The sequence below is a fragment of the Paenibacillus elgii NBRC 100335 genome (assembly GCF_004000865.1).
Classification (GTDB): domain Bacteria; phylum Bacillota; class Bacilli; order Paenibacillales; family NBRC-103111; genus Paenibacillus_G; species Paenibacillus_G elgii.
This window is the reverse complement of record NZ_BIMB01000019.1, coordinates 57672-113420: the sequence shown is the minus strand read 5'-3', so window position 1 is coordinate 113420 and position 55749 is coordinate 57672. Positions and strand designations below refer to the sequence as shown.

57 protein-coding genes and 1 pseudogene (1 of these 58 cut by a window edge) are annotated in these 55749 nt (G+C 55.2%); 42 read left to right on the top strand and 16 right to left on the bottom strand.

Annotation, left to right across the window (positions count from 1 at the left end; all coding sequences use genetic code 11):
- Positions 1 to 13: 13 nt before the first annotated feature.
- From cysT to PEL01S_RS16330, 10 genes and pseudogenes are all read left to right on the top strand, one after another.
- Complete coding sequence (cysT, locus tag PEL01S_RS16375) at positions 14 to 850, top strand: sulfate ABC transporter permease subunit CysT (protein WP_010495326.1); 837 nt, start codon at positions 14 to 16, stop codon at positions 848 to 850.
- Between the two features lie 21 nt (positions 851 to 871).
- Entirely contained in the window at positions 872 to 1765 is an 894-nt protein-coding gene (cysW, locus tag PEL01S_RS16370) for a sulfate ABC transporter permease subunit CysW (RefSeq protein WP_127461039.1), read from the top strand.
- A 2-nt stretch (positions 1766 to 1767) separates the two neighbouring features.
- Positions 1768 to 2832 carry a sulfate/molybdate ABC transporter ATP-binding protein gene (locus PEL01S_RS16365; RefSeq protein WP_127461038.1) on the top strand — a complete coding sequence of 355 codons (1065 nt, stop codon included), beginning with the start codon at positions 1768 to 1770 and terminating at the stop codon, positions 2830 to 2832.
- 33 nt (positions 2833 to 2865) lie between these two features.
- Positions 2866 to 3699 (top strand): alpha/beta hydrolase family protein, encoded by an 834-nt coding sequence (locus tag PEL01S_RS16360; protein WP_108532025.1) that lies wholly within the window; start codon positions 2866 to 2868, stop codon positions 3697 to 3699.
- A 79-nt stretch (positions 3700 to 3778) separates the two neighbouring features.
- Positions 3779 to 3982 (top strand): YezD family protein, encoded by a 204-nt coding sequence (locus PEL01S_RS16355; RefSeq protein WP_108532024.1) that lies wholly within the window; start codon positions 3779 to 3781, stop codon positions 3980 to 3982.
- A gap of 118 nt (positions 3983 to 4100) precedes the next feature.
- Positions 4101 to 4670 carry an NADPH-dependent FMN reductase gene (gene ssuE / locus PEL01S_RS16350; RefSeq protein WP_127461037.1) on the top strand — a complete coding sequence of 190 codons (570 nt, stop codon included), beginning with the start codon at positions 4101 to 4103 and terminating at the stop codon, positions 4668 to 4670.
- A complete protein-coding gene (locus PEL01S_RS16345; protein WP_127461036.1) occupies positions 4667 to 5668 on the top strand; it encodes a sulfonate ABC transporter substrate-binding protein in 1002 nt (333 codons plus the stop codon). The genes ssuE and PEL01S_RS16345 overlap by 4 nt, the downstream gene beginning before the upstream one ends.
- A gap of 26 nt (positions 5669 to 5694) precedes the next feature.
- Positions 5695 to 6921 (top strand): FMNH2-dependent alkanesulfonate monooxygenase, encoded by a 1227-nt coding sequence (gene ssuD, locus PEL01S_RS16340; RefSeq protein ID WP_127461035.1) that lies wholly within the window; start codon positions 5695 to 5697, stop codon positions 6919 to 6921.
- Positions 6890 to 7672: an aliphatic sulfonate ABC transporter permease SsuC gene (ssuC, locus tag PEL01S_RS16335; RefSeq protein WP_127461034.1), complete on the top strand. Its 783-nt coding sequence runs from the start codon at positions 6890 to 6892 to the stop codon at positions 7670 to 7672. The genes ssuD and ssuC overlap by 32 nt, the downstream gene beginning before the upstream one ends.
- A gap of 24 nt (positions 7673 to 7696) precedes the next feature.
- A pseudogene (locus tag PEL01S_RS16330) lies at positions 7697 to 8443 on the top strand (ATP-binding cassette domain-containing protein); the annotation flags it as partial.
- A gap of 65 nt (positions 8444 to 8508) precedes the next feature.
- On the opposite strand, the gene PEL01S_RS16325 reads toward PEL01S_RS16330, so the two are convergent.
- Positions 8509 to 9813, bottom strand: coding sequence for an MFS transporter (locus tag PEL01S_RS16325; RefSeq protein WP_371860709.1), 1305 nt, complete (start codon positions 9811 to 9813; stop codon positions 8509 to 8511).
- A gap of 129 nt (positions 9814 to 9942) precedes the next feature.
- Here PEL01S_RS16325 and PEL01S_RS16320 point away from each other — a divergent pair, with 129 nt between their 5' ends.
- From PEL01S_RS16320 to PEL01S_RS16310, 3 genes are all read left to right on the top strand, one after another.
- Positions 9943 to 10806, top strand: a complete 864-nt coding sequence (locus PEL01S_RS16320; RefSeq protein ID WP_127461032.1) for a transporter substrate-binding domain-containing protein — start codon at positions 9943 to 9945, stop codon at positions 10804 to 10806.
- 114 nt (positions 10807 to 10920) lie between these two features.
- On the top strand, positions 10921 to 11601 hold the full coding sequence (locus tag PEL01S_RS16315; protein WP_063180672.1) for an amino acid ABC transporter permease: 681 nt from the start codon (positions 10921 to 10923) through the stop codon (positions 11599 to 11601).
- On the top strand, positions 11594 to 12316 hold the full coding sequence (locus PEL01S_RS16310) for an amino acid ABC transporter ATP-binding protein (RefSeq protein ID WP_108532015.1): 723 nt from the start codon (positions 11594 to 11596) through the stop codon (positions 12314 to 12316). The genes PEL01S_RS16315 and PEL01S_RS16310 overlap by 8 nt, the downstream gene beginning before the upstream one ends.
- A gap of 73 nt (positions 12317 to 12389) precedes the next feature.
- On the opposite strand, the gene PEL01S_RS16305 is transcribed toward PEL01S_RS16310, so the two are convergent.
- The 3 genes from PEL01S_RS16305 to PEL01S_RS16295 form a co-directional block, all read right to left on the bottom strand.
- Positions 12390 to 13565, bottom strand: coding sequence for a M20 family metallopeptidase (locus tag PEL01S_RS16305; RefSeq protein WP_127461031.1), 1176 nt, complete (start codon positions 13563 to 13565; stop codon positions 12390 to 12392).
- A 129-nt stretch (positions 13566 to 13694) separates the two neighbouring features.
- Positions 13695 to 13877, bottom strand: a complete 183-nt coding sequence (locus tag PEL01S_RS16300; RefSeq protein WP_063180678.1) for a hypothetical protein — start codon at positions 13875 to 13877, stop codon at positions 13695 to 13697.
- 171 nt (positions 13878 to 14048) lie between these two features.
- Complete coding sequence (locus PEL01S_RS16295; RefSeq protein ID WP_082866904.1) at positions 14049 to 14219, bottom strand: aspartyl-phosphate phosphatase Spo0E family protein; 171 nt, start codon at positions 14217 to 14219, stop codon at positions 14049 to 14051.
- Between the two features lie 187 nt (positions 14220 to 14406).
- On the opposite strand from PEL01S_RS16295, the gene PEL01S_RS34530 reads away from it, so the two are divergent.
- The gene (locus PEL01S_RS34530) at positions 14407 to 14553 is read left to right on the top strand and encodes a hypothetical protein (protein WP_010495361.1); all 147 of its coding nucleotides are present in this window, start codon (positions 14407 to 14409) and stop codon (positions 14551 to 14553) included.
- A gap of 95 nt (positions 14554 to 14648) precedes the next feature.
- Here the strand turns inward: PEL01S_RS34530 and PEL01S_RS34525 are convergent, their stop codons facing one another.
- On the bottom strand, positions 14649 to 14813 hold the full coding sequence (locus PEL01S_RS34525; RefSeq protein WP_164824286.1) for a hypothetical protein: 165 nt from the start codon (positions 14811 to 14813) through the stop codon (positions 14649 to 14651).
- 150 nt (positions 14814 to 14963) lie between these two features.
- Between PEL01S_RS34525 and PEL01S_RS16290 the strand changes: the two genes are divergently transcribed.
- Positions 14964 to 15692 carry a phosphonate ABC transporter ATP-binding protein gene (locus PEL01S_RS16290; RefSeq protein ID WP_127461030.1) on the top strand — a complete coding sequence of 243 codons (729 nt, stop codon included), beginning with the start codon at positions 14964 to 14966 and terminating at the stop codon, positions 15690 to 15692.
- 66 nt (positions 15693 to 15758) lie between these two features.
- Here the strand turns inward: PEL01S_RS16290 and PEL01S_RS16285 are convergent, their stop codons facing one another.
- A complete protein-coding gene (locus PEL01S_RS16285) occupies positions 15759 to 16745 on the bottom strand; it encodes a YpdA family putative bacillithiol disulfide reductase (RefSeq protein ID WP_127461029.1) in 987 nt (328 codons plus the stop codon).
- A 243-nt stretch (positions 16746 to 16988) separates the two neighbouring features.
- Here PEL01S_RS16285 and fucU point away from each other — a divergent pair, with 243 nt between their 5' ends.
- The 6 genes from fucU (at position 16989) to abc-f (ending at position 24260) form a co-directional block, all read left to right on the top strand.
- The gene (gene fucU, locus PEL01S_RS16280) at positions 16989 to 17420 is read left to right on the top strand and encodes an L-fucose mutarotase (protein ID WP_127461028.1); all 432 of its coding nucleotides are present in this window, start codon (positions 16989 to 16991) and stop codon (positions 17418 to 17420) included.
- Between the two features lie 84 nt (positions 17421 to 17504).
- Positions 17505 to 18314, top strand: coding sequence for a hypothetical protein (locus PEL01S_RS16275; RefSeq protein ID WP_063180687.1), 810 nt, complete (start codon positions 17505 to 17507; stop codon positions 18312 to 18314).
- Positions 18315 to 18458: 144 nt separating this feature from the next.
- Positions 18459 to 18992, top strand: a complete 534-nt coding sequence (locus PEL01S_RS16270; RefSeq protein WP_127461027.1) for an NfeD family membrane protein — start codon at positions 18459 to 18461, stop codon at positions 18990 to 18992.
- 24 nt (positions 18993 to 19016) lie between these two features.
- Positions 19017 to 20552: a flotillin lipid rafts scaffold protein FloT gene (floT, locus tag PEL01S_RS16265; RefSeq protein WP_127461026.1), complete on the top strand. Its 1536-nt coding sequence runs from the start codon at positions 19017 to 19019 to the stop codon at positions 20550 to 20552.
- Between the two features lie 132 nt (positions 20553 to 20684).
- Complete coding sequence (locus tag PEL01S_RS16260) at positions 20685 to 22079, top strand: MATE family efflux transporter (RefSeq protein WP_127461025.1); 1395 nt, start codon at positions 20685 to 20687, stop codon at positions 22077 to 22079.
- Positions 22080 to 22433: 354 nt separating this feature from the next.
- Entirely contained in the window at positions 22434 to 24260 is a 1827-nt protein-coding gene (gene abc-f / locus PEL01S_RS16255) for a ribosomal protection-like ABC-F family protein (protein ID WP_127461024.1), read from the top strand.
- 86 nt (positions 24261 to 24346) lie between these two features.
- Here the strand turns inward: abc-f and PEL01S_RS16250 are convergent, their stop codons facing one another.
- Positions 24347 to 25630, bottom strand: a complete 1284-nt coding sequence (locus tag PEL01S_RS16250) for an MFS transporter (protein ID WP_127461023.1) — start codon at positions 25628 to 25630, stop codon at positions 24347 to 24349.
- Positions 25631 to 25697: 67 nt separating this feature from the next.
- Positions 25698 to 26294 (bottom strand): TetR/AcrR family transcriptional regulator, encoded by a 597-nt coding sequence (locus PEL01S_RS16245; protein WP_010495378.1) that lies wholly within the window; start codon positions 26292 to 26294, stop codon positions 25698 to 25700.
- 263 nt (positions 26295 to 26557) lie between these two features.
- On the opposite strand from PEL01S_RS16245, the gene PEL01S_RS16240 reads away from it, so the two are divergent.
- The 5 genes from PEL01S_RS16240 (at position 26558) to PEL01S_RS16220 (ending at position 32124) form a co-directional block, all read left to right on the top strand.
- Positions 26558 to 27610 (top strand): tripartite tricarboxylate transporter substrate binding protein, encoded by a 1053-nt coding sequence (locus PEL01S_RS16240; RefSeq protein WP_174806956.1) that lies wholly within the window; start codon positions 26558 to 26560, stop codon positions 27608 to 27610.
- Between the two features lie 19 nt (positions 27611 to 27629).
- Positions 27630 to 28097 (top strand): tripartite tricarboxylate transporter TctB family protein, encoded by a 468-nt coding sequence (locus PEL01S_RS16235; protein WP_063180698.1) that lies wholly within the window; start codon positions 27630 to 27632, stop codon positions 28095 to 28097.
- A 54-nt stretch (positions 28098 to 28151) separates the two neighbouring features.
- A complete protein-coding gene (locus PEL01S_RS16230; RefSeq protein ID WP_127461022.1) occupies positions 28152 to 29678 on the top strand; it encodes a tripartite tricarboxylate transporter permease in 1527 nt (508 codons plus the stop codon).
- A gap of 113 nt (positions 29679 to 29791) precedes the next feature.
- A complete protein-coding gene (locus PEL01S_RS16225; RefSeq protein WP_063180706.1) occupies positions 29792 to 31399 on the top strand; it encodes an ATP-binding protein in 1608 nt (535 codons plus the stop codon).
- Positions 31396 to 32124: a response regulator gene (locus PEL01S_RS16220; RefSeq protein ID WP_063180708.1), complete on the top strand. Its 729-nt coding sequence runs from the start codon at positions 31396 to 31398 to the stop codon at positions 32122 to 32124. The genes PEL01S_RS16225 and PEL01S_RS16220 overlap by 4 nt, the downstream gene beginning before the upstream one ends.
- A gap of 10 nt (positions 32125 to 32134) precedes the next feature.
- Here PEL01S_RS16220 and udk read toward each other — a convergent pair whose 3' ends face one another.
- Positions 32135 to 32749 (bottom strand): uridine kinase, encoded by a 615-nt coding sequence (gene udk, locus PEL01S_RS16215; RefSeq protein WP_063180710.1) that lies wholly within the window; start codon positions 32747 to 32749, stop codon positions 32135 to 32137.
- A 166-nt stretch (positions 32750 to 32915) separates the two neighbouring features.
- Between udk and PEL01S_RS16210 the strand changes: the two genes are divergently transcribed.
- Together PEL01S_RS16210 and PEL01S_RS16205 are read left to right on the top strand one after the other, a co-directional pair.
- Complete coding sequence (locus tag PEL01S_RS16210) at positions 32916 to 33731, top strand: SDR family oxidoreductase (protein ID WP_082866905.1); 816 nt, start codon at positions 32916 to 32918, stop codon at positions 33729 to 33731.
- Between the two features lie 128 nt (positions 33732 to 33859).
- Positions 33860 to 34252: a hypothetical protein gene (locus PEL01S_RS16205; RefSeq protein ID WP_063180712.1), complete on the top strand. Its 393-nt coding sequence runs from the start codon at positions 33860 to 33862 to the stop codon at positions 34250 to 34252.
- Positions 34253 to 34377: 125 nt separating this feature from the next.
- Here PEL01S_RS16205 and PEL01S_RS16200 read toward each other — a convergent pair whose 3' ends face one another.
- Entirely contained in the window at positions 34378 to 34713 is a 336-nt protein-coding gene (locus tag PEL01S_RS16200) for a hypothetical protein (RefSeq protein WP_063180714.1), read from the bottom strand.
- 201 nt (positions 34714 to 34914) lie between these two features.
- Between PEL01S_RS16200 and PEL01S_RS16195 the strand changes: the two genes are divergently transcribed.
- The 3 genes from PEL01S_RS16195 to PEL01S_RS16185 all read left to right on the top strand — a co-directional run bounded on the left by PEL01S_RS16195 (position 34915) and on the right by PEL01S_RS16185 (position 37910).
- The gene (locus PEL01S_RS16195; protein WP_063180716.1) at positions 34915 to 36084 is read left to right on the top strand and encodes an iron-containing alcohol dehydrogenase; all 1170 of its coding nucleotides are present in this window, start codon (positions 34915 to 34917) and stop codon (positions 36082 to 36084) included.
- Positions 36085 to 36102: 18 nt separating this feature from the next.
- Positions 36103 to 37305 carry an MFS transporter gene (locus PEL01S_RS16190; RefSeq protein ID WP_127461021.1) on the top strand — a complete coding sequence of 401 codons (1203 nt, stop codon included), beginning with the start codon at positions 36103 to 36105 and terminating at the stop codon, positions 37303 to 37305.
- Positions 37306 to 37475: 170 nt separating this feature from the next.
- Positions 37476 to 37910, top strand: a complete 435-nt coding sequence (locus PEL01S_RS16185; RefSeq protein ID WP_127461020.1) for a hypothetical protein — start codon at positions 37476 to 37478, stop codon at positions 37908 to 37910.
- A gap of 63 nt (positions 37911 to 37973) precedes the next feature.
- Here PEL01S_RS16185 and alr read toward each other — a convergent pair whose 3' ends face one another.
- Both alr and ald read right to left on the bottom strand, forming a co-directional pair.
- Positions 37974 to 39194 carry an alanine racemase gene (gene alr / locus PEL01S_RS16180; protein WP_371860708.1) on the bottom strand — a complete coding sequence of 407 codons (1221 nt, stop codon included), beginning with the start codon at positions 39192 to 39194 and terminating at the stop codon, positions 37974 to 37976.
- 97 nt (positions 39195 to 39291) lie between these two features.
- Positions 39292 to 40422, bottom strand: coding sequence for an alanine dehydrogenase (ald, locus tag PEL01S_RS16175; protein WP_063180722.1), 1131 nt, complete (start codon positions 40420 to 40422; stop codon positions 39292 to 39294).
- 449 nt (positions 40423 to 40871) lie between these two features.
- Here ald and PEL01S_RS16170 point away from each other — a divergent pair, with 449 nt between their 5' ends.
- Positions 40872 to 42284 carry an amino acid permease gene (locus tag PEL01S_RS16170; protein WP_063180724.1) on the top strand — a complete coding sequence of 471 codons (1413 nt, stop codon included), beginning with the start codon at positions 40872 to 40874 and terminating at the stop codon, positions 42282 to 42284.
- 18 nt (positions 42285 to 42302) lie between these two features.
- Here PEL01S_RS16170 and PEL01S_RS16165 read toward each other — a convergent pair whose 3' ends face one another.
- On the bottom strand, positions 42303 to 43535 hold the full coding sequence (locus PEL01S_RS16165; RefSeq protein ID WP_063180726.1) for a PucR family transcriptional regulator: 1233 nt from the start codon (positions 43533 to 43535) through the stop codon (positions 42303 to 42305).
- A 160-nt stretch (positions 43536 to 43695) separates the two neighbouring features.
- Here PEL01S_RS16165 and PEL01S_RS16160 point away from each other — a divergent pair, with 160 nt between their 5' ends.
- Positions 43696 to 45015, top strand: a complete 1320-nt coding sequence (locus PEL01S_RS16160; RefSeq protein ID WP_127461019.1) for a Na+/H+ antiporter NhaC family protein — start codon at positions 43696 to 43698, stop codon at positions 45013 to 45015.
- A gap of 23 nt (positions 45016 to 45038) precedes the next feature.
- Here PEL01S_RS16160 and PEL01S_RS16155 read toward each other — a convergent pair whose 3' ends face one another.
- Entirely contained in the window at positions 45039 to 45491 is a 453-nt protein-coding gene (locus tag PEL01S_RS16155; RefSeq protein WP_063180730.1) for a GNAT family N-acetyltransferase, read from the bottom strand.
- A gap of 150 nt (positions 45492 to 45641) precedes the next feature.
- Here PEL01S_RS16155 and PEL01S_RS16150 point away from each other — a divergent pair, with 150 nt between their 5' ends.
- The 3 genes from PEL01S_RS16150 (at position 45642) to PEL01S_RS16140 (ending at position 48454) form a co-directional block, all read left to right on the top strand.
- Positions 45642 to 46514, top strand: coding sequence for an MBL fold metallo-hydrolase (locus tag PEL01S_RS16150; protein WP_063180732.1), 873 nt, complete (start codon positions 45642 to 45644; stop codon positions 46512 to 46514).
- 192 nt (positions 46515 to 46706) lie between these two features.
- On the top strand, positions 46707 to 47558 hold the full coding sequence (locus tag PEL01S_RS16145) for a nucleotidyltransferase domain-containing protein (protein WP_063180734.1): 852 nt from the start codon (positions 46707 to 46709) through the stop codon (positions 47556 to 47558).
- 101 nt (positions 47559 to 47659) lie between these two features.
- Positions 47660 to 48454 (top strand): putative protein N(5)-glutamine methyltransferase, encoded by a 795-nt coding sequence (locus tag PEL01S_RS16140; protein ID WP_127461018.1) that lies wholly within the window; start codon positions 47660 to 47662, stop codon positions 48452 to 48454.
- Between the two features lie 10 nt (positions 48455 to 48464).
- Here PEL01S_RS16140 and PEL01S_RS16135 read toward each other — a convergent pair whose 3' ends face one another.
- Positions 48465 to 49358, bottom strand: a complete 894-nt coding sequence (locus PEL01S_RS16135) for a LysR family transcriptional regulator (protein WP_127461017.1) — start codon at positions 49356 to 49358, stop codon at positions 48465 to 48467.
- A gap of 110 nt (positions 49359 to 49468) precedes the next feature.
- On the opposite strand from PEL01S_RS16135, the gene PEL01S_RS16130 reads away from it, so the two are divergent.
- The 3 genes from PEL01S_RS16130 to PEL01S_RS16120 all read left to right on the top strand — a co-directional run bounded on the left by PEL01S_RS16130 (position 49469) and on the right by PEL01S_RS16120 (position 51593).
- Positions 49469 to 50500: an NADH:flavin oxidoreductase/NADH oxidase gene (locus PEL01S_RS16130; RefSeq protein ID WP_127461016.1), complete on the top strand. Its 1032-nt coding sequence runs from the start codon at positions 49469 to 49471 to the stop codon at positions 50498 to 50500.
- Between the two features lie 25 nt (positions 50501 to 50525).
- Entirely contained in the window at positions 50526 to 51041 is a 516-nt protein-coding gene (locus tag PEL01S_RS16125; protein WP_163767940.1) for a DinB family protein, read from the top strand.
- Between the two features lie 105 nt (positions 51042 to 51146).
- Positions 51147 to 51593 carry a hypothetical protein gene (locus PEL01S_RS16120; protein WP_127461014.1) on the top strand — a complete coding sequence of 149 codons (447 nt, stop codon included), beginning with the start codon at positions 51147 to 51149 and terminating at the stop codon, positions 51591 to 51593.
- A gap of 111 nt (positions 51594 to 51704) precedes the next feature.
- Here the strand turns inward: PEL01S_RS16120 and PEL01S_RS16115 are convergent, their stop codons facing one another.
- Positions 51705 to 52343 (bottom strand): YgaN family protein, encoded by a 639-nt coding sequence (locus PEL01S_RS16115; RefSeq protein WP_127461013.1) that lies wholly within the window; start codon positions 52341 to 52343, stop codon positions 51705 to 51707.
- Between the two features lie 231 nt (positions 52344 to 52574).
- Between PEL01S_RS16115 and PEL01S_RS16110 the strand changes: the two genes are divergently transcribed.
- The 3 genes in view from PEL01S_RS16110 to PEL01S_RS16100 are tightly spaced (at most 24 nt apart) and all read left to right on the top strand, a layout consistent with a single transcriptional unit that may run on beyond the window.
- Positions 52575 to 53591 carry an NAD-dependent epimerase/dehydratase family protein gene (locus PEL01S_RS16110; protein WP_127461012.1) on the top strand — a complete coding sequence of 339 codons (1017 nt, stop codon included), beginning with the start codon at positions 52575 to 52577 and terminating at the stop codon, positions 53589 to 53591.
- A gap of 3 nt (positions 53592 to 53594) precedes the next feature.
- Positions 53595 to 54662, top strand: coding sequence for a dihydrodipicolinate synthase family protein (locus PEL01S_RS16105; RefSeq protein WP_127461011.1), 1068 nt, complete (start codon positions 53595 to 53597; stop codon positions 54660 to 54662).
- A 24-nt stretch (positions 54663 to 54686) separates the two neighbouring features.
- On the top strand, positions 54687 to 55749 hold the 5' portion of the coding sequence (locus tag PEL01S_RS16100) for a M20 metallopeptidase family protein (protein ID WP_127461010.1). The gene runs 143 nt beyond the window's last position; 1063 of the gene's 1206 nt are visible here — the first part of the coding sequence; it begins with the start codon at positions 54687 to 54689; its stop codon lies off the right edge, out of view.

Here is a 55749-nt window from a genome sequence, read left to right as displayed (position 1 = left end):
GAGAGAATAGACGATGGCGAAAGCTTGGAAAAAGCGCAGTATTTTACCCGGATTCGGTTTATCGATGGGTTTTACTGTTTTGTACTTGAGTTTAATCGTCCTGTTCCCTTTGTCGGCCATCTTCATTAAAAGCTCCGGGATGGGCTGGGAGGCGTTCTGGCATACGATTACCGACCCCCGGGTCATCGCTTCCTACAAGGTCAGCTTCGGCACGGCGTTCGGTGCTGCGCTCGTCAATTCGGTCTTTGGCTTCATCGTCGCTTGGGTGCTGGTCCGGTACTCGTTTCCGGGCAAAAAAATCGTCGACGCGCTCGTCGATTTGCCCTTTGCGCTGCCGACGGCCGTTGCCGGGATCGCCCTCACGACGATCTATTCACAGAACGGCTGGGTCGGCAAGCTGCTGGAACCGCTGGGGATCAAAATCGCCTTTACCCCGCTCGGCATCATGCTTGCGCTGACGTTCATCGGCATCCCCTTCGTCGTCCGGACGCTTCAGCCGGTGATGGAGGAGTTGGAAAAGGAAGTCGAGGAGGCAGCGGTGAGCCTCGGCGCGAGCCGCTGGAAGACGTTCGTCCGCATCCTGTTCCCCGAGCTGCTGCCTGCGCTGCTGACCGGCTTTACGCTGGCGTTCGCCCGGGCGGTGGGGGAGTACGGCTCGGTCGTGTTCATCTCCGGCAATATGCCGATGAAGACCGAAATCGCACCGCTTCTGATCATGACGAAGCTGGAGCAGTACGATTACGCCGGTGCGACGGCAATAGCTCTGGTCATGCTGGTCATTTCCTTCGTGACGCTGCTCGTCATCAATCTGCTGCAATGGCGGGCGAACCGCCACGTCACATCGGCATAAGCCGGGGAGGAGAGGAAGACTATGGCCGGTTACGTAGCCACCGCAGTGAAATCGGGTTCGGCCGCCGCCGAACGTCCGCGTCACATTACCGAGCCCCGGATCGTGAAATGGGCGCTCATTACCGTCGCACTGTTGTTTTTGGGATTTCTGCTCATTCTGCCTTTGGTCAGCGTCTTCGTCGAAGCGTTCCGCAAAGGGTGGGAGGTGTATGCGGCTTCGCTGATCGAGTCCGATGCGGCCGCTGCCATTCGCCTGACGCTGCTCGTCGCCGTCATCGCGGTGCCGCTTAACCTGCTGTTCGGGCTGGCGGCGGCATGGGCGATCACGAAGTTCCAATTTAAAGGAAAAAATCTGCTGATCACGCTTATCGACCTGCCGTTTGCGGTGTCCCCGGTGATCTCGGGCCTGATCTTCGTCCTGCTGTTCGGCGCGAAAGGCTGGTTCGGCCCATGGCTGCAGGAGAACGATCTCAAGATCATTTTCGCATTGCCGGGCATCGTGCTCGCCACGGTGTTCGTCACCTTCCCGTTCGTCGCCAGGGAGCTGCTGCCGCTGATGCAGGCTCAAGGGACGCTGGAGGAAGAGGCGGCCGTGACGCTGGGCGCCAAAGGGTGGCGCATCTTCTGGAGGATCACGCTGCCCAACATCAAGTGGGGCCTGCTGTACGGGGTTATCCTGTGCAACGCCCGCGCCATGGGCGAATTCGGCGCCGTGTCGGTTGTCTCCGGTCATATTCGCGGATCGACGAATACGATGCCGCTGCATATACAGATTTTGTACAACGAATATAATTTTGCCGGCGCGTTCGCCATGGCATCTTTGCTCGTCCTGCTTGCGGTGGTCACTCTGGTCGTCAAAAGCATCATCGAGTGGAAGCATCATCAGCAGCAGCTCAATCGGGAAGGGGAGACCTGATCATGCATATTGTGGCCAAACATTTAACGAAAAGCTTCGGCAGCTTTCAGGCGACCAAAGATGTCAGCTTTGAGATTGAAAAAGGGAAGCTGATCGGTCTGCTCGGACCGAGCGGGGGCGGAAAAACGACGATCCTTCGCATGCTCGCCGGGCTGGAGGAGCCGGATTCGGGCGATATCCTCTTTCACGGGCAAAAGGTCAATTCGCTTCCGCCGCAAGCGCGCGGCATCGGCTTCGTGTTCCAGAGCTACGCGCTGTTCCGCCACATGAGCGTGTTCGACAACATCGCCTTCGGGCTGACGGTTCAGAAGCGCAGCAAGGCTCAGATTAAGCAGCGCGTGCAGGAGCTGATCGAGCTGACCGGCTTGGCGGGGCTGGAGAAGCGGCTGCCGAACCAGCTTTCCGGCGGACAGCGGCAGCGCGTCGCCTTCGCCCGCGCCATCGCGCCCGAGCCGCAATTGCTGCTGCTGGATGAGCCGTTTGCCGCCATCGATGCCAAGGTACGCAAAGAGCTGCGCACTTGGCTGAAGGAGATGATCGACCGCGTCGGCATTACGACCATCTTCGTCACGCACGACCAGGAGGAAGCCGTCGAGGTGGCCGATCAGATCATGATCATCAATCAAGGCCGGCTGGAGCAGCAGGGCACGCCGATTGAAATTTACAAGCAGCCGGAAACGCCGTTTGTCGCGAATTTCATCGGCGAATCGAATCAGTTCGGAGACGCTACGGCGCTCAAAGGCTTCCCTGCTGCCGGAGCAATCGAGGGTGCGAAAGCGATTATCCGCCCCGAGTTTATCGAGGTCGGCTTGCCCGGCGAGCTGCCTTTCCCGTCCGCTGCCGAGCAGGGCGTCGTCAAGAACGTCTACTTCCGCGGAACGAATTGGCAGATCGAAGTGGCACTCGGCAGCGAGAAGCTGTTCGCTTACCGCTCGCTGGAGCTGCCGCAGCTTCATGCCGGAGACCGGGTGAACGTGTTGATTCACCGCTTGTACCTGTTCAACGAAGACGAACATCTGACATTGGAAAACACTTTGAAATCCGATCCGATGCCGGTGCATATTTAATTAAGAAGAGGTCCGCAGAAAGGGGTAGTCGATATGGAACACCACATTACGATACGAAGCGAACGATACGAACTGGCGGCCACCCTCCATTATCCGCCGGCGGAAGAGGAGGGTGGAAAAGGCTGCGGGTCGGGCCGTTATCCGATCATCATCATATGTCACGGGTTCGTCGGCACGCGAATCGGCGTCGACCGCTTGTTCGTTCTGGCGGCGCGGGAATTTGCCCGTCACGGCTACATGGTGCTCCGTTTCGACTACGGCGGCTGCGGCGAGAGCACGGGCGACTACGGCGCCGGGGGCTTGAACGCATTGATCGACCAGACGCGCACCGTCCTCGATTACGCGCTCGATATCGACTGCGTCGACCCGCAGCGGGTCGTGCTGCTCGGACACAGCCTCGGCGGAGCCGTCGCCATCCTGACCGCCGCCCGGGACAAACGGGTGAAATCGCTCGTGCTCTGGTCGGCCGTCGCGTATCCGTTTAACGATATCGTGAACATCACCGGGAAGAAAACGTACGAGACGGCCGTTCAATGCGGCTCGGCGGATCATCTCGGCTATGCGCTGCAGCCGGTTTTCTTCGAATCCTTGTCGCAGCACCAGCCGTTCGAGCAGCTTCGCAAATTTAACGGCGACGTCCTGCTCGTCCACGGTACGGCAGACGACGTGATTCCCGTCGATTATTGCTTTCTGTACCAGAAGCTGTTCTGGCTGCGCAGCCAGGGACAGTGCGAGAAAGAAATTATTTTCCAGGCCGATCATACGTTTACGGGCAGTCTGGCTAAAGAGCAGCTGTTGAGCAAAACACGGGATTGGCTGCTGTACATCGACAAACGTAAAAACGAGTGGAACGATTGGACGATTTAAAGGGTATGCGCATTTTTTTTAACATACAATACCAACTTAACACATAGGAATAAAAAACATTAAATCTGGAGGGATTAGGATGGCTAAACCGCTCGATGTGGATGAACTTTGGACGAAACGCATCCTTCAAAGTGTCAACGGACTCGAATACGGTACGGTGCAGATCGTGGTGCATGACGGACGGATCGTGCAAATCGAACGTACGGAACGCAAACGTTTTGAAGCGGATTCGGCATCCCAGCGCCATCTGCCCGAACAAAAACAACATAAGCGCACCCCTTGATGCGAACGGGTCCACCGAACCGTTGGAGACCTCCCGAACTGCACGGCATATTGCCGCGCGGTTCGCCGGAGGTCTCTTTCCTTTTTTAGCTTTAAAAAAGTAAAAGGAGTGTATGACTATGGCTAAACTTGTTATTATTTCCGGCAGTCCGTCCCCGGCTTCCCGGCTGAACGGCGTGATGCAATCGATTGAATCGGTGCTGCGGCAGGAAGGACTGCATCCGGAGTGGATTCGCGTCCACGAGCTGCCGCCCGAGGATTTGGTGTACACCAGGTTCGACAGCCCCGCCATTAGTGCGGCCAACCGGCTCATCGAGCAGGCAGACGGCCTCGTCGTAGCCACTCCGATCTACAAAGCGGCCTATACCGGTGTATTGAAAGCTTTTCTGGATCTGATTCCGCAGCGGGGACTTGAGGGCAAAGTGATCCTGCCGGTCGCTATCGGCGGTTCGGCCGCGCACCTGCTGGCGATCGATTATGCCTTGAAGCCGGTGTTGTCGGCGCTCGGGGCGCGCAATCAGCTGCAAGGCGTGTACGCGTTGGATACGCAGGTGAAGCGCAAGGAGGAAGGCGGGTTCGAGGTGGCCGAGGAGTTGGAGGCACGGCTTCGCCAGTCCGCGCTGGATTTTACGCGCGAAGCGCGGTTGTATGCGGAACGGACCGCCCGGGGCCAGGGAGCCGTCGTATGAGACGCAAGCTGGGGGCGAGGCCATTCGCGTTGGCTTTGTTGGCGGTTCTGCTGGTGGCCGTTGCAGCCGGCTGCGCGACAGCGGCCAAGTCCGGAGCGGGCGGAACCGCGGGAGCTGCCGGCGAGAAAGATGAAAAAGTGAAGCAGGTGCGGATCGGGTACCAGAAATACGGCACCGTGAACTTTCTCAAGGCGCAAGGGAAGCTTGATCAGAGGCTGCAAGAGGCGGGCTACACGGTGACGTGGACGGAATTTCCCGGCGGTCCGCAGCTGCTTGAGGCGCTCAATGTAGGCAGCATCGATTTCGGGCATACGGGTGAAGCGCCTCCGATCTTCGCGCAGGCGGCCGGAGCGCCCTTGGTTTATTTGGCGTATGAGCAGGCAAGACCGGCCAGCGAAGCGATTGTCGTACCCGAAGCGTCCCCGATTCAAAGCGTCAAGGACTTGAAGGACAAAAAGATCGCCTTAAACAAAGGGTCCAACGTTCATTATTTGCTCGTAAAGCTGTTGGAGCAAGCCGGGTTGAGCTATTCCGACGTACGAACGGTGTTTCTGCCTCCAGCCGACGCCAGAGTCGCTTTCGAGCGGGGGAGCGTGGACGCTTGGGTCATCTGGGACCCGTATTTCGCCGCCGTGCAGACGTCCGCGAATGCCAGAGTATTGGCGGACGGGAAGGACGTGGTGTCCAACTATGAGTTTTATTTGGCGTCCCACCCGTTTGCCGAGCGGAACAAAGAGATCACCGCCATCCTGTCGGAGGAATTGAACAAGGCCGGTGCTTGGGCGAAGGCGAATCCGCAGGAGGTGGCGCAGCTCTTGTCGCCGCAGCTTGGCATCGATATTCCGTCGCTGGAGCTCGCCATGGGAAGGCGCGAATACGGCTTGCTGCCGATCAGCGGGCAAGTGATCGCCGAGCAGCAGCGCGTGGCGGATACGTTTCTGCAAATCGGTCTCATCCCCAAAGCGATCAAGGTGAGCGAAGCGTTATTAGACTCGTAACAACAACCTGGAAAGGATGACGGACGATGGAAGTGTTCTGGTTTATCCCGACACACGGAGACGGCCGCTACTTGGGCACGCGGAAGGGAGCCCGCGCCGTTGATTTTTCCTATATGAGTCAAATCGCCCAGGCGGCCGACCGGCTCGGATACGGGGGTGTGCTGCTGCCGACGGGGAAATCGTGCGAAGACGCTTGGATCGTCGCCTCGGCACTCGTTCCGCAGACCAAGCGTCTTAAGTTTCTGGTTGCTATCCGCCCGGGACTGATGTCGCCGATGCTGTCGGCTCGCATGGCCGCCACGCTGGACCGCCTGTCCGGCGGGCGGCTGCTGATCAATGTGGTCACCGGCGGTGATCCGGTGGAAAATGCCGGCGACGGCTTATTCCTTGATCATACATCGCGCTATGAGCTGACGGAAGAATTTCTGAATATATGGCGGAAAGGGCTGGAGGACGGGGAAGTTACCTTCGAGGGCGACTATTTGACCGTCAAAGGCGGTACGCTGCTGTACCCATCGCTGCAAAAGCCGCATCCTCCGCTCTATTTCGGTGGCTCCTCCGATATCGCCCAGTCAATTGCAGCGGAGCATACCGACGTGTACTTGACTTGGGGCGAGCCGCCGGCTCAGGTCGAGGCCAAAATCAAGCGCGTGCGTAAGCTGGCCGAAGCGAAGGGACGGCAGGTGAGGTTCGGCATCCGGCTCCACGTCATCGTCCGGGAGACGGAGAAGGAGGCTTGGAGCGCAGCCGACGAGCTGATCCGCTATGTGGACGACGAGACGATCGCGCAAGCGCAGCAGGTGTTCGCCCGTTTCGACTCCGTCGGGCAGCGCCGGATGGCGGAGCTGCACGGCGGGAAGCGCGAGGAGCTGGAGATTAGCCCGAATCTGTGGGCCGGCATCGGTCTGGTGCGCGGCGGCGCGGGAACGGCGCTCGTCGGAGATCCCGAGACGGTGGCGGCCCGAATGAAACAATATGCGGAGCTCGGTATCGACACGTTCATTTTATCCGGTTACCCGCATCTGGAGGAGGCTTACCGGATGGCGGAACTGGTGTTCCCGCTACTGCCGTTGAAGCGCGATCTAATAGGAACCTCCGGCGATCCGGAAGCTGCATCTGCCGGCGTTTCCTCGGCAAGTCCGTTTGGCGAAATTATCGCCAACAACGACCTGCCGACGAAGCAAGACCCCTTATTCGTCAAAGAAAACGAGGTGCAAGCCGATGAAGGCCGTATTCCGCGACTCACGCGCTAAAGGCTGGCTGCCCTGGCTCGTCCCGGTCGCCATTGTGCTGATATGGCAGCTGCTCGGACAGACCGGCTTCATCTCGACACGCATTTTGCCGACGCCTTTGCAGGTCATCCAGGCCTTCATTCCGCTCGCCGAGAAGGGGACGCTGCTTCAACATATCGGGATCAGCGCGAAACGGGCATTGCTCGGCTTTGCCGTCGGCGGAGGGATCGGCCTGACGCTCGGACTCGCGAACGGGGTATCGCCGCTGCTGGAGAAGCTGACGGACTCGTCCATGCAGATGATCCGCACCATCCCGCATTTGGCCCTCATTCCGCTCGTCATTCTATGGTTCGGCATCGGGGAAGAGGCGAAGCTGTTTTTGGTCGCGCTGGGCTGCGCTTTTCCGGTTTACCTGAATACGTTTCACGGTATCCGCTCCGTCGATCCGGGCTTGATTGAAATGGGCAAAGTATACGGCTTGCAGGGCCTCCCGTTGTTCTGGCAGGTCATCCTGCCCGGCGCGCTTCCCAGTATTCTGGTCGGGGTGCGTTACGCGCTAGGGATCATGTGGATCACGCTGATCGTGGCCGAGACGATCTCCGCCGATTCCGGCATCGGCTACATGGCGATGCATGCGCGGGAATTCATGCAGATGGACGTCGTGGTGCTCAGCATCATCATCTATGCGTTACTTGGGAAGCTGTCGGATGCGCTTGCCAAAGGGCTTGAGCGGCGTTGGCTGCAGTGGCACCCGAATTTTAAGAAGGCCTGACCTTGAACCGAAGGAGGGTTCCGTATGAGTGCAAGACAAGGCGGCATCCGGCTGAATATCCGCCGTGTGACCAAGCGGTTCGGAGATCGTACCGTGCTGAAAGAGATTACGCTCGATTTGAACGCGGGCGAGTTTGTGGCCATAGTCGGCCGAAGCGGCTGCGGGAAAAGCACGCTGCTCCGGCTCGTGGGCGGGTTGGAGAAGGCCAACGAAGGTACTATGCTGTTGGACGGGAGGGAGCTTGAAGGAATCGACCCCGACACGAGGCTGCTGTTCCAGGAAGCCCGGCTGCTTCCGTGGAAAAAAGTGCTGGCGAACGTACAGATCGGCGCGAAGACAGGGGACCGGGCGAAGGCGCGCGAAGCGCTTCGCTTGGTCAGCTTGGAGGAGCGGGCGGACGAATGGCCAGGGGTATTGTCCGGCGGACAGAAGCAGCGAATCGCGCTCGCTCGGGCGCTGGCCGGCGCTCCGCGCCTGCTGCTGCTTGACGAGCCGCTGGGTGCGCTTGATGCGCTTACCCGCATCGAAATGCAGCGGCTGCTCGAACGGCTATGGCTGGAGCAGGGGTTCTCCGCCGTTCTCGTCACGCACGATGTTAGCGAAGCCGTCGCGCTGGCTGACCGGGTCGTACTCATCGAAGACGGCGCGGTTGCCCTGAACATCCCGATTTCGTTAGCCCGTCCGCGTGAGCGAGACAGCGGCTTTGCCTACTACGAAAAGATGATTCTGGATCGCGTGATGGGATCGGACCCGGAGAGGGCTCCCTCCGGCGTTCCGGCACTGAGACCGGACTATAAGCGTCATCCCAGCCGCGGTTCTGCCGTTGAGCACAAGACTCAACGGCCTTTTGCCGTTGTGGCCTCCACTTGCGCAGGCTTAATCGCGAACAGCGCGACAAGGACCCCTGCGACTGCGATGCCCGCGAGCAGCCCGAACAGCACGGCCGACGGCCATTTGATTCCGACGGAGATGAACGGTGGACCGGCAGCTACCCCGATAAAGCGCATGCTGCTGTATACCGCGCTTACCGTACCCCGCTGCTCCTTCTTGATTCCTTCCGTAATCAAGGCGTCCAAGCAGGGGAGAGCGATGCCGATTCCGATGCCTCCAAGGCCGACCCACACGAACAGCAGCCACAGCCGGGTTACCCCGGGCAACGCTATACAGACGAGCGCCGCTCCAAGAAGAACGAGCCCGGTTACCGTCAGCCATTTCATGCGCGGCTTGTTTTCCCCGATCGCTTTGCCGGCCAGAAAGGACGACAGACATAAAGCGGATAAAGGAACGGCGAGCAGGCAGCCTTTGACCAGTCCCTGAATTCCGAATCGTTCCTCCAACGTTTCGGATAAGTAGAACAGGATGCCGAACAAGACGAACATCGCAATGACCCCGATGACAAAGATCGCGGCAAGCCACCGTCCCTCGTTGCGGGCGATTGTCCTCAGCATGGCGACAAAGCTTCGGAAGCTCGTGTCTTGCTTGCTCTCGGATTTCGGTGTCCGCACCAGACATGCGACCAACAGGACAGAGACGAGGCACAGCACCGGAATCGCGTAAAAGACAGCGGTCCAAGTCCACAGCGCAAGCAGCGAGCCTATCATCGGACTAAGCACTTTGCCGAACGTATTCGAGGTTTCGATCATGCCGAGCCCGCTGCTGACGTCGCTTTCTTTTTGGAACATGTCGCCTACGAGCGGCATGACGATCGGAGCGGCTCCTGCAGCGCCGATTCCTTGGATGAACCGGCCCGCCAGAATGAGGGGATAGGCAGCATTCTGACTGAGCCACGGCGCCAAGGCGCAAAGCAATCCACCCGCTCCGGCGATCAAGAGGCTGGGGATGATGATTTTTTTGCGTCCGAACCGGTCCGACAGATAGCCCGCAATCGGAATCAGGACGATGGCGACGACGGAATATACCGTGATCAGCAGACTGATTTGAAGGGAGGTCACATGCAGCGTCCGTTCTAAAGCAGGTAATATGGGAATAAGCATGGAATTGCCCAAAGTCATGATGAGCGGAATGGAGGAAACTGCTGCCAGATCCCACGTTTTTTTCGCTTCCAAGCCTGTCGAACCACCTTTCCGAGAGAGGGTTAGGTTTTTGGGATGAAAGAAAGCCTCCGGTAGTCCGGTCGACATGTGAATGTTATTTTGTTCCATAATTCCTAGTTCTATTCCATGCTTTATTCATGAATATGCATATACAGATTGTAAATGGCGAACGTCTATTATATAATGTACAAGTTAAAGAGAAAGGAGATTTGACCAGTGACTAAAAACAAAGCCATCATCTTTATGCTCCTCTGCTTTACGCTGATCGTATCCGCATGCGGCACGAAGCCTGCAGCTACGACCGCCGACAAGCCGGCAACCGGGGGAGATGCGGCCGCAACGACACCGGCGTCCAAGGACTCCAAGCTTGAACAAATTAAAAAAGCGGGCAAAATCGTATTAGGCACGAGCGCCGACTATCCTCCGTATGAGTTCCACAAGGAAATTAACAAAAAGGATGAAATCATCGGCTTTGATATCGAGATCGCCAAAGAGATTGCCAAAGACCTCGGTGTTACGCTCGAAATCAAAGATATGAAATACGAAGGTCTGCTTGCCGCTCTGGATTCCGGCAACATCGACTTCATTCTCGCCGGTATGACGCCGACGGAAGAACGCAAGAAGAACGTGGATTTCTCCAAAATCTACTACACGGCTATCCAACGCGTGGCTGTCCGCGCGGAGGACAAAGATAAATACAAGTCCATCGATGACCTGAAAGGCAAGAAAGTTGCCGGTCAAAAAGGTGCGACCCAAGAAAAAATCATTAAAGAGCAAATGCCAGGTTCCGAGCTGAAGGCGCTCGGCAAAATTTCTGACTTGATGCTGGAGCTGAAAAACAAAAAAGTCGAAGCTCTGGTCGTTGAGCAGCCGGTAGCCGAAGCTTACTTGAGCAAAAACAAAGATTTGGTGCTTGCGGACATTAAGCTGAGTACGGAAGACAGCGGATCGGCTATTGCCGTGAAAAAAGGCAGCTCTGATCTCGTGGAAGCGATGAACAAAACGTTGGACCGCCTGATGGGCGCCAAGTCCATCGATAAAATGGTAGCTGAAGCGAACGAGCAAGTCGATACGCAATAAGCAAGAGGGCGGGACCGTCCGTTCCTTGCAGCACTCCGACAAAAACCTGAGCGGAATTCTCCGGCGGGTTTTTGTTCGGTTATAACGCTTATTTGATAGAAAGGGGGGGAACGCATGGATTTTTCATTTTTATCCAAATACTACATGTTTTTTATCGACGGAGCGAAGATGACGCTCATTTTGTCCATCTTCACCGTCATTTTCGGGGTGCTGCTCGGCATGGTCATTGCCTTGATGCGCATGTCCCGCTTTTGGCCGCTTAAAGCGTTCGCGGTTTCCTATATCGAGTTCATCCGCGGGACGCCGATGCTTGTGCAGCTGTATATTTTTTATTACGGGCTGCCGAAACTGGGCATTCAATTTCCCGAGGTGCCGGGAATCGGTTCATCGTTTCCCGATATGATGGCGGCGATTATCGCGTTGTCCATCAACAGCGCCGCATACGTGGCGGAGACGTTCCGCGCGGGCATTCAGTCGATCGACAAGGGACAAATGGAAGCGGCTCGTTCCCTCGGGATGCCGCACGCGATGGCGATGCGCTTTATCATTTTGCCGCAGGCGCTGCGTAACATTCTCCCGGCGCTCGGCAATGAATTTATCGTAGTGATCAAGGAAACATCCATCGTCTCCGTTATCGGGATCGGCGAGCTGATGTACAAAGCCGACACGGTTCGGGGCAATACGTTCCAGCCGTTCGAGCCGCTCATCCTGGCGGCGATCATTTACTTCATCATGACGTTCACGCTGACCAAGCTGCTCGGCGTTGCGGAAAGGAGGATGAAGTCCTCTGATTAAAGTAACCGATTTACAGAAGTCGTTCGGATCTAACCATGTATTGACCGGAATCGATATCGAGATCGCGAAAGGCGAGGTCGTCGTCGTCATCGGACCGAGCGGTTCGGGCAAAAGTACGTTTCTGCGCTGCCTGAATCTTTTGGAGGAACCGACGGGGGGAGATATCGAATTCGACGGCGTATCACTGCTGCGAGGCAAGCACGATATCAATCAGTTGCGTCAGCGGATGGGCATGGTGTTCCAGCAGTTCAACCTGTTCCCGCATATGACTGTGCAGGAGAACATTACGCTGGCGCCCCAGAAGCTGAAAAACGTCAGCAAGCCGGAGGCGGATAAGATTGCGCAGCAGCTTCTGCAGCGCATCGGATTGGCGGACAAGGCGTCCAGCTACCCGTCGCAGCTGTCCGGCGGACAGAAGCAGCGGATCGCGATTGCTCGGGCGCTGGCGATGTCGCCGGCCGTCATGCTGTTCGACGAGCCGACCTCGGCGCTTGACCCGGAGATGGTCGGCGAGGTGCTCGACGTCATGAAGGAGCTGGCTGCCGAAGGCATGACAATGGTCGTCGTCACGCATGAGATGGGCTTTGCCAGAGAAGTCGGCAAGCGCCTCATCTTTATGGACGGCGGCAAAATCGTGGAGCAGGGCAATCCGGCTGACATCTTCTCGAATCCGCAGCATCCGCGGACGAAAGAATTTTTGGCCAAGGTGCTCTAACCGTATCCTTATAAAAAAAGTAAAGCCGCGAACATCCGGTTCGAAACCGGGTCGCGGCTTTTTAGCGCTTCGTTTATTCGGCAGCGTTTACGCTGCGTTCGAATTCGTCGCGGATCGACTGCAGCAGGGCAGGGTCGGCCAGTACATCGTAAGCGGTGTACGCCAGCGCTTTGGCGCCGAGCAGCATGCCTTCGAAGGCCCGGGGCTGCATGGCCAGATCGCGGAATTCCTTCGTGTGCAGCAAATGCTTTTCGTCGACGACCTTGACGTACGGGTGGATCGACGGACAATGCCGCGACACGTTCCCAAGATCGAGCGAGCCGTGGTCCTTGCCGTATTGAATCTCGTCTTCCCGGATGCCCAGACCGACGAGATTGCGGGTAAACGTGTCCGACAAAGGAGTATTTGTAATCAGTTCGTCATAGGAGTACTCGTAATTCGACCATTTCACCGTACAACCGGTTTGCAGTGCGGCGCCTTCAGCACAACGGATCACCTTTTGCACGGTTTCGTCCGTATACGGACGGTTTGCGGATCGTACATAAAACTGCGCAGCCGCGTAATCCGGAATAATGTTCGGGGCTTTGCCGCCCTCGGTAATGATGCCGTGAATCCGCGCATGGCTGCGGAGCTGCTGTCTCAGTGCGCCGATCGATTGGAACAGGAGCAGTACCGCATCCAGCGCGTTGACGCCTTCATACGGGCTTGCTGCAGCATGAGCCGCCTTGCCGAAAAACTCGAACTGCAGCGCATCCATCGCCAGCGAGCTCCCCGATTTCTCGTACGCGTAGTACGGGTGGGCCATCAAGGCGATGTCGACGTCGTCGAACAGGCCGGCGGCTGCCATATCGACCTTTCCGCCTTTCGTTTCCTCTGCCGGCGTGCCGTATACCCGAATCGTGCCGCCGAGCTGGTCGATGACGGCTTTTAGTCCGACAGCCGCCGCAAGGCCCATTACGCAAATTAGATGATGTCCGCAAGCATGTCCCAGCTCCGGCAGCGCGTCGTACTCGCACAAGAAGGCGACGGTCGGTCCCGGCTTGCTTGCGGCGTACGTCCCGAGAAACGCCGTCGGCAGACCGGCATAAGGGGCTTGTACGGTGAAGCCGTGTTCCTTCAACGCTTCGACCAGGCGCGCCGACGCCTTCCATTCCTCGTGGCCCAGCTCGGGGTTCTCGCCGATAAAGCTGGAAATCTCTGTGAACGACGGGGCGTGCAGGTCGATGGTGGAGGCAATTTGTTGTTTCATGTTCCATTCTCCTTTACTTCTCTGTAGCATGACCTTATTATAACGAAAAAAGCGGAGCAAACAAAGAAAGACCCCGCTGCAAGGGCTTGCAGAAACGGGGTCCGGGTGTCGTTTCACAATTCTGTTCGGTTATTGCAGGCTGTGGCGCTTGTCGATGATTTGCTCTTCAAGCTGCTTTTTAATTTTTTGCACCGCATCGACTTCCAGTTTATGATTTTGCCGGAATCGAACGCCGGTCAATGCCAAAGCCTCGTTCAAGGTTAGCTCGACGGAAATTTTTTGCTCCTGCGGCTCGCGTGCTTCATAACTCATGGTGCATCGCTCCTTCTCATTAGGGTTTGAGAGTGCATCAATAAGCTGTATTTGGCAGGGGACTTGAGTGTATTTTTCGGAAAAATCCTTGATTTTCCTTGGTTTCAATATAACATATCATGTAACATATTGCAAGTGGAGCGCACAAAAAAGAGGCCCGTCCGGCCTCGGTTATTTTATCCGTTCCTGCATCCGAAGACGTTGGATGGACAAGATCAGACGATCTATTTTTTGGCTGAGCTCTACTACCCGGGGATCAACGAAACTACCTTTTTCTTCCACAAGTAAGTAAAGCTGCATCTGCATTCGCTCCAAATGCCGTCTCATTTCCGCTTCTTCCATCGGTTTCAGACCCCATCCTAACGCTCTAAAAATAGTAAGTCCACTATCAGTCTATTATAATTCAAACCGGTTGTAAAATATGTAAATGATTGTCGAGCCGATTATTAATTTTTTTTAAAGAAGCCGGCCGACCGTATAATCCCATCGGGGAAGCGGTATATTACGGTCGACGGGAGGTGAGCCGAACATGGACAGTGCCAAGGCGAATACGAAAAACAATCCGAATTTCAAGGAGAACAAATTCACGGAAGAAGAGGCGGTCATGCATGCGGGTAAGGTGGCGGACCGCCCTCCGAACTTGAATGAAATTCCGAAGGAAACGAATCCTCAATAGCGGAAGAACGGCACCGACGGGGATTTGGCAGAGAAGCGAAAGCGAAAACGGTAAAACCCCGGAGAACGGGCAGTTTTACCGTTTTTCCGCATTTGTTAAGCTTCGTTATTGTGCCCGATGGCCAGATTGGCGATCTCATCGTTTGTCTCGTCCGGGAGGCGGGTTTTGAAATAGCCCACGACCGCTTCGACCGCTTTGTCCGCCTGCCCTTCGGTAATACCCGCTTGTTCGGAGACGAGCTTGACCAATTGGTGCTTCACGCGTTTGTTCCTCCTCTTCGGGATCTACGGGATAAGCATCTAATAGGATGTGCTCCTTTATGGTTTTTATGTGGCGGAACATGTTATATTTATACAAAGACACAACAAGCCTGCAATTGCTTTGGCTCGAACAAAGGAGACATCGGACGGATGATCATCGTACGCAATCTAACCAAATCGTTCCCATCCGGGCAGCGCGTTCTGGACCGCGTCAGCTTTCATGCGGACGAAGGGGAGCTGGTGGCGCTGCTTGGCGCAAGCGGGAGCGGCAAAACGACCTTTTTCCGGTGCTTGATGCTCAAGGAAAAATGGAACGAGGGCCAGTATATTTACGACGGAAAGGATATTTCGGGCGTCGGAGTCTGGGAGAAGTTCCAATTGAACAAGCAGTGGGCCTATCTGGAGGAGAAGCCGAGCTTGAATCTGAAAAAGACGGCTTTGAAAAATGTACTCAGCGCGCTGCTGTTCAAAAAATCGTGGTGGCGCTTTTTGACGAATTCCGTTTCGGAAGACGACCATATGGAAGCGATGGATTACCTCGATAAAGTAGGACTGCTCGACAAAGCGCACGAGCCGGTGGAGAAGCTGAGCGGCGGGGAGAAGCAGCGCGTCGCGATCTGCAAGGCGCTGATCAAGGGAGCCAAGGTGATTTTCGCGGACGAGCCGGTGTCCGGCTTGGACCCGGAGGCAGCGAGCCTCGTCATGCAGGATTTCAAGTCCATCTGCCAGAAGCATAAGCTTCTTGTGTTTTGCAGTCTGCATCAGGTGGAGCTCGCGGAAAAATTCGGCTCTCGCATCTGGGGACTGTCGGACGGGAAGCTCGTGGTCGATATTGCGGGCCGGCGGTTGACGCAGCGGGAGAAGGAACTTATTTTTTAATTGGAGTATTACATACGTACAATGAAGAAGGTCGGCCCGGACATCGATGTCCAGGTCGACCTTTCTTTAGTTAACCGCGGGATCGCAAGCCGCGATTCGCTTTGCAATCAATCCGCCGTGCAAACGGCCGGTTTCGATAAACACCTCGTTGGCGTTCGCGCCCGAAGCGATGACACCGGCGACGAACAGCCCGGGAACGGTCGTTTCCATCGTGGCCGGATCGTACTGGGGAATCCCGTCCGGCTCTGACACAATGGCCCCGGCTCCCGCCAGCAGACCGCGGTCCGGACGGAAGCCGGTCAGCGCCAGGACGAAGTCGTTATCGAATTCCTCTTCGCGTCCTTCGCGAGATACGGTGACGGACGTTTCCGTAATGCGGACAACCCGGGATTGAAACAGCATCCGAATGCGGCCTTTATTGACCATGCTTTCGAAGATTGGCTTAACCCACGGCTTAATGACCGGCGAATAGGTTTCGCCCCGGTAAACGACGGTCACCTCGGCGCCCGCCCGCAGCAGCTCCATTGCAGCATCGATCGCGGAGTTGCTTCCGCCGATGATCGCGACCTTCGTGCCGGTATACGGATGAGCTTCGCGGAAGTAGTGCGTCACCTTGCTTAATTCCTCTCCCGGAATGCCGAGCATATTCGGCTGCGAGAAATAGCCGGTGGCGACAATGACATGCCGCGCGGCTATCGTTGTAGCCGAACCGAAACGATTCTGCACCGTCAGCTCGAAGGTTCCCCCCGGCTGTACCGCCAACTGGGTTGCCGTATGGTAGGGACGAATGCGCATACCGCTGCGGGCCGCCACATTCCGGTAATAATTCAACGCTTCCAGCCGGTAAGGCTTATCGTTAGGCGTCGAGAACGGGTAACCGCCGATCTCAAGCAGCTCCGGCGTGCTGAAAAATTGCATGTACGTCGGATATAAGTATATCGAATGCACAACGCACTCTTTTTCGATAATAAGAGGGTCGATGCCGATCTTCTGCAGCTCCAGGGCTGCCGATAGGCCGCAAGGACCCGCGCCGATAATGACAACTTCTTCCATTGGAATGCTTCACCCGCTTTTTCGAATGTATAGATAGAGAATTCTGTTAATCCTCTACCCATAGTACCTTATCGGGCCAACAGATGCCAACGCTATGTTTACACGGGACCCTTTAGGCTGTACGCCGGACTTTTAATTAGCCTCGCGGTTATGGAACCGTTGACAAAAACTGGCCTGCTGCCCTAGGATTAGCTTGAACGCTGCGATACGGCGGCACGAAACTAGCCCCTTGGAGGTATGGATATGTTAAAAGGCATTCCTTCGATTCTTTCCCCCGAATTGTTCAAAATTATGATGGAAATGGGGCACGGCGATGAATTGGTGCTTGCCGACGCCAATTTTCCGGCGGCGAGCCATGCGCAGCGTCTGGTGCGCTGTGACGGGCACGGCGTACCTGAGCTGCTCGAAGCGATCCTGACCTTTTTTCCATTGGACGCTTATGCGGAGCATTCGGTCGCCTTAATGGCCGTCGTTCCCGGCGATCCGGTGAAGCCGGTCATCTGGGACGAATACCGCACGATTGTGAAGAAGCATGCGCCGGAAGCCGACGAGCCCGCATTTGTGGAGCGATTTGCGTTCTATGAGCGCGCCAAGCAAGCGTATGCCGTCGTTGCGACGGGCGAAGGGGCGTTGTATGCGAACATCGTGCTCAAAAAAGGCGTCGTCAAGCCGTAACGCCAATCATAATCCGTCCCTGAATCTCATAGATTAAGACTACGAATCTATGACTATGATTTCCGATGAAATGGGGATGCGCCGATGATAGCCGTGCTGAGAAACCGTCTGGCCCGCGGAAACGAACGTCAGCTCCAGCTTTTGCTTGCGGGATTTTTGCTTGGCAATTTAATTGCCGTCATTTTGTCCGCTTATTGGACAACCCCCCGGGAAAAGCCGGTTCCCGTTCATTATACATACGCCACGTATGCGGCGGCGAACGGAGTGAAGCTGCATGCGATGCGGACGGCTCCTGACAATATCGAGCTGAAGCACATCGTGACCAATGTGACTGCGACGGCTGATTACGGGATTAACGGAGGCTTTTTCTGGAACGGCGACCTGCTCAGCATTGCCGTTGTCAACGGCAAGCCATTGAAGGGCGAACCCAACGATTACGGCTCCGGCTGGTACAACATCGATTATCCGAAAGGAACGCTCGTCTGGGACGAAGTGACGCGGTCGTTCTCCGTGCAGGTGGCGCTGGAGGCGGGGGAGCTGCGAATGACCGATCCGAACCGCTACTGGGCGCAAGGCGGGGTCAGCATGTCGCTTGGGGCGGAGGAGCGCTGGATCGAGCAGGCGAAGAAGGAGGACATGCCGGCGTTTGACGAGCCGAGGCTGCGCTCGGGAGCGGTGTTCGACCGGCAGCAAAACCTGTGGCTGCTCGTATCGGACAAGCCGTGCACCGTCGAGCAATTCCGTCGGGCGGTGCTTGAGACGATTGCGCCGGGACGGCTGGTTGACGGTATTTTTCTGGACGGCGACGGCTCCTCGCAGATGCAGAACGGACAAGTCCGGCTTAAGGGGGACTCCCGGGAAGTGTATCAGATGTTAGCGCTCAAGTCGAAGTAAAGATGGCCGTGGGAAAGTCGATTTCCCGCGGCATTGATTTTTATTTGCATAATAAGGAAAATAGAGGTAAAAAACGAAACTTTTACGCGTATGATGCGTATTACGAATGGAGTACATAACCCTAGACGGTCAGGAGGGAAGGACATGCTTGGAGTGTATTGGGGGCTGTTGATTACCGGCGTCCTATTCGCCTTGGTGACGGTGCTGCTCGGCGATTTGCTCAGCAACGCGCTGGACGGAATGTTCGATTTCATGTCCGGCGACGTGCTTCACTGGCTGCAGCCGATGGTGCTCTTCAGCGCGATTACGGTGCTCGGCGGGGCAGGGGTGCTGCTGACGGGCTATACGTCTTTGGTCGCGGGGGCCGTCTTTGTCCTATCCCTGCTGGCCGCAGCCGCATCTGCCGTTCTGATTTACTTTGTTTACGTGAAGCCAATGGAGAGAACCGAAAATTCCGTCGCCTTCTCGATGCGGGATTTGGTCGGGCGCATCGGCGAGGTGACCGTGCCCATCCCCGCGCGGGGCAGCGGCGAGGTCTTGATGCGGATCGGCGGCGGCGTGACGAATCAAATTGCGGAAAGCTTCGACGGAACGGAGATTGCGGCAGGTCTGAAGGTTGTGACGGTGGAAGTGAAGGACGGCGCACTGCTGGTGTCTTGTCTGGACTCCAATCATTAATTACTTATCGAAGGAGCGGTGCAGATGGATGGAATAAGCGATGCCTTGTTGGTTCCCGTAATTGTCGTTGCCGTTATCGTAGTATTGGGCCTGGCGTTCTGGGCGCGGTACAAAACGGTTAGCCCGGACGAAGCGATGATCGTGACCGGTTCGTTTCTAGGCAGCAAAAACGTACTGACGGACGACAGCGGACGCAAAATCAAAATCGTACGCGGCGGCGGGTCGTTCATTCTTCCCGTGTTCCAACGGGCCGAGTTTTTGTCGCTGCTGTCGCATAAGCTCGATGTTTCGACTCCCGAAGTATATACGGAGCAAGGGGTGCCGGTACTTGCCGACGGCGTGGCGATCATCAAGATCGGCGGGTCCGTCGAGGATGTCGCTACCGCGGCGGAGCAGTTTATGGGCAAGCCTACGGAAGCGCTTAAAGGAGAGGCGCAGGAAGTGCTGGAAGGCCACCTTCGGGCCATTCTCGGTTCGATGACGGTTGAGGAAGTGTACCGGAACCGGGATCGCTTTGCACAAGAGGTTCAAGGTGTGGCGGCCAAGGATTTGAAGAAAATGGGCCTGCAAATCGTTTCCTTCACGATTAAGGACGTCCGCGACAAGCAGGGTTATCTGGAGGCGCTCGGGAAGCCGAGAATTGCCGCCGTGAAGCGGGATGCGGAAATCGCCGAAGCGGAAGCGCTTCGCGATTCGCGGATTCAGAAGGCGCGCGCCGAGGAGGAAGGGCAGAAGGCCGAGCTGCTGCGGGACACGAACATCGCCGAGGCTTCGAAGGAGAAGGAGCTGAAGGTAGCTGCCTTCAAGAAAGATCAGGATATGGCCCGCGCGGAAGCGGACCAGGCGTACCACATCCAGGAAGCACGTTCGAAGCAAAGCGTTGTCGAGGAGCAGATGCGGGTCGAGCTCGTGCGGAAGGAGCGCGAAATCGACCTCGAAGCGAAGGAGATTCTTCGCCGCGAGAAGCAGTACGACGCCGAGGTGAAGAAGAAGGCGGATGCCGACCGGTATGCGGTCGTTCAGGCGGCGGAAGCGGAGAAGGCGAAGCAGATCACGCAAGCGGACGCCATGCAGTACCGCATCGAAGCGGAGGCGAAAGCGCAGGCGGAGCAGAAGCGGCTTGAAGGTCTGGCGATTGCGGATGCCGAGCGGGCCAAAGGGACGGCGGAGGCGGAGGTGATCCGGCTGCGCGGCTTGGCCGAAGCGGAAGCGAAGCAGAAGCTCGCGGAGGCGTTCGAGAAGTTCGGCGAGGCGGCCGTTCTCGACATCATCGTCAAGATGCTGCCGGAGCTGGCGGGCAAGGTGGCCGAGCCGATCAAATCGATCGACAAGCTTACGGTCGTCGATACCGGTCATGGCGAAGGTGCGACGCGGCTCAGCAACTACGTGACGCAGCTGATGGCGACAGCGCCGGAAATGCTGAAGAGCGTCAGCGGATTGGACGTGGAGAAGCTGGTGAAAGGCTTAACGAATCGCACGAGTCAGCAGACTTCCGCGGCGAATCAACCGGCTCTCGTTCCGGCCGCTCCTGCCGATTCGACTGCAAAGCCGGAAGTGTAAGCGGGGTTAGGCGGGCAGTCCGATTTTACGCGCGGCCCGTTCTGGATTATAATGGAGAAAGCGGCACGTTTCCACGTGTGCGTATCAAGGGCGGCCTCCCGGGCCGCTTTTCTTTTCTCCGGAGGGATCACAATGCCTAAAACAAACGCTGCAAGCGTCAATTTGACGGAAGGCCCGATAGCCAAGAAGCTGCTGCTGTTTGCTCTGCCGGTGCTGTTGGGCAACGTGCTCCAGTCGTTGAACGGAACGATCAACTCGATCTGGGTTGGCAATTACCTTGGTGAGAGCGCTTTCGCTGCGACTTCCAACGCGAACAATATTATGTTTTTCCTGCTTAGCCTTGTATTCGGCATCGGGATGGCTTCCACGATTCTGATCGGACAAAGCATCGGCGCGCAAAACGAGGAGCAAGCCAAGCGCGTGGTCGGTACGAGCGCGCTGTTTTTTGTTACTTTGGCGGTGATCATCACCGCGATCGGTTTTATTTTCTCGTCACCGATTCTCGAATGGATGCAGACCCCAAAAGATGCGATGCCTTATGCCACCGCGTATTTGCGCATTATTTTTGTCGGCGTACCGTTCATGTTCTTCTACAATTTCGTGATGATGATCATGCGGGGCGCGGGCGACTCCAAAACGCCGTTCTACTTTTTGCTGCTGTCGACCGTGATCGATATTGCGCTGAATCCCGTGTTCATTTTCGGAATAGGGCCGATTCCACGCCTTGAAACGGCCGGCGCCGCCGTAGCCACGGTTATCGCCCAGTTGATAAGTCTGGTCGGCTTGATCGTCCACTTGTACCGGAGCCGTTATTTTTTGCGACTGACCCGTGCGGACCGGCGATATATTCGGCTGGACCGGCAAATTATCGTCTCGCTTGTCAAAAAAGGGCTGCCGATGGGCCTGCAAATGATGGTCGTCTCGACCAGCGCCATTGCCATCGTCAGTCTGGTGAACAGCTTCGGCTCGATGGCGACCGCAGCGTTCGGCGCGGCCATGCAGCTCTCGAGCTATGTCCAAATGCCGGCGATGGCGATCGGTGGAGCCGTGTCGACGCTGGCTGCGCAGAACGTCGGAGCGGGCAAATGGGACCGGGTGCACAAGACGACGCTGCTTGGAATTGCATTCAACTTCGTGATGACGGGCGCACTCGTCGGGTTGATTTATGTGTTCAACCGGCAAGCCCTGCAATTGTTTCTGCAGGACGAGGCGGCCATTGCCATCGGAATGAACATCAACCATATTACGCTGTGGGCGTTCGTCCTCTTCGGGATTACGTTCGTCGTCTCCGGCGTCGTTCGTTCGACCGGCGCGGTCATGGTGCCGCTGCTTACCGCCTTCCTGGCGCTCTGGTGCATCCGTGTGCCGCTGGCCTACTATTTGGGTAATACGTTCGGGCTGGAAGCGCTCTGGTGGAGCTTTCCCATCGGCTTTTGCATCAGTATTGTGATTTCCGTTGCTTACTACATGTGGGGGAATTGGCGGAGCGCCAAGATGCTGACTCCGGAGCCGGGTCAGGCGGAGTAGTTGTGATGAAAGTTTTCGTATAACGAATTCCTCCCTTGGATTCCAGAGGAACGTTATGGTAAAGTGAATTCAACTTATCCTTATGAAATCGGAGGACTTGTGCGGCGATGATATCATAACACGTTATCCTAGGAACAAATTGCAGGAATGCAAACGTTTTTCCCCGGGGAAAAGCGGACGGGATACGTGTGCCCACGAGAGTCCATTCGATACAATGACGAACGGTTAACAAGCTGCCAGGCCGGAAGGTTTTTTCGTGTGCGCCCTCGCGCTGCTTGTCCTCTCTATGCATGCATATGACCGTAAGCCCCGGGCTGCGGTTTTTTTGTTGTCATGAAACGGAGGAATGCCACAATGCTAATCGTAAAAGCAACGGATTTGCGCAAGGAATGGGATGGCACGGTTTTGTTCGAGAACGTGTCCTTTGAGATAGCCGAAGGGCAGCGCATCGCGATTTTCGGAAGAAACGGAACGGGCAAAACGACGCTTCTGAATGGATTGCTGGGTCAAACGGCGTTCGATCACGGGAGCGTGCATCGGCATGTGCCCTTGGAGGAGTGGGGATGGCTGGAGCAGCATCCTGCCGGAGTCCGGGAGAAGACGGTGCTGGACTTCGTGCTGTCCGGCTCGGAGAGTCGTTATGCGCTGAAGCTTCGGCTGGAGGGGTTGCAGCGGCGGATGAGTCAGGAGGAATCGTCGGCACTGCTGGATCAGTACGGAGAGCTGCACGAACGCTATATGCAGCAGGGCGGCTACGAATGGGAGCTTCAAGCGGAAAAATGCTTGCAGCGGGTGAAGCTTGATCCGGGCTTATGGCGGCAGCCCTTTCACTGTTTGAGCGGGGGGCAGAAAACGAGGGCGCAGCTTGCGAGACTGATGGTCCGGGAGCCGAAATTCATTGTGCTCGACGAACCGACTAACCATCTCGACGAAGAGACGTTAAGCTGGCTGGAGCAGTGGCTGCGGCAGTACGCAGGCACCGTGCTGTTCGTCTCGCACGACCGGTATTTTCTGGACCGGACGGCGTCGGCCATTTACGAGCTGACCGGACAGGGTGGCCGGCTGTACCCGGGAGGTTATTCGGATTACCGGAAGCAGAAGGACATCGAATGGCAGACGCAAGAAGCGTTGCATAAAAAGCAGGAGCAGGCCCGCGAGAAGCTTCTGGAGAGCATCCGGCGATACCAGCAGTGGTTCCATCAGGCGCATCAAGCTGCGGGACAAAACGATTTTTTACGCTCGAAGGCGAAAAAGAACGTTTCCCGGCTCAAGGCGAAGGAAGCGGCGCTCGAACGGCTTGACCGGGACCGGGTGCGGAAGCCCCGCGAGGAAGGGGGCCTGCATATGCAGCTTCAGGACCGGCCGTTTGCGGCCGGGACACTGCTGCGCATCGAGGAGGTAGGCTTTGCCTACGATGGCGGCAGACAGATCTTTCAGGCGCTGAGCGTGAGCGTCAATCGGGGGGACCGGGTTGCGGTCATCGGATTGAACGGAGCGGGGAAAACGACGCTGCTGCGGCTCATGACCGGGAGTCTAACCCCGGCCTCGGGCGAAGTTAAGCTTCATCCGCAGACGAGAATCGGTTACTTCGCGCAGGAACTCGACCAGTTGAACCCGGACGAGACGATTCTGGATAGCCTGCTGCGGCTGCCGGGTATGACCCAGTCGTCTCATGCACGGACCATTCTGGGCTGCTTTCTATTCAGCGGGGACGAGGCGTTTAAACGGATCGGCGACCTGAGTATGGGCGAGAAATGTCGGGTCGCGTTTCTCCATCTGTATTTTGGCGGGTTCAATCTGTTAATACTGGATGAGCCGACGAACTATTTGGATATCGATACGCGGGAGAAAGTTGAGGAGGCGCTGCTCGAATACCAAGGGGCGCTTGTCCTTGTTTCGCATGACCGGTACCTGCTGCAGAACATCGCAAACCGGCTGCTGATTTTGGACGGTACGGGGGCAAAAGCTTTTCCGGGAACGTATGTCGAATATATGGCCAAGCGAAGAGATGCCGATATCTCGGCGGAAAACCAGCGGCAGGAGAACGAAATCGGCCGGTTGGAGCTTAAGCTGACACAGTTGATGGCTGAGCCGGAGCCGGAGCTTGAAGCGGACCGGCAGCAGTTGATAGCCGACATCAAGCGGCTGAGCGCGCTGCTTATGAGCTTGAAACAATTGTAATCACGACGAAAAGAAGATGCCTTTCGGGACGGAATAAACCCATCCTGAGAGGCATCTTTCAGTGATAGCTGACGGATCGCCTGAAATTACATCGTTGGCACCGACTCTTTCTTGGCCATGTCCGCTTTCGTCTCCGGCTCGTTCGTCATCTGGCCGGAAGGGAACGACAATTGCAGGCTGATGCAGGCGGCGGCAGCGACAAGCGCGGCGGAGATGAAGAATGTTGTCATCAACGAGGTCGAGCTCATCAACACTCCGGCGGCTCCCGAGCCGATCAAGACGCCTCCGGTCATGAGCGGAGCCAGAATACCGTTCGTTCGTCCGATGTAATCGGCATGCACCAGCTTAATCATGAACGTGCTGAGCACGATTTGCAGGAAAGCTTCCGTAATCCCGACGAAAAAGCGCATGGAAGCCGTGACGAACACCCACCGGGACAGTACTTCAAAAGCGATCGATGCGGCCAGAATCAGCAGGCCGAGAAACATGACCGTCTTGGCGAACCGTTGAATGCGGGAGGATAGCGCTGCGGCAAGCAGCCCCCCGAGAAGCATCCCGATTCCGGAAACGGCATAGAACCATTGCAAATTTTCTTTGTGAAGGCCGAGCCGTTCGATCAGAATATAGACATCGAGCGGTTGAATGATTCCGACAGCGAGACCGATCAAAGTGAAGATAGCGGCGATAACGACCAAGTTTCGGTTCCGCTTGACGTAGCGAAAGCCCTCGGCCATGTCCTGCATGATCGTACTGTTAGCCGATTCCGTGGAACGCTCCGACGAAGGAAGCCCGATTTGGATGATTGCCGCAAGCAAAAATAATCCGATCAGCACGAACAACGAATATTGGATGCCCAGCATCGTGTAAATCGACGTGCCGATAATCGGCCCGACAATAACGAAGATCGACATCAAACCTTGCGTAATGCTGACGGCCAAGCCGACCTGCTCCTCGGGAACGTGCTTTTTGAACAGGATGGAGGAGGACGGCTGCGAGAACTGGCTGACCACCGCGGACACGATCGTCGCTACGAAGACGGCCTGCCACAGCCCTGACATCATGCACAGCGCAATGATTCCGATCGAGATCGCGCTCAAGGTATCTCCGGCGATAACCGTTTTCTTCGGGTTCCAACGATCCGCGAAGGTGCCGCCGATGAACGAGAAGATAAAGATCGGCAAATACTCGAACATCGTGAGCAAAGAGACGGCAACCGGATCGTTATTGGTCATCTCCATGACATAAAAGAGCAGGGCGATATTGCGCGTCCATATCGCAAGCTGCTGCAGCAGATCGGCGAAAGCTACGATTTGGAATACGCGGTTTCGCCATAAGGGTGGATGAGTAGGGGGGATAGGCGAATGACTCATAAATAAATCCTCCTTCATAATAAACTGACCGTCCGGTTTAATAAAGCTCGAAAAAGACGGAAACCGCTCAGTCAGGCCGAATTCCGTTCAAAATCGTGTCGATCGCCTTGCGATGAATGGCAATCAATTGGTCCATCGAATAATTCTCGTAATAAGTGGCGCTCAAGCCCCCAAGCGTTCCCATGACGATGAAAGTTAATTGCTCGGGGTCGTCTTTTTTGAATTCACCCTTATCCATACCGGCCTGCAGCACGTTCTTTACATGCTGGTGGGGGGTCTTGGCAAGCGTCAGCAAGTAGTTCAAGATGTCGGGATCGGCGGTTTGACTGCCGGAAAATTCCTCTGCCGCTTTCATGAGCGGATTTTGAAGATCGAGCGCAAAATGATCGGCCAGCGCGTATAGCCGTTCGGTTTCGCTCGTCAAGGAAGCGGACAGCTTAGTCCATTGATCTATCCATTCCTGCATGTTCTCATCCAGCAATTTCAGGAACAGGGATTCCTTGCTTTTGAAATGATAATAGATGCTGCCTTTGCTCATGCCGGAGTTCACGCGAATATCGTCAATCGACGTGGCACTGTATCCTTTTTGGACAAACAGCTCCTTGGCGGTGGCGAGTATATGTTTGCGGGTCTGTTCCGCTTCTTCGGGACGTTTGCGTGCCATCGTGCACCTCATTTATTAATCTGACCGTCCGGTCTAATTGTTAGAATAAAGGAAACGGAGCGAAATAGCAAGTCGCTCGAGAGCAAAATCATCTTTGAACATTCCGTGAACAGAATGAGCAAAATGCGCACAATGCGAATTATTCAACTTATGAGCAGAAGCTAGGCTCGTGAAAGCGCTTAATGCTACAATGACGAAGCAATCGATAAGAAAGCGCTATCAAAAAAGGTAAAACAAAAAAATAAAGTTGGAGGTCCTCACCTATGATATTGAAAACGCTATCGAACACATCTTGGAAAATCGCGCTCACCGGCATTCTGACGCTCAGTTTGACGGCATGCGGTGCGGGCGGGGGCGCTTCACAACCGAATGCCAACCCGGCAGCCTCCGGCAAAACGTCATCGTACCCCGAGAAGCCGATCGTCATCGTCGCTCCGTCCGGCGCAGGCGGCGGCTGGGACAAGACGGCGCGGTCCGTCGCCAAGACGCTGGCCGAAAGCAAGGCGGTCGGTCAGCCCATTACCGTAGAAAACAAACCGGGCGGCGGCGGCGCGGTCTTCATGGCCGAATATGCCACGAAGGACAAGAAAGACAATTACAAGCTGTTCGTCAGCTCGCCGCCGATTCTGATCAACAACTTGAAGAAGGAAGGCAACAGCCCGTACGGGTACAAGGATACGACGCCGCTGGCACAACTTACCAAGGACTACGGCGCGCTCGTGGTTAGCGCGAATTCGAAGTTTAAAGATATGAAATCGGTGATCGAAGCGCTGAAGACCGATCCGACGAAGGTAACGGTTGCGGGAGGCTCCGCGCCGGGTTCGATGGATCATCTGATTGCCGTGCTCCCGGCCTACAAGTCGGGGATCGATCCGAAGAAAGTAAAGTACGTTTCGTACGATGGCGGCGGCGAAGCGATGACCTCGCTGCTTGGCGGCAACGCGGACGTGATTGCGACCGACGCTTCCAGCGTAGGCGAATATGTCAAAGCGGGCAAAGTGCGCGTGCTGGCCGTGACGGCGCCGAACCGGCTTTCCGGCGAGCTGAAGGATGTCCCGACGCTCAAGGAGCAGGGTATCGATGCCGAATTTAACATTTGGCGCGGCATTTTCGGTCCGAAGGAAATGGGCAAGGATGAGCTTGCCTTCTGGGATGCCAAGCTGAAGGAAATGTCCGATTCCGAAATCTGGAAAAAAGAGCTTCAGGTGAACGTGTGGGAGAAAGATTACAAGAATGCGGCCGATTTCAAAGCGTTCCTCGCCCAGCAGGAATCGCAGGTGAAGGACATGCTGACGGCGCTCAGCATGGCGAAGTAAGGATAGGGAGGTTGGTCCGATGAACAAAGCATTTGACCGCACGATATCAATCGTTTTTCTCGCGGTCGGAACGGCATTCGCTTATGGCAGTTTATCGATTTCCAGCAGCGCCTACGGAAGCCACGTGGGACCGAATATCTTTCCGCTCGGCCTTGGCATTCTGCTGATACTGATCAGCTTGAGGCTATTCTACGAAACGTTGAAATACCCGGCTGCTTCTAAAGGGGAAGATCGCGGAGCGAAGCTGGATTATAAGCGGTTTCTCGTCATTTTGGCTTCTACGATCGGCTATATTATGCTGCTTGAGGAAATCGGCTATGTGATCAGTACGTTTATTTTTCTGATGATCGGCTTTCAAACGATGGAACGGGGAAAATGGTTATACTCGGCCATCATTTCCGCAGGCTTTTCCATCGGCGTCTATTACGTCTATGTCGAATTGCTGAAGGGCACTTTGCCAGGCTTGCCTTCTTGGCTGGGCCTCTGAGCGAATGCTTTCGATACGGCAATCGTTCGGATTGCTAGGGGAGGGTAAGGCTTCATGGATACGTTACAATATTTGCTCAGCGGGTTTGCTACGGCACTGATCTGGTACAACTTGCTGTTTGCCTTTGCCGGCGTGTTGATCGGGACGATGGTCGGCGTTCTTCCGGGGATCGGGCCTATCAGCGGGGTCGCTCTGCTAATCCCGGTCACCACCTCGCTTACCAGCGGGCTGCCGCCGGAAGCCGCCGCGACCAGCTCGATCATCCTGCTGGCCGGCGTGTATTACGGAGCGATGTACGGCGGCTCGACCACCTCGATCCTGCTCAATACGCCGGGGGAATCGTCCTCCGTCGTTACCGCCCTGGACGGTTATCCGATGGCGAAGCAGGGCCGGGCAGGGTCGGCGCTCTCGATTGCGGCGATCGGCTCCTTCGTCGCCGGCGTGATTTCCTTGATCGGACTGGTGCTCCTGGCCGAGCCGCTGTCGAATGTGGCGCTCAAAATGGGCCCCGCCGAAGAATTTTCGCTCATGGTGCTCGGACTGTGCGCGTTAAGCGGACTGGCCGGGAAATCGATCACGAAAGCGCTGCTGATGACCGTATTCGGCCTGGCGCTGGCGACGATCGGAATAGACGCGGTGTCCGGTGTCTCGCGCTTTACGTTTGACATTCCCGAGCTATACCAGGGCATCGAGTTCTTGACCGTCGCCGTCGGGATGTTCGCCCTCGGGGAAGTGTTCAAAACCATCCTGGAGAAAGATGCGGACACCGGCGAAATTGCTAAAATCAACCGCATCCTGCCGACGAAGCAGGACATGAAGGATAGCGCGATGCCGATTGTGCGCGGCTCGCTCGTCGGCTTCTTCAAAGGCATCGTCCCCGGCTCCGGGGCGACCTTGGCCTCGTTCCTCTCGTACCTGCTGGAGAAAAAAATCAGCAAGCATCCCGAGAAATTCGGCAAGGGCGCCATCGAAGGTGTCGCCGGACCGGAATCGGCCAATAATGCCGCTTCAGGCGGCGCGATGATTCCGCTGCTGACGCTCGGCATTCCCGGAACGGGCACGACCGCCGTGCTCATGGGGGCGCTCATCATGTACAACGTGCAGCCGGGCCCGCTGCTGTTCGAGGATCATCCAAGCATCGCTTGGGGCTTGATTGCCAGTATGTTTATCGGAAATGTCATGCTGCTGCTGCTCAACATGCCATTGGTGAAGGTGTTTGCCAAAATTATCGAAACGCCGGCGAAATACTTGATTCCGATTATCGTAACCATTTCCATCTTCGGTGTATACGCCGTACAGATGTCCGTCTTTCATTTGATGCTGCTGCTTGCGTGCGGGGTTGCCGGCTATTTTCTTTCGAAGAACGACTACCCGATCGCGCCGCTCGTGCTCGGGCTGGTCCTCGGACCGATGATCGAAAACAACATGCGGCGGGCGCTGACGATTTCAAGCGGCGATTTCTCCATCTTCGTCATGAAGCCGGTTTCCTTGGTTTTCCTGATCATCGCCGTGCTGTGGCTGGCCATTCCGTTTGTGATGAAGCTGCGCGGCAAAAAAGTGATCGTCAACGAAGAAGCGTAAAGCGGGACGAATCCGTTCCGAAATCATCCCCGGGCAGGTCCAAGCTTATTGGACTCCCGGGGCTTTGTGTCGGTGGATGCCGGATGTGGTATCATAGGAAAAAGGGGGAGTTTATGCGCTTACAAACGAAGCTGATTTTGCTCATATGCACGCTCCTTTTCTCCGTACTTACGGTAGCGGCGGGGGTTGTCGAATATATGGTGACCTCCATGATGGAAGACCAGATCGGAACCCGGGCGCTCAAGGTGGCGGAGACCGTGGCGGAAATTCCCGAAATTCGCCATGCGTTCAAGCTTGCGGAGCCGTCGTCCGTCATTCAGCCGCTTGCCGAGCAAATTCGCGAAAAGACGGGCGCCTTGTATTTGGTCATCGGCAACCGTGAAGGAATACGGTACTCCCATCCGGTACCCGAGCGGATCGGCAAAGAAATGGTCGGCGGCGACAACGGTCCGGTGCTCGAAGGCAAGTCGATCATCTCCAAGGCGGAAGGGTCCATGGGGCCTTCGCTGCGCGGGAAAGTGCCGATCCGGGCCGAGAACGGGGATGTGATCGGCATTGTATCGGTGGGCTTCCTCCTGGACGATATTAACCGATGGGACGATGTGTATCAGCAGCGGATTTTGCTGATTTCCCTCGCAGCGTTAGCCGTAGCGATGGCCGGGGCCGTCGTGATTGCGAGAGGCGTCCGGCGTTCGATTCACGGTCTGGAGCCGGAAGAAATCGGAACGCTTTACATGGAGAAAAAAGCGATTCTCGAATCGATTCGTGAAGCGATACTCGCGGTGGACCGCAACGGCTTGATCACCTTGGCGAATCAGCAGACGCTGCGCATTCTGGGGCTTCCCGACGATACCAGGCTGATCGGCAAGCCAATCCGGGAGATCGTTCCGAAATCCCGGCTGCTCACGGTGATTCGCACCGGGCAGTCCGAATTCGACGTCGAGATGATTATGCACGGTCAAGAGGTCGTTGCGAACCGGGTGCCGGTGTTCAATAGGCAAAACGAAGTCATCGGCGCCGTAGTCAGCTTCCGCAGCAAGTCGGAGGTGTATCGGCTCGCGGAGGAGCTGTCCCAGGTCAAGAGGTTCGCCGAGGGGCTGCGGGCGCAAACCCACGAATATTCCAATAAGCTGTATGTCATCTCCGGACTCATCCAGCTCGAATCGTATCAAGAGGCCGTCGAGATGATTTCCAAGGAAACGGATGTGCATCAAAATTTCATTCAGTTTATTATGCGGGAAATTCCCGACCCGGTGATCGGGGGATTGTTAATCGGCAAATATAACCGCGCCCACGAGCTGAAAATCAAGTTCGAGATCGATCCCGAAACCTCGTTCAAGGATGTGCCTGCCCGGGTTGACCGGGATCTGCTCGTGACGATCATCGGCAATTTAACGGACAATGCCATGGAAGCGCTGCTTGAATATTCTGCCGACGAAGAAAAGAAGGTGACCTTGTTTCTGAGCGATTACGGCGAAGACCTGATGATCGAATGCGAGGACAACGGTCCGGGTATCCCGGACGATTGGGCAGGGGACATTTTCCAGAAAGGCGTGTCGAGCAAGGAGGGCGAGCATCGGGGCATCGGACTTGCGCTGGTCAAGCATGCGGTGGATAAGCTCGGCGGCCGGATTTTACACGAACCGTCGGGTGAGGGCGGCACCGTGTTCTCGGTTGTCATTCCGAAACGGGTCGAACCGAAGAAAGGAGAAGGAACTTGAAGGCTGACGCTGCGAATGCGACCCCGCCGATCCGCGTGCTGATCGTCGAAGACGATGAGCGGATCGCGGAGATTAACCGGCGGTTCGTCGAGAAAGTGCCGGGCTTTGGCGTTGTTGGCATCGCGACCGACGAGCCGCAGGCGCTGGAGCTGATGAGCGTGCTGGAGCCGGATCTGGTGCTGCTCGACATTTATTTTCCGGAGACCAGCGGGCTTGAGCTGCTTCGTACCATCGGCCAGCAGCACCGGCAGGCGGACGTCATTATGATTACCGCGGCCAAAGAAGTCGAAGCCGTTCGGGAAGCGATCCGCGGCGGCGTGTTCGATTATATCATCAAGCCGGTGCTCTTCAGCAGAATGCAGGAGACGCTGCAGCGGTACGAGTCGTTCCACCGGACGATCAAGCAGTTGGGCCAAGATAACGCCTCGATCGGTCAAGATGAGATCGACCGCCTGCTTCAAGGCAGCACAAAAAAAGAAGCCCCCGGTCCGGGAGCTTCGCTGCCCAAAGGCATCGACAAGCTGACACTGGATAAAATCGTTCAAGCGATCTCCGAGGCGAACGCGCCGCTCACCGCGGAAGAAACGGCGAAGCGGATCGGCGTCAGCCGCTCTACGGCCAGACGCTACTTGGAGCATTTGGCGGAAGAAGGCAAGCTTCGCGCCGATTTGTCTTACGGAGATGTCGGCCGCCCGGAGCGGGTGTACTTCCGAAAAAATAAATGAGGTAAATGGTTTATTCCGTTAAATACTTTTCCGTCAAAATCGACAGCAGCTGGATGCCGACTTCATTGTGCCCGCCCTCGGGGATGATGAGGTCGGCATATTTTTTGGACGGCTCGATGAAGGCTTCGTGCATCGGTTTGACCGTCGTCAAATACTGATCGTACACGGATTGGATCGACCTGCCGCGCTCCTCGATATCGCGAAGCACTCGACGCAGAATCCGTACGTCCGGGTCAGTGTCCACGAACACCTTAATGTCCAGAATGCCACGAAGCTGCTCGTCCGACAACACATGGAGCCCCTCAATCATGATGATTTTGTTCGGCTTCAGTTCGACGGTATGGGTGGTTGACCGCGCATGCTTGGAAAAGTCGTAGACGGGCGCCGTCACAACCGTTTGATTTTTCAGCTGTTTCAAATGCGCGAACAGCAATTCGTTATCGAAGGCGAACGGATGATCGTAGTTGATCGATTCCCGTTCCGTGAGGGATATATGCGAGTGATCCTTGTAATAATTGTCCTGCGAAATAAACGTTACTTTGTCGGATCCGAGCCGGTCGATAACGGAGCGTGCGACCGTCGTTTTGCCCGAACCTGTGCCTCCTGCGATACCGATGATTAACATAAAGGGGAAAATGCCTCCTGCCGCGTAAGATCAAACTTCAATTTTAGTATTGTAGCACAAATGCCCTCGGAACACGAGTCCGGTCGGACGTTGTCACATATTCTTCGGAGCTTTTGGCAAAATAACGCTGTTGCCGAACATTTACAAGACGAAGGAGCGAGAACGGATGACTTTACAGACGCTGCAACAACCCGGGATGACGCTCCCGGGGTTGAAAGACAAGGTCGCAGTCGTTACCGGCGCCGGTTCCGGGATCGGCCGCGCCGCCGCGATTGCCTTGGCCAAGCAGGGAGTGAAGGTATGTCTGCTCGATCTGCTAAACGATCGCACCGAACAGGTCAAGCAGGAGCTGACGGCCATGCAGGCCCAGACGATCACGGTGGACGTGGACGTGTCCGACCCGCTGCGGGTGAAGCAGGCGATCGATACGGCAGCAGGAACGTGGGGACGGCTTGACGTCGTCTTTGCCAATGCGGGGATCAACGGCGTACTAGCGCCGATCGAGGATATGAAGCCGGAAGATTGGGACCATACGCTGTTCGTCAATCTGAAAGGGACGTTTCTGTGCGTGAAATATGCGATTCCTCATATGAAGCAAAAGGGCGGCAGTATCATCGTTACCAGCTCGATCAACGGCAGCCGCGTCTTCTCGAACTTCGGGATGTCGGCGTACAGCACATCCAAGGCGGGTCAGATCGCTTTTGCGAAGATGGCGGCGCTTGAGCTTGCCCGTTACAAAATCCGGGTGAACGCCTTGTGTCCGGGTTCGATCAAAACCCACATCAATCAAAGTACGCATCCGTCGCCGGAGTTGGAGAAAGTCAAGATCAAGGTGGAATATCCGGAGGGTAATCAACCTTTGGAGCACGGTCCCGGACAGCCGGAGCAGGTGGCGGATCTGGTCGCTTTTCTTGCGTCCGACGCATCGAGCCACATTACCGGAACGGAAATTTTCATCGACGGGGCGGAGTCGTTGATTTGACCGAACGGGACATGTAGCGCGGGGAGGCCATTTATGGTATGCTCGCTTCAAGGTCTTAGCCGTTCGGATCGGAACGTTCGAGGCAATCCGCCGAACAGCTGCCTACGGCTCTGGGAGGGGGAGAGAGCATGAACGAATTTATCAAGATCAAGGGGCTGGAGGGGGATCTGAAAATTTCTCATAAAAAGAGAGATTTCGGACTAACGGTCTCAACCAAGGAACTCGTGTTCCAAAAGCCGCATGCCAATTATCATATCAAGCTTGAAGATATTATCAGCATTTTGCCATACGAGCCGCCGTACGGCGCCCGTCCGATTACGTTCCAAAAAAGCGGCGCCTCCGGAAGCGAGACCGTCAGCATGCAATCCGGGATGCCGCATTACCGCCTGTACGTGAAAGAAGCGACGGTACATAACCGGAGCGGCATATTTCGGCTTGACGGCGTGCAATTCGTATTGCCGATACTGCGCGATTTGCTGCTTGCGATTTCCCAGTATGGCGGCCTCAAGAGCTTCACTTGACGCTGATAGCTTTTTCATATCCAGCCCTGTTACAGTGCTATCTGCGCAGGGCTTTTTTTGTGGCGAAAAAACCCGCCGGAACGGGAATTCCGCGGGTTTTGCCAAGCCGATTGCTTTTTAAATGCCTAGTCTGTCACATAAATAACGTATTCCTTGACCGGCTTTCCGTTTTTTAGCTGGATCAACAGCGAATCGCCGTGTACGGTTCCTTCCAGATACCATACGCCTTTCTTTTTGTACACTATGGCGTTATCTCCCTGTACCTTGTAGGTATACCCCGAAGCAGAGTATAACTCTCTGACTTCGCCTTTATTCATGTACCAAGGATCTTCGTAGTATGCTTGGCTTCCTGCCGATGGGGAAGCAGAAGCAGGCTCGGTTGCTGCAAAGCTCGCCGTAGGCGAGAGAGCGCTGGCGAAAACGGCTGCGGTCAAGGTTAAAACTGTGAGTGATTTTTTCATATGGCGTTCCTCCTTGATTAAGTGATGTTCGATTGACAATTGCATCATACACCAATTCATGGAAAGTTATGGATTTTTGGAACATCTTGCAGAAAAGCGGGCGCATCTTGTGAAAAGAATGTCGAATTTGCGTGTGCTAGTACTACGGATCGCAACCTAGTATAATATATAGAATGCATAAGTATTGAAGGAGGAATGATGATGAATTCGTTTGATTTTCATAATCCGACCAAAATCTTGTTCGGTGTGGGCAAGCTGGAGCAGCTGGGCGAGCAAGTAGCGGCCTGCGGCAGCAAAACGGTGCTGCTCGTTTATGGCGGCGGAAGCATCAAAAAGACCGGCCTGTACGACCGCGTCCTCACGCAGCTTGCCGATGCGGGTGTTCGAACCGTTGAGCTGCCAGGCGTCGAGCCGAATCCCCGGGTTACGACGGTGCGCAAGGGAATCGAGCTGTGCCGCGCGGAAGGCGTCGATTTGATTCTGGCCGTGGGCGGAGGCAGCGTAATTGACGCAGCCAAAGCCGTCGCCGTCGGCGTTCCGTATGAGGGAGACGTCTGGGATTTTCTGATGCGGAAAGCGAAAATCACGGCGGCGCTGCCGCTCGGCACGGTGTTGACCTTATCCGCAACGGGCTCCGAAATGAACGGCAACGCCGTTATCACGAACTGGGAAGAAAAGCTGAAGAAATCGTTCGGCAGCATTTACGCTTATCCCCAATTTTCCATTCTGGACCCGACGCTGACGTATACGGTGCCTGCGGATCAAACGGTAAACGGGATCGTGGACATGATGTCGCACGTCTTCGAGCAATATTTCAGCCTCACGCCGGACACGCCTCTGCAAGAGCGGCTTTGCGAATCGATCCTGCAAACGATCATCGAAAACGGCGAACAGGCTCTGGCCGACCCGGAGCAATACGAGGCTCGAGCGAACCTGATGCTGTGCGGCACGTATGCGCTGAACGGCGGCATGATCAGCGTCGGCGTACAGACCGACTGGGCAACGCACGCCATCGAGCACGAGGTGAGCGCGATCTATGATATTGCGCATGCGGCGGGACTTTCCGTTTTGTTCCCGAACTGGATGAAGTATGTGTACCGCAGTCGTCCGGATCGGTTCGTGCAGTTTGCCGTCCGGGTGTGGAACATCGATCCTGCAGGCAAAAGCGAAGAAGAAATCGCATTGACCGGCATCCAGGCGACGAGGGATTACTTTACGCGCATCGGCGCGCCTGCCCGTCTCGCCGATCTCGGTATCGGGGACAGCGAAATCGGTCGAATGGCAAAGGAAGCCGTCAAGTTCGGCCCGATCGGATCGTTCAAAGTGCTGCATGAGGAAGATGTGAAGGCTATTCTGCAGCTAAGCTTATAAGAGGGAAGAAGACTCACCATGAAATCGACAACCGCAGAGCGAATGAACCATACGATCTTTGTGCTGGTCACCTTGTTATATTGGTGCTCGCTCTATGTCTACGTGCCGATCCTGTCGCCATACCTTGATCATCTGGGCGCCTCCTACACCATGGCCGGGATCGTGCTCGGAAGCTACGGTTTGACGCAGATCGTGCTGCGTCTGCCGCTCGGGATCACGTCCGACCGTTTCAAGAGCCGGAAGCCGTTCATTCTGCTCGGCATGCTGTGCACCGCGGCCAGCTGCTTATGCTTCGCCTTGGGCGAGCAGCTTGGTTGGGCGTTCGCCGGCCGTGTGCTGTCGGGCGTAGGCGCTTCGACCTGGGTCGCTTTTACCGTCATGTATGCCGGATTATACCGCGGCGAACAAGCGACTCGTGCGATGGGCACGATCAGCCTGCTTACTGTCGCCGGGCAGCTTTTCGGCATGAGCATGAGCGGCTATCTGGTCAAATGGGGCGGATGGAACGCCGCGTTCTGGACCGGGGCAGTCATCGGACTGGCCGGACTGGCGCTTGCCTTCCTGCTGAAGGAACCGAAGGAAAGCGGCGACCGGTCGCCGATGCGTTTCGCCGACCTCGCGCCGGTGATGAAGGATAAGCTGCTGCTCAAGGTTTCTTCGTTGTCCATTTTGGCGCACAGCGTCTTGTTTATCACGATGTTCGGTTTTACGCCATCCTACGCCTTATCGCTGGGGGCGGACGAGGCGGGGCTGACGCTGCTTGTATTTGCCTTCATGATTCCGCACGCCGTCAGCTCGTTTATGACCGGCAAAGTATTTGCTCCGCGCTTCGGAGCGTGGAACGTCGTACTGCTCGGCTTTGCGGTCAGTGCCGTGTGCTCGGCGGCTACGTCGCTGGTGCCCGGCTTCGGGCTGCTGCTGCTGACGCAGGCGGTAAACGGATTTTTCCAAGGGCTGCATTTCCCGCTGCTTCTGGGGCTCTCGATCCAGCACATTCCGGAACAAAAGAGAGCTACAGCGATGGGGCTGTACCAAGCGGTGTACGCGATCGGCATGTTTGCGGGGCCGTTCTTGGCCGGCGGCTTAAACGAGTGGGCGGGACTGAAAAGCGGTTTTTATTTGGCCGGGGTATTCGGAGCGATCGCCGTGGGCTTGACCTTGTTCTGGTTTAGGCCCCGCCGCCAGCGGTCGGACGCCTCGCAGCCGTCGCTTAGCAGATAGCGTGTATACAAACCAGACTGTCGAGAAATTTTCGACAGTCATTTTTTTTGATGAAAATGGAGGTCCAAGCGTCTTTTATAAATATGCTATCGCATCTGGACGAGTAACCACACTTCTTATGTAAGCTGCGCATCTACTAATAATGCGAAACTTCCAGAAGAGGTGATTCTATGGCTTGTGCTTGTACTCGTTCAGTGCGAAAAGGGAAGGCGAAGGCAGCAAAGCGGGTAACCGCTCAATCGAGTTCTTGTCCTTGTAAAGTCCATAATGCGGGGCTCAGATTCCGAAGCAAAAAAGGGAATCTGCTTACGTTCGAAGTCATCTTTAACTCCAAATGCACTCCATGTACGAGCAGCCCCCTCATTACGTTCTCGATTCCCAAGGTGTTCCGCGGCAAAGCGCGTATCGTTAAGGTTATTCAAGAGTTGGTTACCGTAGATGCAACCTCTCTGGCCGACTTCGTGCTGGCGGCCAAAGTTCAGAACCGCTGCATCAAACCGTTGTCCGAACGGAAATGCGTGTTCAAAGTCGTGTCATCTTGCTCGCAAACCAGAAAGCTTCGGGTCATTAACGGACAACGGGTCGACGGTTTTTGCCTGACCTAGAACGAGCTTGAGAATACAACGAAACGGGCAGGGGAGACCCTGCCCGTTTGTCGTGCCGTCTTGTCATATAAAACGCGTGGACATTGTCCGGCCTTCCTTCACATAAACCCGGGGAACCCGGGCGCTGATGCCGCATACGATCTCGTAATGGATCGTATGTGCATGGCTTGCGACATCGGCGGCGGTCACTTTGTCTTCCGGCGCGCCGAAAAGCAAGACTTCGTCACCGAGCTTCGCGTCCGGAATTGCGGTTACGTCAAGCATCAACTGGTCCATGCAGATCGTTCCGGCGATTGGCACGGACTGTCCGCGTACCGTTGCGGTTCCTTTATTGGAGAGCGCCCGCGGCATACCGTCGGCGTATCCGAGCGGCACCGTGGCAATTCTGCTATCTTTGTCGGAGGCAAACGTGCACCCGTAGCTGACCGGCTCCAACGCCGGGACGTCTTTGAGCGATACGATTCGCGATAGGAGCCGCATGGCCGGCTTAAGGGGAGCGCCTGCGATAACGCCTCTTATCGACGGCTTCAAGCCGTACAAGCCGATTCCGACGCGCACCATATCCAAATGCATATGCGGGTAAGCAATGGTTGCGGCGGTGTTGCAGCAATGCCAGAGAGGAACGGAGATACCGGCTTCCTCAAAAGCGCCGCGAAATTCGAGAAACCTCGCAAATTGCAGCTCCGTGTATGCCGGGCTCGGATGGTCCGCATTGGCAAAATGCGTAAATATACCCTCCAGCGTCACATAAGGGCTCTTGTTCGCATGTCGGGCGAGCTGCAGTGCAGCATCTGGCGCCGTAATCCCGAGCCGGTTCATCCCGGTCTCGATCTTGAGGTGAATCCGGGCTGCCCGGCTCAAGCTCTCCGCTTCGCGCATCACCGTTTCGAGCGCCTCGCCGCTAAACACCGTCAGCGTCACATCGGCCGCCACGGCCTCCCGGATCGCTTCCGGGGGCGTGTGACCGAGCACAAGGATCGGGGCGGCAATGCCGGCCGACCGCAGGCGGAGCGCCTCATCCAGAAAAGCGACTCCGAGGCGGTCCGCACCTGCGCTCAGTGCCGTCCTGGCGGTTTCCACCGCGCCGTGGCCGTACCCGTTCGCTTTGACTACCGCCATCCACTGGCAGCCGGGCCGGAGAAGCGACTTAAAGTACGCCGCGTTCGAGGCGATGGCATCGAGCGAGATTTCAGCCAGCGTCGGACGATGGCTGAAGCTGCCGTCCCAATCGGCGTAATCCGGCTCGGGCATAATCGAACGGGGGAGCTCTTCGTGCGGTTTCACAATCCTATCGTTCCTTGTGTGCATGGTGTGCTGCTCCTTCGTGGTGATTTGCTGAATAAATAATAATCTCCCCCGAGGGCGGGGGAGTTTTGTTTATTTATCGGCTGGATACGGTTTCCAGTGCCTTGTGTGCAGGCACATAGTCGTAGTTCAGATCTTTCGCTACCGCTTCGTATGTGATGGCGCCGCCTGCCGTTGTAAGACCTTTGGCCAAAGCCGGGCTGTCGGCGATCGCTTGCTTCACGCCTTTGTTCGCGATTTGCAGCGCGTACGGAATCGTCACGTTTGTCAGTGCGATAGTAGAGGTGTTCGGAACCGCACCCGGCATATTGGCTACCGCATAGTGGACTACGCCGTGCTTGACATACGTAGGTGCATCGTGGGTCGTGATCCGGTCAACCGTTGCGAAAATTCCGCCCTGATCAATGGCAACGTCGACAACAACGGAGCCTGGCGACATGCTGCGCACCATATCTTCGCTAACCAGCTTAGGCGCTTTGGCTCCCGGAATGAGCACCGCTCCGATAACGAGATCGGATTGACGTACCGCTTGAGCGATATTATAAGGATTGGACATGAGCGTCTGAATTTGCGGACCGAACTGATCGTCAAGCTGACGAAGGCGGTCTGCGCTCAAATCGATGACCGTTACATCCGCGCCTAAGCCGACTGCGATTTTCGCCGCGTTCGTGCCGACTACGCCGCCGCCGATGACCGTGACTTTCGCCCGCTGTACTCCGGGCACGCCAGCGAGCAGCACGCCTTTACCGCCATACGGCTTCTCCAGGAACTGCGCTCCGATTTGCGTCGCCATCCGTCCGGCAACCTCGCTCATCGGAGTCAAAAGCGGGAGCGTACGGTTGACTTCAACCGTTTCGTATGCAATGGAAACGACACCCGATTTCGTCAAGGCCGCGGCCAATTCCGCATCGGCTGCCAAGTGCAGGTAGGTGAACAAGATCAAGCCTTCCCGGAAATATCCGTATTCGGAAGGAAGCGGTTCTTTGACCTTCATAATCATTTGGGATTTTTCCCAAACCTCTTGCGCGGCATCGGCCATCAAGGCTCCGGCCGCCGCATATTGCTCGTCCGTAAATCCGCTGCCGAGACCTGCTCCTTTTTCAATATACACGCTATGTCCCGACTGTACAACCGTGGATACGCCGGCAGGCGTAATGGCCACGCGGTTTTCATTGTTTTTAATTTCTTTCGGCACGCCGATAATCATTATTGCCATCTCCCTTGATAATGTGGTTGGATCGTTTGGTAAGCTGAGTATATCGAACAAATCCGGCGGTTTTCTTCGTGAAACGAGCTGAAAAGAATTGGATGCTTTTGTGTTTTTTCACAAAACGTAAGCGTTTTCGCAGGTGGGACGGGCCATTTTGTGCAATATCACAAATCGATCCGATTATTTTTGAGTAACAAGACAAATGCAGACGGGAACGAGTGTGCTACGATTTAGGCATCAATTCGTCACAAAAGCGAATGTAAGCGCATACTGTTGTTCTCGAGTAATTTTTTGGTAAAATAATAATCACAGTCTTTTCGCCGGGGTGTATCGGCTCCCGGCAGATTCATAAGGAGGGAAACAACAGTCAGAAGCAAGTCTCTATCCTTTGAGGCACGAATAATGCAAGTCCAAGCCTGGAAATTAACTATTGGAGGAGATTTTTTGTGAAAAACAACAATGAATTGAAACGGGGACTGGAGCAAAAGCACATTACTCTAATGTCGCTTGGCGCGGCAATCGGCGTCGGCTTGTTTCTGGGGTCCGCATCGGCAATTAAGGTAGCCGGGCCTGCGATACTGATCGGCTACATGATCGGCGGGCTGGCGATGTTCTTCATTATGCGGGCGCTGGGGGAGATGGCCGTTCAGAAGCCGGTGGCCGGTTCGTTCAGCCGCTATGCCCGGGAGTATATGAGCCCTGTGTTCGGCTTTTTGACCGGATGGAACTATTGGTTTATTTGGGTCGTGACGTGTATGGCCGAAATTACCGCCGTCGGGATCTATATGGAGTATTGGTTCCCGGGAGTGCCTCGGTGGATTTGGGCGCTGGCGGCGCTGGTCATCATGAGCCTGGTTAACCTGATTGCCGTCAAAGCCTACGGTGAGCTGGAGTTTTGGTTCGCTTTGATCAAAATCATCACCATCATCTTCATGATCATCATCGGTGTGGGCATGATCGTATTCGGTCTGGGGAATGGCGGCATCGCTGTCGGAATCAGTAACTTGTGGAGTCATGGAGGCTTTTTTGCGAATGGCTGGTCGGGTGTGCTGCTGGCTATGCAGATGATTATGTTCGCCTATCTGGGAATCGAAATGATCGGCGTAACGGCCGGTGAAGTCAAGGACCCTGCGAAAGCGCTCACAAGAGCGATTGACAACGTGTTCTGGCGCATTCTCATCTTCTACGTCGGCGCGCTGTTCGTCATCATGTCGATTTATCCATGGACGGAAATCGGCCTCAAGGGCAGCCCGTTCGTCATGACCTTCGAGAAGCTGGGCATTCCATACGCCGCAGGTATCATCAACTTTGTTGTACTGACTGCCGCGCTTTCGTCCTGCAACAGCGGCATTTTCAGCAACGGCCGCATGCTGTACAATTTGGCGCAGCAGGGAGAAGCGCCTGCAAGCTTTGAGAAGGTGTCCCGTTCCGGCGTTCCGGCTCGTGCCATTGTTGTATCCGCTTTCTTCCTGTTGATCGGCGTCGTGCTCAATTACATCGTTCCGGAAAAAGCATTTACCATGGTTACCAGCATCGCTACGTTTGCGGTCATTTGGGTATGGGCGGTCATTCTGATCTCGCAAATCCGCTTCCGCAAGAAGCTTTCGGCGGATCAAGCCGCCAAGCTGATTTACAAGATGCCGTTGGCACCGTTCAGCTCTTACGTCGTGCTCGCATTCCTAGTGTTCGTAGTCGGGATTATGGCTTACTCCCCGGATACCCGGATTGCACTGGTGGTCGGTCCGATATGGTATGCGATCCTGCTCGTGGTTTATTACGTGAAAAAGAAAAAAAGCGCCTCCCCGGCCGGTACGAACGGCATGGAAGGACGCGTAGATGACGGTGCGACGCAGGTATAATAAATCGAATGAAATGGATCAGGAGGACATGAGCTTATTGGTCTTCAGATCAATGTAAAGCGCCACCTTCTGATCCATGCTTTTTAAGTCGATCTCGCCGATTTCGGCAATCCGGGACAGACGATAGTTCATCGTATTCGTGTGGATATGGAGCGCGGCAGCTGCCTCCTTGGCATTGCTGTCGTGCATCAGAAACGTCTCCAGCGTGTCCAGGAGATTCGTATGATGGTCCCGATCGTATTCTTTAAGCCGCTGCAAATGGCGGTTCACCATCCGGTGGGACTGCTTGTATTCGAAAATGGGGGGCAGGAACCGGTAAAAGCCCAGGTCTTCGTAGTGGTGAATTTTCGTTTGATTCGGGAACAGCTTCTTCAGGCGCAGCAGCGTGAGCGCTTCGCGGTAGCTCGTCTCGACCTTGCCGTAATCCTCGTACAGAGAACCGCAGGCAGAGGCCATGGCAGACACGCGAAACCGGTCGTGCATCTGCTTGCCAAAATGAGTGATAAAGCTGCCGGCATGTTCTTTCCAAGACGTTGATTCGGAAGGGGAAGCGAGCAGAATGAAGTGATGGTGGTCCACCGCATGGCATACGACGGAGATGCGCTGCGTCACCGACATCAGATAGCGGATTTGCTGGAGCCGATGATCATCGATCGATTCGGAAAATTCGAACACCGCGACGTAAAAAGCGGGGGGCAGCGTCAAATGGATTTGAGCCGCTTTGTCCCGGACCGCCGCTTCGGTGGTCAAATGCCCCGTAAGCAGCTGCCAGAAAAACTCCTGATAGCCTTCCTCCTGCTTGCGTTTGCGCGTTTGAATATGCAGCAGCTTTTGTTTGGCCGTTTGCGCGGCCTTTTTTAATTGCTGTATGCCGTTATCGTCGATGGGCTTCTCCACTTCAAGCGCCCAAATATATCCAAGGACTTCCTCGTCTTTACGAATGGCGACGGCGACGCGGTCTCCAAGACCGATATCCGTGATGGAAGCGATTCGGACCGGCTCGTCGGTCTTCATGAGCTGCGGAATAACCCCTTGCCTCCACAAGCTTTGCACGACCTTCTCGGGCACCCGCCGGCCGATGATGGTCGCAGTGCGGGCTTCGTCCGTCTGGCGGTCGTGTGCGCTGTAGGCGACAAGCCGATGATTGGCGTCTTCAATCGTAACCGGGCAGCGAAGCACCTCGCTAATGGTTTCGGCTAACGTTTCCAGACTGTCGAAATGCTGATCGAAGGGCCCTTTTTCGGCGGTCATGCTTCATTTCTCCTTTTTAAAGTTTCGGGTGGCAGCGGTACCATTTTAACTATAAACAAATTTTTTTGTGATGGGAATCCCCCAAGGGGGATCAAATTTTAACTGTATCGTGATATAATGGACGAACACACATTCTCATAGAAGTAGAAAGGGATTTTCCATGTCGTTTCGTCAGCTTGTAATCATTGTAGGAATTACCTTGCTTGGCATCGCTGCCGCCTATATGGTCAAAGTTCCGGTCGTTTTCGGCTTTTCGGCAGGGCTGCTGGCCCTTATTCTGATTTCGCTCCGCAGCGGAATCGGAGGCAAAGAGCTTGGTGCCGGGATACTGGAAGGCATTCGCCGGACCAAGGAAGTCGTCTGGCTTCTGCTGCTCGTCGGCATGATTCTTCCTTGCTGGGCGGTCAGCGGGACGGTGGACGAGCTGGTTCAATGGGCGCTTGCCGTCGTGCAGCCGCAGTATGCGCTAACCTTTTCGTTTCTGATCTGCGCGTTCGTATCGATGATTCTCGGGACCTCGACCGGGACGCTCAGCGCAGTCGGCGTTCCGCTCATCGGGATGGCAATCCATGTGGGCGTTCCGCTGCCGTACGTGGCCGGGGCCGTCGTCTCCGGCATTTTTGTCGGCGACCGTACGTCGCCTTTTTCCAGTGCTCACCAGTTGATCGCGGCTTCGACGGAAACGTCCATCCCGCGGCAATGGCGGGCGATGGCTCCGACCTCGGCGCTTGCCGTGCTCGCTTCGCTGGCATTTTACGGCTGGCTCGATCTGCGGACGGCGAAGGGTCCGGTGGAGCAGTCGGCCAACCTCATTCCTTCCGATCTCGGTGAATCGCTCGTGCTGTTGATACCCATCTTCGTTCTTCTCGGCTCGATCGTACTGCGGCTGAAGACGAAATACGGATTTCTGTTATCCATTGCCGCCGCTATTATTGTAGGAAGCCTGCAAAAAGGGGTGGGGCCAGCCGTTTGGTTGAAAGCGATGTGGAGCGGGGCGGAGCATTCGATTGTCGAAGGCAAGGGATTGCTGAGCATGATCAGCCTCGTCTCGCTTATTGTGCTGGCCGGGGCGTTCAACGGCATTCTGGAACGGTCGAACCTGATCGGCGCATACATCGAGCGGATGATGGGGGAGATGCCTTCGCTCGCTTCCGCCACATGGCGCACCGGAGCGTTCGGCTTGGTCCTTTGTCTGATCTCCTGCACGCAGACGCTGCCGATTATCATGTCCGGCCGCAACATTTTGCCGTTGTGGAACCGCCGGTTCAGCTCCGCGCACCTCTCGCGTGTCATCGCCGATACGAGCGCCGTTCTGGCCGCCGCTGTACCGTGGAATTTGCTGGCTGTGCTGTGCAGCACGTTTGTCGGCGTGCCGGTGGAGCAGTATTTGCCTTTTGCGATTTTTTTGTGGAGCCTGCCGCTTTGCACTTATTTATATTCCGCTTATCTGGATCGTGCGAAAGTAAGTGTAAAAGCCTGAGTGATCAGGCTTTTTTTGTTTTCTTATAAATCTTGCGAGAGACGCACCATATCGATGACTTGCATCCCGTTCTCATAAATCGGCTCGTCGTAATGCCGGATGAAAAAATCTCTATCGATCCAGGTCATGCGGAAGCCGCACTTCTGATACAGAGCGAGCTGGCCGATGCTTGAATTGCCGGTGCCGATTTCAATCGTTTTATACCCAAGCTGTCTCGCGGTCTCGATCGCGTGGTTGACCAGCTTTTTGCCTATGCCTTGGCCTTGATGGCGCTCATCAACGGCGACATTGACGATTTCGACGGTTTCGGGTCGGGTAGGCAGAAGAACGTACACACCGAGAATAAGCTCTTCCGCTTTGGCGACATAGCACTGGCCTCTTTGAATATATTCTTCAACCAGACTCGGGGAAGGGTCGGCTAATAACAGCAAGTCCATTGGCGGCTGTTCATGGGATGTTAATTTTGTAATTTCCATACGATCACTCCTTGAAAGTTAAAAAATAGCAGTTTCTTTACATAACATTCGGTAAGCCTCGGTCCAGTTCCTTCTTTTTTGCTCATAATTGGTTGAAAGCCTCCGCATACTAACTGTATAAAAACGGCTCATAAAGCAAAAGGAGAACCTATGAAGGAACCGAATACGGATCGAGACATTGAAAATACAGTGGACGACCGGTATATCCCGATCACTTCCGTCAAAAGCGGGGCGCTGCAGACGGTGGCGGAGCGGGTATGCTGTCTGACTGTCCAGGTGGTTAACGTATGCTTTATCGGCAATCGCGAACCGGCCGACGGATGGGTACTCGTAGACGCCGGAATGCCGCATTCCGCCGATACGATCCAACACGTGGTTCGGGAGCAGTTCGGAGAACACAGCAAACCGAAGGCGATCGTGCTGACCCATGGTCATTTTGACCATGTGGGCGCCGTTGTCGAGCTGGCGGAGGCTTGGCAGGTTCCGGTATACGCCCACGAGCTGGAGCTGCCATATGTAACCGGGCGGCAAAGCTACCCGGACCCCGACGCGTCCGTCGAAGGCGGACTGCTCGCGAAGCTATCACCCTTGTTTCCGAATGAGCCGGTCAACTTGGGCAAGCATGTCCGGGCGCTTCCCTCTGACGGTACCATTCCTGGACTGCCGGAATGGCGCTGGATACCGACGCCCGGTCATTCGCCGGGCCATGTATCGCTGTTCCGGGAAGCTGACCGCACGCTGATCGCCGGTGACGCCTTCGTCACGGTACGGCAGGATTCCCTGTTTAAGGTTATTTTGCAATTTGAAGAGATTTGTGGCCCGCCCCGTTATTTTACAACGGATTGGAAGGCGGCAAAAGAATCCGTGCAGAGACTGGAAGCGTTGAAGCCCGCGGCCGCTGTGACGGGGCACGGGGTGCCGGTATTCGGCGCCGAGCTTGCTCAGGGGCTCGCGAGGCTGTCAGGACAATTTGATCGCGTGGCTGTTCCGGATTACGGCCGCTATGTCGACCGTATACATTGAACATATCGTTGAGGCTGCAAACGGATCAATGAAAACCCATCCTTACGGCGATGGGTTTATTTACTTTTCATCATTGGACTGATACATCGTTAAGCTGGCGGGCAGGTTGGTTAAAACGAATTTTTCCATACTCGGTAAGCGTTGAATTTGATTATTATTTAAATAAGCTATATTCGGAAAGGTGTGAGCGGTGTGGATGTGCAATATATTATTTCCAACATTATTGATCGTCTTAAGCACATTAACGGTGTGCAAGCTCTGGTTCTAGGGGGTTCTAGAGCCAAAGGGACTGAAAATCCCGAATCCGATATTGATCTTGGCATTTATTATAACGCCGACAGCGGGTTAGACATTGCCCAACTTCGTCGGGTAGCTTCCATCTTGGATGATGATAATAGGGACAACTTAACAACAGAAATCGGCGGCTGGGGACCATGGATTAATGGTGGCGGCTGGCTGAAAGTGAATCAAATACCCGTCGATTTTTTATACCGTGATCTTAATCAAGTATCAAAAGTAATTGACCAATGCGTCGTGGGAGATATCACAATCGACTATCAACCAGGGCATCCTCACGGATTTATTAATTCGATCTATTTAGCCGAAATCGCGTTGTGTAAGGTGTTATGGGATCCATCAGGTGTTGTGGGGGAAATGAAGTTCAGAACAAATCCGTACCCACACGATTTACAAAAATCGATCATTCGAAAATTTCTATGGGAAGCAAATTTCTCCCTTGAGATTGGGACAAAAGGTTTCTATAAAAAAGATTTATCTTACATTACCGGATGTTGGTTTAGGTCAGTCTCGTGCTTGAATCAGGTTTTGTTTGCGCTTAACGAAACTTACTGGATGAACGAAAAAGGAGCTGCTGCCATCGCCGATTCATTCAGCATGGCGCCAAGCCAATACTCCAATAGAATTAATAACATTTGGACCTTGGTCACAGAAGATCAAGCCGGTTTGGAGAAGGCTCAAGGCTTGTTACGCGATCTGATTCATGAAACAGACAATCTAGTGAATAGTAAAGGTCTGTTGAACTAGGGGCGGGATAGTTTAAATATAAGAGTATTCTACATTTTGAGAAAGAGCGATAGCATGTAAACTGGTGTTGATACAAAATTCATGTCAAAGTAGGATGATACGTGGATTATCTTGAAGATGGAAGTGCCATTTGGCAAGCGATCGTTAGAAAGCTTCGTGCTGCCGGTTGTGTTTTTGCGGAGGAGGAGGCCCGGTTGCTTATGTCTTCTTCGAAGAATTCTGGTGAGCTCGCCAAACTGGTGGATCGCAGAATTGCCGGTTTTCCTCTTGAACACATTATCGGGTGGGCGGATTTCTGTGGCTTGCGGATGAAGCTGGAACCCGGTGTTTTCGTGCCCCGGCAACGGACCGAATTTTTAGTCCGGCAGGCCGCGGCACTCACTCGATCAGGAGACGTAGTAGTAGACCTGTGCTGCGGTTCCGGAGCTTTGGGCGCAGCCTTAGCCGCTTTAACGGAACATATTGAAATGCATGCGGTTGATATCGACCCCGCTGCAGTACGGTGTGCCCGTCGTAATATTCATTTAGACAAGGGCTTTGTGTATGAAGGCGATCTTTACGATCCGCTTCCTGTTCAACTTTATAACCGCGTCAATGTTATTATAGCCAATGCCCCGTACGTACCTACCGAGGCAATAAAATTCATGCCGACGGAAGCCCGTGTCCACGAGGCAAAGATTGCGCTTGATGGAGGAGCCGATGGACTTGACGTCCAGCGAAGAATAGTAGCTGAAGCTCCTCGCTGGCTTGCAAAGGGTGGCTTTTTACTAGTCGAAACTAGCGAGAAGCAGGCGCCATTGACTGCCGAACTCTTTGCTCAATACGGATTGATTCCAAAATGGGTTCGTTCCGAAGAACAGGACGCTAACGTAATCATCGGAAGCCAGAAAGGTTAGATCAAGCCGCTTAGTTGGAATGAAGTTCGTTGTCATGACTAAACAGCTCCCGCGCCACGGTAAGGAAGGCTTGAACTGCCGGAGACACGTATGGAATCGCTGGAAAAGCCAGCGCCACATGACGGCAATTTACTTGGTTAAGGTTTCCTAATTTAATTTTAGGCTGGTCTTTGAGGAACAGTTCGGGCCCAATCGTAATCCCAAGTCCTTCCTGGACCATACTTGAAATGGTAGCGCAATCTTGAACCTCAAAGCGGACCAAAGGCTTTATTTTAGCCTGAGCAAAAATCTCATCAACATGCGCCCGATAAACGCCTTTTGGCATGATAAAAGGCTCTTCCTTTAATTCCTGCACATTAATGGTTGTTTCCTTTTCGAATCGATGTCCTTCGGGATAGGCGACAACCATTTTATCTTTGATTAAAGGCAAAAGATTCAGATTCGCATTCATGTTCTGTTGTATAACAATTCCAATGTCAACGACACCCGTCTCAAACCACTCGATGATTTCCTCGTAGGTCCCTTCAAAGAAAATAAACTCAATGTTCGGATATTTTTTTTGATATTTCGAAATGATTTTTGGCAGGATGCAAGCCGTTGCGCTTGCAAAGCTTCCTATGCGTATCGTGCCTGCTTCAAGATTGGAAGCAAAAGCTGCTTCTTGCTTGATTTTTTCCATATGGTTTAAGATTTCCCGCATATGCCCCAGCGTTTTCTGGCCCACTTCAGTTAGCATGAAGCCTTTTTTGCGGTCCCGTATGAGCAATGGAATACCTAATTCCGATTCTAATCCGGCAACAGCGTGACTTACTGCGGATTGAGTCATGTTTAATTTCTCGGCTGCCTTTGTGAAGCTGCCCGTCTCAATAACTTTGGAAAAAACCTCAAAACGCGCAATAGTCATGAGTTACACCTCATATAGATTATGAAAAATATGAATTTGATTAATGTTAACACGGGGTTTTATACTGATGCAAGCGGGATCGTCTTTCAAATTCAGGGGAGGTTGCTTCCATGACTTTAAAACTATTTTCTTCGTACGATCTGAAGGGGCTGCACCTAAAAAATCGCATCGTGATGGCGCCGATGTGCCAGTATGCCGTTCAAGCCAAAGATGGAAAGCCGAACGATTGGCATTATGTGCATTATGTCAGCCGCGCGATTGGCGGAACGGGCCTCATTATTATGGAAATGACCGATGTCGAGCCCGACGGCCGGATTACCGATTTTGACCTTGGTTTGTGGTCGGATGAGCATATTCCCGCATTCGCCAAAATTATCGATGGCGTACATGCTCATAACGGCAAAATTGGCATTCAGCTTGCTCATGCAGGACGGAAGACGGAAGATGTGGCCGTGCCTATCGCCCCATCTGCGATAAAATTTCCGGGATCGCCTTACCGAATGCCGCGTGCACTTGCGACCGATGAGATTCAAAGCGTCGTCCAAAAATTTGCCGATGCTGCCCGCCGTGCTGTAAAAGCCGGAGTAGATACGATCGAGCTTCATGGAGCTCACGGTTATTTGATCCATCAATTCCAATCTCCCTTGACCAATAAACGGGATGATCGGTATGGCCAAGAGCTTGCCCGTTTTGGTGTAGAAGTCATCCAAGCCGTAAAAGCGGAAATGCCTGCGGATATGCCGCTCCTCTTCCGTATATCGGCTGTAGAATATGCCGATGGCGGCTATGATATCGATCACGCGATCGAACTGGCCCAAGCCTACAAGGCTGCGGGGGTAGACGCGTTTCATGTAAGTACGGGCGGAGAAGGACCCCCCGGAGAGAAAAAGCCGGGCAACCACCCCGGGTATCAAGTGCCTTTTGCCCGTAAAATCCGCGAGGCGGTGGGCTTGCCTGTCATTGCCGTGGGTAGGCTTGAAGATCCGTTGCGGTCCGAATCGATTATCGACAGTGAAGCAGACTTTGTAGCGATTGGACGAGCCCTGCTGCGTGATCCTTATTGGGCCGCTCATGCCGCGGTTGCGCTCGGTCACGGGCAAACTCCTATTGCGGAACCTTATAGAGCGGCTTACGAAATTTAAAAGTGTAGAAAGGGGGAAGAAAAGCTTGCTTAAACGACCGGAACAAAACGAATACGATCCGTATTTCTCAAGGTACATCGAGCTTGTGCCTGAAGACGATATCCTAGCTTTTCATGATCGTCAACGAAACCGAATTAACGTCTTTTTCGGTCATCTTAGCGAGGAGCAAGGATCGCATCGCCATGAGCGGGGGAAGTGGAGCTTTAAGGAAGTGCTCGGTCATATCAGCGATTCGGAGCGTGTGATGAGCTATTGGATGCTTAGCGTTGCACGCGGAGACACCATGAAGCTTCTTGGCTACGATCAGGATACTTACGTAAACAACGGTTGCTTCGGGGAGCATACGATTCCGGAGCTGCTTGTAGATTTCGAAGCAGTCAGACAAGCGACACGTACACTAATGACAACAATTGCAGAGACGGATTGGTTACGGGCAGGCCATGTGGCCGATAAAGCTGTGACCGCCCGAAGTCTTCTCTATGTGATGGCCGGACATACGGAGCATCATTTACATGTCATTCGGCAGCAGTTTGGTCGATAATCGGAAGAATGTTATGATCATCGGCCGTTTCACAAGGAATTTTGTCTCTCCACGAAGAAGTTAAGTAATCGGTTCGCTGACAGAAGGGAAAGTGGGGGGGAAGCCATGACGGAAGAAGAGGCAAAGCGGCTGCTGATGCTGCACAGTTTCACAATTGATGAGGCGATTGACCATCCGAAGGGTCAAACCGGATTTCTGATGTCGCTTCGCCCGTACCGCGGCTTGATCGAAGAGAACTTGCACGAGGTCATGTACGCTCTGTTTATCCTGCAAAAGAAGCTTGGGCCGGACGCTCCGCATCTGGATCGGGATCTTGTCGCCGCCGTATGGGGGATATGCCACTTAAGCCGGGCGTGGGGCGTTCATCCGGACGGCATGCTCCGTTCTAACCGGTTGATCGCGGAAGAGGATGTACGCCGATTGGAGGAGTGGATCGACATGATTTCGTATGCGTTCCTGAATTTGTTGGAAGGCAATGGGGATGAGGCATTCTTCGAATACTTGGAAAGCTACGACGCATTCCGGGAGCCGAAGCTTGAAGCGGAAGGGTAGCCCGTTGCTGTCCGGCAATAATATTTGCCGTAGAGCTTGCCCGAGGCGAGTCGCAATTCCTGCAACTGAAAGGGTGCGACTCGGGCTCGGGCTTTGGGGTGCGCAACTGAATTAAGATTTAAAACGGCATTTCAGCAGAAAAACTTCATCGTACGATTTGATTAATTCGTCAGGGTCCGGCTTGAAAGTCATCGAACCCAGCTCTTTCTTCCGTACGATCGCACTCAAAGTAATAGGCTCCTCCGGTACGATCTTTTGGCTGCCAATCATCGAGCCCCACGTAGATGAAGAAAAAGCTTCCTTAGCTATGGAGCCCTTGCTGGAGGAGAAGCTGCCTCCGTCCCGCACGGAAACAATCCACATTTGCTCCTTATCGTTTACGCTGGTCAGGCTCCAGTACAGCTTATTTTCCCGCTTGGACCTCATACTCGTCCCCATCGATGCCAGAGTCTCCTTATACGATCCGTTCACGTAATGCTCCATCCAGCAATCGATCCTGGCGATATTCTCGTCATCCGTTTGAAACTTATAGATGAATAAACTGTCCGCGCCTGAGGCGCTTCGGATGGATGTGTATTCGTCATCCGTTATCGGAACATAGCTTATCGCATTTGCTTTTTCACCCGGAAAAACGGTTGAACTCGCGCTTATATTGACTAGCTTCGCAAGGTGCTTCTTCGGTGCGTCATTCCAGATCCCGGCCGCGAAGGCAAACGCAAACAAACAAGCAAGAAATATTTTTAGTTTCATCTGATAAGACCTCCAAACGTATTCGTGCAAAACGGAACGTTCCAGCATTAACATACCATATTATGGGTTTCGTGCCAATTGGGACTCCGTAGTCGGCTATCCTACGAGCAAAAGTCTGGGCCTTGCCAACTTGATTTAAAGACAATTTAAAGATTTGTCTCTAAATACTTGCTGGCGCTATGATGATATTGAAATCGCTATCAATTGTGAAGAGGGGAGCTGTCGTGATCGATGAGAACCGTGGAGGAACTGGAGCATAAGCTTGCCGAGCCGTCGCCTGCTTTGGTGCAGGAGATGAAGTCGCTGGAGGGGGACATCATGTTGCTTGGGGTGGGCGGCAAAATGGGACCGAGTCTCGCTAAGCTGGCGATCAACGCAATCCGGGAATCGGGGGTCGGCCGTAAAGTATACGGGGTGTCGAGATTTTCAGAACAAGGGCTGAAGGAAGAGCTGGAGAGCTTCGGCGTCGAAACGATCGCGTGCGATCTACTGAACGATGAGCAGCTTCAAAAGCTGCCTGATGTGAAAAACGTCGTCTACATGGCCGGTACGAAATTCGGCACCACAGGCAGAGAATATTTTACATGGGCGATGAACACTTATTTGCCGGGTCGCGTGGCGGAGAAGTTCCGCCATTCACGGATTGTGGTATTCTCTACCGGCAACGTCTATCCGTTGACTCCTGTCCTACAAGGTGGAGCAAGCGAATCGACAGCTCCGTCGCCTGTCGGCGAATACGGGCAGTCGTGTCTTGGGCGGGAGCGGGTGTTCGAGCATTTTTCCCATCAATACGGAACGCCGGTGTTGATTTACCGTCTCAATTATGCGATCGATCTGCGGTACGGGGTGCTGCTGGAAATTGCAAAATCGGTGAAGGAAGGCCGTCCGATTGACGTGTCCATGGGGCATTTCAACTGCATCTGGCAGGGCGACGCCAACGAGATTGCGCTTCGATCGCTGCTCCGCTGCAAGCAAGGGGCGGAAGTGCTGAACGTGACCGGCCCGGAGACGGTATCGATCCGGTATGCGGCCGCGGAGCTCGCCAAGCGGCTCGGAACGGAAGCGGTATTCACCGGACAGGAGGCGGACACAGCGCTGCTCAGTAACGCGTCGAAATGCATGCAGCAGTTCGGGTATCCGCGGGTATCGCTTTTGCAAATGATCGATTGGGTGGCCGAATGGGTGCTGCATGAAGGCAAGACGATGAATAAGCCGACGCACTTTCAGGAAAGAGAGGGGAAATTTTAACGTATGGGCGGCAGAAAATCGTTGTCACCGGAACAATCCCGGGCGCTGCACGAAGGGCTGGTCATTCCCGCTCACCCGCTGGCACTGGACGAACATCGGCGGCTCGACGAGCGCAGCCAGCGCGCTTTAACCCGCTATTATGCCGCCTCCGGCGCCGGAGGTGTCGCGGTGGGCGTGCATTCGACGCAGTTTGAAATCCGCGAGCCGCAGTTCAATCTGTTCGAAAAAGTGCTGCGAATGGCCTCCGAGGAGGTCGACCGGGCCAACATCGGGCGTCCGTTCCTGAAAATCGCCGGAATTTGCGGCCCGACCGAGCAGGCGCTGAACGAAGCGGACACGGCGATCGGACTCGGGTATGACGCCGGGCTGCTGAGCATGGGCGGGCTGCAAAGCTTGAGCGAGGCGCAAATCCTCGAACGTACGGCGCGGGTCGCCGAAAAGATGCCGGTTGTCGGCTTTTATTTGCAGCCGTCCGTCGGCGGGAAGGTATTCAGCTTCGACTTTTGGAAGGAGTTCGCCACCATTCCCGGCATCGTAGCGATCAAAATGGCGCCGTTCAACCGGTACCAAACGATCGACGTGGCGCGGGCTGTCTGCTATTCACCCAGGCGCGATGAAATTGCGCTGTACACCGGCAACGACGATAACATCGTGAACGATCTGCTGACCGTATACCGCTTCATGGTTGATGGCAAGCCCGTGGAAAAACGGATCGTCGGCGGGTTGCTCGGGCATTGGGCGGTCTGGACGCGCAAAGCGGTCGAGCTGCTGGAAGAAATCAAGCGAGTGCGGCAATTGGGAACGATCGGCAGCGAGTGGCTGACCCGCAACGTGGTGGTGACGGATGCGAATGCGGCGTTTTTCGATCCGGCGCACGGGTTTGCCGGCTGCATCCCGGGCATCCATGAGGTGCTTCGCCGCCAAGGGCTGATGAAAGGCGTCTGGTGCCTGAATCCTCACGAAACGCTGTCCCCGGGACAGGCGGAGGAGATCGACCGGGTATACCGGGACTACCCGGAATGGAATGACGATGCGTTCGTCCGCGAGCATTTGGCGTATTGGATGGCTTGAATTCCCAGGGGAAGGGGTGAACGAATGAATCCGATTCATGAGGACGGTCAGAAGCTGCTGGCGTCGGCGGAACGGCTTGCGGATTCGTTGGTGGCATTTCGCCGCGACCTGCACGCCGAGCCCGAGCTGAGTCTTGATGAGCGGGAGACGTCCCGCAAGGTGGACGAGCAGTTGACCGGGCTCGGGCTTGAGGTGCGGACCGGCGTCGGCGGCTACGGCGTGACGGCCGAGCTTCACGGCAGCGGACCCGGGCCCGTCATTGCGCTGCGCGCTGACATGGATGCGCTGCCGGTGACGGAGGAGACCGGCCTGCCGTTCGCCTCGCGCCGCCCGGGCGTCATGCACGCCTGCGGCCACGACGCGCATACGGCGATTTTGCTCGGCGCAGCCCGGCTGCTTACGGAGCGGCGGGAGCGGTTGAACGGCAGCGTGCGGTTCCTGTTCCAAGCGGCGGAGGAGATCAACGCAGGCGCCAAAGCGATGATCGCGGACGGCGCGCTGGACGGCGTCGCGGAAATTTACGGGCTGCACAATTTGCCGACGCTTTCGGCGGGCAAAATAGCGACTCGCGCCGGGGCACTCATGGGCTCCGTCGACCGTATCGAGATCGACATCGAGGGGAAAGGTGGGCATGGAGCCATCCCCGATCAGTGCATCGATCCGATCGTGGCGGCTTCGGCCATCGTTCTATCGCTGCAAACCGCCGTAAGCCGCGAGCTTTCGCCGTTCGCCCCCGCCGTCGTAACCGTCGGCAGCCTGCAGGCCGGGGAAGCGAACAACGTCATCCCGCACCGGGCTCGTCTAACCGGGACGGTACGGACGTTTGCGCCGGAGGTGCAGAGCGGCATGCCGGAACGGCTGGAACGGCTTGTGATGCGGATCGCCGAAGGCCACCGGTGCCGGGCCGAGCTGCGTTACATTCCGCAGACTCCGGTGCTTGTCAATCACGACGACTGCCTGGTCCATGTCGAGAGCGCCATGGACAGGCTTCTGGGGCGCGAACAGCGCGTACAGGCGGAGCCGACGATGGCGGGCGAGGACTTCTCCGTCTATTTGCAGCGGGTGCCGGGCTGCCTTTTTTGGCTCG

Bases quoted from the DNA above. Each gene is read 5' to 3' on its own strand.
- cysT (WP_010495326.1), top strand. From the start codon at position 14: ATGGCGAAAGCTTGGAAAAAGCGCAGTATTTTACCCGGATTCGGTTTA.
- cysW (WP_127461039.1), top strand. From the start codon at position 872: ATGGCCGGTTACGTAGCCACCGCAGTGAAATCGGGTTCGGCCGCCGCC.
- PEL01S_RS16365 (WP_127461038.1), top strand. From the start codon at position 1,768: ATGCATATTGTGGCCAAACATTTAACGAAAAGCTTCGGCAGCTTTCAG.
- PEL01S_RS16360 (WP_108532025.1), top strand. From the start codon at position 2,866: ATGGAACACCACATTACGATACGAAGCGAACGATACGAACTGGCGGCC.
- PEL01S_RS16355 (WP_108532024.1), top strand. From the start codon at position 3,779: ATGGCTAAACCGCTCGATGTGGATGAACTTTGGACGAAACGCATCCTT.
- ssuE (WP_127461037.1), top strand. From the start codon at position 4,101: ATGGCTAAACTTGTTATTATTTCCGGCAGTCCGTCCCCGGCTTCCCGG.
- PEL01S_RS16345 (WP_127461036.1), top strand. From the start codon at position 4,667: ATGAGACGCAAGCTGGGGGCGAGGCCATTCGCGTTGGCTTTGTTGGCG.
- ssuD (WP_127461035.1), top strand. From the start codon at position 5,695: ATGGAAGTGTTCTGGTTTATCCCGACACACGGAGACGGCCGCTACTTG.
- ssuC (WP_127461034.1), top strand. From the start codon at position 6,890: ATGAAGGCCGTATTCCGCGACTCACGCGCTAAAGGCTGGCTGCCCTGG.
- PEL01S_RS16325 (WP_371860709.1), bottom strand. From the start codon at position 9,813: ATGTCGACCGGACTACCGGAGGCTTTCTTTCATCCCAAAAACCTAACC.
- PEL01S_RS16315 (WP_063180672.1), top strand. From the start codon at position 10,921: ATGGATTTTTCATTTTTATCCAAATACTACATGTTTTTTATCGACGGA.
- PEL01S_RS16305 (WP_127461031.1), bottom strand. From the start codon at position 13,565: ATGAAACAACAAATTGCCTCCACCATCGACCTGCACGCCCCGTCGTTC.
- PEL01S_RS16300 (WP_063180678.1), bottom strand. From the start codon at position 13,877: ATGAGTTATGAAGCACGCGAGCCGCAGGAGCAAAAAATTTCCGTCGAG.
- PEL01S_RS16295 (WP_082866904.1), bottom strand. From the start codon at position 14,219: ATGGAAGAAGCGGAAATGAGACGGCATTTGGAGCGAATGCAGATGCAG.
- PEL01S_RS34530 (WP_010495361.1), top strand. From the start codon at position 14,407: ATGGACAGTGCCAAGGCGAATACGAAAAACAATCCGAATTTCAAGGAG.
- PEL01S_RS16290 (WP_127461030.1), top strand. From the start codon at position 14,964: ATGATCATCGTACGCAATCTAACCAAATCGTTCCCATCCGGGCAGCGC.
- PEL01S_RS16285 (WP_127461029.1), bottom strand. From the start codon at position 16,745: ATGGAAGAAGTTGTCATTATCGGCGCGGGTCCTTGCGGCCTATCGGCA.
- fucU (WP_127461028.1), top strand. From the start codon at position 16,989: ATGTTAAAAGGCATTCCTTCGATTCTTTCCCCCGAATTGTTCAAAATT.
- PEL01S_RS16275 (WP_063180687.1), top strand. From the start codon at position 17,505: ATGATAGCCGTGCTGAGAAACCGTCTGGCCCGCGGAAACGAACGTCAG.
- PEL01S_RS16270 (WP_127461027.1), top strand. From the start codon at position 18,459: ATGCTTGGAGTGTATTGGGGGCTGTTGATTACCGGCGTCCTATTCGCC.
- floT (WP_127461026.1), top strand. From the start codon at position 19,017: ATGGATGGAATAAGCGATGCCTTGTTGGTTCCCGTAATTGTCGTTGCC.
- PEL01S_RS16260 (WP_127461025.1), top strand. From the start codon at position 20,685: ATGCCTAAAACAAACGCTGCAAGCGTCAATTTGACGGAAGGCCCGATA.
- abc-f (WP_127461024.1), top strand. From the start codon at position 22,434: ATGCTAATCGTAAAAGCAACGGATTTGCGCAAGGAATGGGATGGCACG.
- PEL01S_RS16250 (WP_127461023.1), bottom strand. From the start codon at position 25,630: ATGAGTCATTCGCCTATCCCCCCTACTCATCCACCCTTATGGCGAAAC.
- PEL01S_RS16245 (WP_010495378.1), bottom strand. From the start codon at position 26,294: ATGGCACGCAAACGTCCCGAAGAAGCGGAACAGACCCGCAAACATATA.
- PEL01S_RS16240 (WP_174806956.1), top strand. From the start codon at position 26,558: ATGATATTGAAAACGCTATCGAACACATCTTGGAAAATCGCGCTCACC.
- PEL01S_RS16235 (WP_063180698.1), top strand. From the start codon at position 27,630: ATGAACAAAGCATTTGACCGCACGATATCAATCGTTTTTCTCGCGGTC.
- PEL01S_RS16230 (WP_127461022.1), top strand. From the start codon at position 28,152: ATGGATACGTTACAATATTTGCTCAGCGGGTTTGCTACGGCACTGATC.
- PEL01S_RS16225 (WP_063180706.1), top strand. From the start codon at position 29,792: ATGCGCTTACAAACGAAGCTGATTTTGCTCATATGCACGCTCCTTTTC.
- udk (WP_063180710.1), bottom strand. From the start codon at position 32,749: ATGTTAATCATCGGTATCGCAGGAGGCACAGGTTCGGGCAAAACGACG.
- PEL01S_RS16210 (WP_082866905.1), top strand. From the start codon at position 32,916: ATGACTTTACAGACGCTGCAACAACCCGGGATGACGCTCCCGGGGTTG.
- PEL01S_RS16205 (WP_063180712.1), top strand. From the start codon at position 33,860: ATGAACGAATTTATCAAGATCAAGGGGCTGGAGGGGGATCTGAAAATT.
- PEL01S_RS16200 (WP_063180714.1), bottom strand. From the start codon at position 34,713: ATGAAAAAATCACTCACAGTTTTAACCTTGACCGCAGCCGTTTTCGCC.
- PEL01S_RS16195 (WP_063180716.1), top strand. From the start codon at position 34,915: ATGAATTCGTTTGATTTTCATAATCCGACCAAAATCTTGTTCGGTGTG.
- PEL01S_RS16190 (WP_127461021.1), top strand. From the start codon at position 36,103: ATGAAATCGACAACCGCAGAGCGAATGAACCATACGATCTTTGTGCTG.
- PEL01S_RS16185 (WP_127461020.1), top strand. From the start codon at position 37,476: ATGGCTTGTGCTTGTACTCGTTCAGTGCGAAAAGGGAAGGCGAAGGCA.
- ald (WP_063180722.1), bottom strand. From the start codon at position 40,422: ATGATTATCGGCGTGCCGAAAGAAATTAAAAACAATGAAAACCGCGTG.
- PEL01S_RS16165 (WP_063180726.1), bottom strand. From the start codon at position 43,535: ATGACCGCCGAAAAAGGGCCCTTCGATCAGCATTTCGACAGTCTGGAA.
- PEL01S_RS16160 (WP_127461019.1), top strand. From the start codon at position 43,696: ATGTCGTTTCGTCAGCTTGTAATCATTGTAGGAATTACCTTGCTTGGC.
- PEL01S_RS16155 (WP_063180730.1), bottom strand. From the start codon at position 45,491: ATGGAAATTACAAAATTAACATCCCATGAACAGCCGCCAATGGACTTG.
- PEL01S_RS16150 (WP_063180732.1), top strand. From the start codon at position 45,642: ATGAAGGAACCGAATACGGATCGAGACATTGAAAATACAGTGGACGAC.
- PEL01S_RS16135 (WP_127461017.1), bottom strand. From the start codon at position 49,358: ATGACTATTGCGCGTTTTGAGGTTTTTTCCAAAGTTATTGAGACGGGC.
- PEL01S_RS16130 (WP_127461016.1), top strand. From the start codon at position 49,469: ATGACTTTAAAACTATTTTCTTCGTACGATCTGAAGGGGCTGCACCTA.
- PEL01S_RS16120 (WP_127461014.1), top strand. From the start codon at position 51,147: ATGACGGAAGAAGAGGCAAAGCGGCTGCTGATGCTGCACAGTTTCACA.
- PEL01S_RS16115 (WP_127461013.1), bottom strand. From the start codon at position 52,343: ATGAAACTAAAAATATTTCTTGCTTGTTTGTTTGCGTTTGCCTTCGCG.
- PEL01S_RS16110 (WP_127461012.1), top strand. From the start codon at position 52,575: ATGAGAACCGTGGAGGAACTGGAGCATAAGCTTGCCGAGCCGTCGCCT.
- PEL01S_RS16105 (WP_127461011.1), top strand. From the start codon at position 53,595: ATGGGCGGCAGAAAATCGTTGTCACCGGAACAATCCCGGGCGCTGCAC.